At 39.6% G+C, this 44645-nt stretch carries 33 protein-coding genes and 1 pseudogene; 8 read left to right on the forward strand and 26 right to left on the reverse strand.

The annotated features are described in order from the left end of the window. Positions 1-49: 49 nt before the first annotated feature. Positions 50-703 (reverse strand): response regulator transcription factor, encoded by a 654-nt coding sequence (locus F8S12_RS36015; protein ID WP_196521137.1) that lies wholly within the window; start codon positions 701-703, stop codon positions 50-52. 254 nt (positions 704-957) lie between these two features. On the opposite strand from F8S12_RS36015, the gene F8S12_RS36020 reads away from it, so the two are divergent. Together F8S12_RS36020 and F8S12_RS36025 are read left to right on the forward strand one after the other, a co-directional pair. After that, positions 958-1713, forward strand: coding sequence for a sensor histidine kinase (locus tag F8S12_RS36020; protein WP_196521138.1), 756 nt, complete (start codon positions 958-960; stop codon positions 1711-1713). Further along, positions 1697-1939 carry a hypothetical protein gene (locus tag F8S12_RS36025; protein WP_196521139.1) on the forward strand — a complete coding sequence of 81 codons (243 nt, stop codon included), beginning with the start codon at positions 1697-1699 and terminating at the stop codon, positions 1937-1939. The genes F8S12_RS36020 and F8S12_RS36025 overlap by 17 nt, the downstream gene beginning before the upstream one ends. Here F8S12_RS36025 and F8S12_RS36030 read toward each other — a convergent pair. The 13 genes from F8S12_RS36030 to F8S12_RS36090 form a co-directional block, all read right to left on the reverse strand. Next, entirely contained in the window at positions 1936-2712 is a 777-nt protein-coding gene (locus F8S12_RS36030) for a hypothetical protein (RefSeq protein ID WP_196521140.1), read from the reverse strand. The two genes, F8S12_RS36025 and F8S12_RS36030, sit on opposite strands and share 4 nt — an antisense overlap. Before the next feature lie 22 nt (positions 2713-2734). Beyond that, positions 2735-6358, reverse strand: coding sequence for a DUF3854 domain-containing protein (locus F8S12_RS36035; protein ID WP_196521141.1), 3624 nt, complete (start codon positions 6356-6358; stop codon positions 2735-2737). A 47-nt stretch (positions 6359-6405) separates the two neighbouring features. After that, on the reverse strand, positions 6406-6888 hold the full coding sequence (locus F8S12_RS36040; protein WP_230968510.1) for a relaxase/mobilization nuclease domain-containing protein: 483 nt from the start codon (positions 6886-6888) through the stop codon (positions 6406-6408). Positions 6889-6898: 10 nt separating this feature from the next. Beyond that, complete coding sequence (locus F8S12_RS36045; protein ID WP_196521143.1) at positions 6899-8674, reverse strand: type IV secretory system conjugative DNA transfer family protein; 1776 nt, start codon at positions 8672-8674, stop codon at positions 6899-6901. Position 8675: 1 nt separating this feature from the next. Next, positions 8676-9875: a hypothetical protein gene (locus F8S12_RS36050; protein ID WP_196521144.1), complete on the reverse strand. Its 1200-nt coding sequence runs from the start codon at positions 9873-9875 to the stop codon at positions 8676-8678. Continuing rightward, positions 9872-10618, reverse strand: coding sequence for a hypothetical protein (locus F8S12_RS36055; RefSeq protein WP_196521145.1), 747 nt, complete (start codon positions 10616-10618; stop codon positions 9872-9874). Before F8S12_RS36055 ends, F8S12_RS36050 begins: the two co-directional genes overlap by 4 nt. Further along, positions 10615-12132 (reverse strand): TrbI/VirB10 family protein, encoded by a 1518-nt coding sequence (locus tag F8S12_RS36060; RefSeq protein ID WP_196521146.1) that lies wholly within the window; start codon positions 12130-12132, stop codon positions 10615-10617. The genes F8S12_RS36055 and F8S12_RS36060 overlap by 4 nt, the downstream gene beginning before the upstream one ends. Further along, complete coding sequence (locus F8S12_RS36065) at positions 12129-12920, reverse strand: hypothetical protein (protein ID WP_196521147.1); 792 nt, start codon at positions 12918-12920, stop codon at positions 12129-12131. Before F8S12_RS36065 ends, F8S12_RS36060 begins: the two co-directional genes overlap by 4 nt. 5 nt (positions 12921-12925) lie before the next feature. Beyond that, positions 12926-14026, reverse strand: coding sequence for a hypothetical protein (locus F8S12_RS36070; protein ID WP_196521148.1), 1101 nt, complete (start codon positions 14024-14026; stop codon positions 12926-12928). A 255-nt stretch (positions 14027-14281) separates the two neighbouring features. Further along, positions 14282-14989, reverse strand: coding sequence for a hypothetical protein (locus F8S12_RS36075; RefSeq protein WP_196521149.1), 708 nt, complete (start codon positions 14987-14989; stop codon positions 14282-14284). A 1-nt stretch (position 14990) separates the two neighbouring features. Then, positions 14991-17810 carry a hypothetical protein gene (locus F8S12_RS36080; protein WP_196521150.1) on the reverse strand — a complete coding sequence of 940 codons (2820 nt, stop codon included), beginning with the start codon at positions 17808-17810 and terminating at the stop codon, positions 14991-14993. 21 nt (positions 17811-17831) lie between these two features. Next, positions 17832-18152: a hypothetical protein gene (locus F8S12_RS36085; RefSeq protein ID WP_196515647.1), complete on the reverse strand. Its 321-nt coding sequence runs from the start codon at positions 18150-18152 to the stop codon at positions 17832-17834. Between the two features lie 79 nt (positions 18153-18231). Next, positions 18232-18819: a hypothetical protein gene (locus F8S12_RS36090; RefSeq protein ID WP_196515648.1), complete on the reverse strand. Its 588-nt coding sequence runs from the start codon at positions 18817-18819 to the stop codon at positions 18232-18234. A 636-nt stretch (positions 18820-19455) separates the two neighbouring features. Between F8S12_RS36090 and F8S12_RS36095 the strand changes: the two genes are divergently transcribed. Continuing rightward, positions 19456-20121: a hypothetical protein gene (locus tag F8S12_RS36095; RefSeq protein WP_196515649.1), complete on the forward strand. Its 666-nt coding sequence runs from the start codon at positions 19456-19458 to the stop codon at positions 20119-20121. A gap of 416 nt (positions 20122-20537) precedes the next feature. Here the strand turns inward: F8S12_RS36095 and F8S12_RS36100 are convergent, their stop codons facing one another. From F8S12_RS36100 to F8S12_RS36110, 3 genes are all read right to left on the reverse strand, one after another. After that, positions 20538-21077, reverse strand: a complete 540-nt coding sequence (locus F8S12_RS36100; RefSeq protein ID WP_196515650.1) for a hypothetical protein — start codon at positions 21075-21077, stop codon at positions 20538-20540. A gap of 21 nt (positions 21078-21098) precedes the next feature. Beyond that, positions 21099-21647, reverse strand: coding sequence for a GNAT family N-acetyltransferase (locus F8S12_RS36105; protein WP_069068818.1), 549 nt, complete (start codon positions 21645-21647; stop codon positions 21099-21101). A gap of 89 nt (positions 21648-21736) precedes the next feature. Then, positions 21737-22432 carry a hypothetical protein gene (locus F8S12_RS36110; protein WP_196521151.1) on the reverse strand — a complete coding sequence of 232 codons (696 nt, stop codon included), beginning with the start codon at positions 22430-22432 and terminating at the stop codon, positions 21737-21739. Between the two features lie 1035 nt (positions 22433-23467). Between F8S12_RS36110 and F8S12_RS36115 the strand changes: the two genes are divergently transcribed. After that, entirely contained in the window at positions 23468-24397 is a 930-nt protein-coding gene (locus F8S12_RS36115; RefSeq protein ID WP_196521152.1) for a tyrosine-type recombinase/integrase, read from the forward strand. Positions 24398-24504: 107 nt separating this feature from the next. Here F8S12_RS36115 and F8S12_RS36120 read toward each other — a convergent pair whose 3' ends face one another. After that, positions 24505-28032 carry a plasmid replication protein, CyRepA1 family gene (locus tag F8S12_RS36120; RefSeq protein ID WP_196521153.1) on the reverse strand — a complete coding sequence of 1176 codons (3528 nt, stop codon included), beginning with the start codon at positions 28030-28032 and terminating at the stop codon, positions 24505-24507. Positions 28033-29235: 1203 nt separating this feature from the next. On the opposite strand from F8S12_RS36120, the gene F8S12_RS36125 reads away from it, so the two are divergent. From F8S12_RS36125 to F8S12_RS36135, 3 genes are all read left to right on the forward strand, one after another. Further along, positions 29236-30657: an nSTAND1 domain-containing NTPase gene (locus tag F8S12_RS36125; protein ID WP_196521154.1), complete on the forward strand. Its 1422-nt coding sequence runs from the start codon at positions 29236-29238 to the stop codon at positions 30655-30657. A gap of 2 nt (positions 30658-30659) precedes the next feature. Beyond that, positions 30660-32516: a protein kinase domain-containing protein gene (locus F8S12_RS36130; protein ID WP_196521155.1), complete on the forward strand. Its 1857-nt coding sequence runs from the start codon at positions 30660-30662 to the stop codon at positions 32514-32516. Positions 32517-32694: 178 nt separating this feature from the next. Further along, a complete protein-coding gene (locus F8S12_RS36135; protein ID WP_230968511.1) occupies positions 32695-33564 on the forward strand; it encodes a hypothetical protein in 870 nt (289 codons plus the stop codon). Here F8S12_RS36135 and F8S12_RS36140 read toward each other — a convergent pair. From F8S12_RS36140 to F8S12_RS41350, 4 genes are all read right to left on the reverse strand, one after another. Beyond that, positions 33525-36029, reverse strand: a complete 2505-nt coding sequence (locus F8S12_RS36140; RefSeq protein ID WP_196521156.1) for a CHAT domain-containing protein — start codon at positions 36027-36029, stop codon at positions 33525-33527. The two genes, F8S12_RS36135 and F8S12_RS36140, sit on opposite strands and share 40 nt — an antisense overlap. Positions 36030-36044: 15 nt before the next feature. Beyond that, positions 36045-38558 (reverse strand): two-partner secretion domain-containing protein, encoded by a 2514-nt coding sequence (locus F8S12_RS36145; protein WP_196521157.1) that lies wholly within the window; start codon positions 38556-38558, stop codon positions 36045-36047. A 63-nt stretch (positions 38559-38621) separates the two neighbouring features. Next, positions 38622-39914, reverse strand: coding sequence for a glycosyltransferase (locus F8S12_RS36150; RefSeq protein ID WP_196521158.1), 1293 nt, complete (start codon positions 39912-39914; stop codon positions 38622-38624). Positions 39915-40669: 755 nt separating this feature from the next. Next, positions 40670-41392 carry a hypothetical protein gene (locus F8S12_RS41350; protein WP_230968512.1) on the reverse strand — a complete coding sequence of 241 codons (723 nt, stop codon included), beginning with the start codon at positions 41390-41392 and terminating at the stop codon, positions 40670-40672. Positions 41393-41671: 279 nt separating this feature from the next. Here F8S12_RS41350 and F8S12_RS36160 point away from each other — a divergent pair, with 279 nt between their 5' ends. Beyond that, on the forward strand, positions 41672-42613 hold the full coding sequence (locus F8S12_RS36160; RefSeq protein ID WP_196521164.1) for a hypothetical protein: 942 nt from the start codon (positions 41672-41674) through the stop codon (positions 42611-42613). 38 nt (positions 42614-42651) lie between these two features. On the opposite strand, the gene F8S12_RS36165 is transcribed toward F8S12_RS36160, so the two are convergent. The 4 genes and pseudogenes from F8S12_RS36165 to F8S12_RS42160 form a co-directional block, all read right to left on the reverse strand. Then, positions 42652-43023, reverse strand: a complete 372-nt coding sequence (locus tag F8S12_RS36165) for a hypothetical protein (RefSeq protein ID WP_196521159.1) — start codon at positions 43021-43023, stop codon at positions 42652-42654. Positions 43024-43335: 312 nt separating this feature from the next. After that, on the reverse strand, positions 43336-44025 hold the full coding sequence (locus tag F8S12_RS36170; protein WP_196521160.1) for a hypothetical protein: 690 nt from the start codon (positions 44023-44025) through the stop codon (positions 43336-43338). A 2-nt stretch (positions 44026-44027) separates the two neighbouring features. Next, positions 44028-44495 (reverse strand): hypothetical protein, encoded by a 468-nt coding sequence (locus F8S12_RS36175; RefSeq protein WP_196521161.1) that lies wholly within the window; start codon positions 44493-44495, stop codon positions 44028-44030. A gap of 3 nt (positions 44496-44498) precedes the next feature. Continuing rightward, positions 44499-44645 (reverse strand): annotated as a pseudogene (locus F8S12_RS42160) (tyrosine-type recombinase/integrase); the annotation flags it as partial.

Below are 44645 nucleotides of genomic sequence, written 5' to 3' on the forward strand. Positions count from 1 at the left end.
TGCGAATGGGCGAAAAAGCGAATTGCGAATTGCGAATTGGTATAAGTAGCTAACCTACTTTCAGGTAATCTTGTTCGATGTATCCAAGTTTACTAGCTTCAATCAGAGCATTGACGCGATCCTTGACATCTAACTTAGCAAAAATCTTGTTAATATGGCCTTTAACGGTACTTTCAGTAATAAATAACCGCTCGGCAATCAGCTTATTAGAAGAACCATCTGCCATCAAAGAGATAATTTGCATTTCAGTGGCACTAAGATGATCTTGGTAAGTCTTCCCCTTAATTTTCTGCTGGAATAAAAAATTATGTCGGCTAATATCAGGGTCAAAAAAAGACTTGCTATCGTAGAAGGTGGTTTTAATTGCTTCTAAAATTAGGGGAACATTATTCTTCTTGAGAATATAAGAATCAGCGCCAGCATTTAAAGCTGATTGAACAGTGCCTTGAGAAGAATGAGAAGAAAGAACAACAACTTTTGTCTTGCTATTGAGTTTGACCTCTTTAATCACTTCTAGCCCAGATATGTCAGGTAAACCAATATCCACCAAAATGACATCGGGATTTAATTCCTTAACTAAATTAATCCCTTCAATACCAGTACGAGCAACGCCGACCATTTCCATATCTGGTTGTTGATTGATCGCAGTAGTGATCCCCAACCTAATGAGTTCTTCATCCTCAATGAGCGTTAATCGAATCATAAATCACTTCGATTATAAGATGACTCAATATTTATAACATAGTTATTGGTGTTAAACCTTTTACTTTTTATATCTGTAATATAAAATATAAGTAAGAAATAATCTTTCCAGATAAATGAAAGAAAGTTTAGTACTAAAGCTTGATTGGATATTTTTTTAGAACTAAAATAAAAACATTCTCAAATCTTGTAGACCTAATTAGCATTTATTCATAAAAGTAGCCAAAATCACCATCTGTCATTGGAAACATAGTTATGCAACAGGAAGTTTTAAGCATATTAGGTTTGTTACACGATGTTTCAAATAACTATCAAGGAGCATCGTTAGTTTTGAATCAGATAATTGATGGTGCTTATGGACAGTCTTTAGAAGAGATCAAACCTTTGCTGATAGCTTTACAACAAACGAATGAGCGAGGGGTGAGTTTGATTCAATCTAAAAGAACTGCTTTTTTTGAACTAAATCCAGTGACAGTGGAGCAGTTTGATATGTTAAGTTTTTTACAAACAATTTATTCTCGATTTAAACCAATAGCGCAGTATCATTCCTTGAATCTCCACTATGAAACTCAATCATCGTACAAGCATGGAACGCAAGTATGGGGTGACAGCATCAGTATTGACAGAATGCTGTGTAATCTGGTGACAAATGCTATTAAGTACACTCTTACCGGAGATATCTTTTTAAGGCTGCTCAATCAAGAAGATGATTTAGCTATCGAGATTGAAGATACCGGCTGTGGGATTGCCGTCGAACAAATTTCCAATATATTTATCCCATTATGGCGAGCGCCAAATAGCAATTTATTACATCAATCAGGGATGGGACTAGGACTGTACATCGCCTTATGTGTGGCTCATGCTCATGGTTTGAGGATAAGCGTAAACTCGGTAGTTAGACAAGGAACCAAATTCACCATTATATTTCCTTACAAAGATGACGGGATCTATGGGGTTGATGGTAGGATGTTGCCCAAGTCGCAGAGGTTACAAGATGCGTTACCTATATGATGTGAAACTTTGGGACAGGATTGAAACAGGAGTGGAATTTCTAATTTTTGTGGCTTTGATGATTGCCGCTATCATCAAACTGGGCCACAGCGATTTTCTACAAGCAATGTTTTACATAGTATTAGCTGTCATCATCTCACCCTGGTCACAATTCGAGCGGCTGACTAAGCGATATGTCTTAGTAAGTGCGTACATTCTTGGGTTGTTTGTCGGGTATTTTAGTTAGTCTAACTCTGGGCCGTCATGAGAACGCTCGTTTTGTTGTTGCTGTGGCGGTGGCTGTTGCTGTTGCACTCTTATATCAAAGTTGATCAGCTTTTGTGTTTCTTGTGGTGAAAGGTGATTGTGTATTACTTTGTATTCTTCCTCTTCTTCTACTTTATAAGCACTAAAAGCCGATTGATTATCACTTTTACGCCAAACAGTCAGACGCTGCATACCTTCTCTCATCAACAAATTTAATCGATAAGCCATGCCTTCATAGACTCGACCGCCAATAGTATCTTGTCCTTTTGTAACTACAATATTCATTAGTGCAGGAATGAGAGACTTTTTAGCAACCTCATCATTTTCACTCTCAACCGATTTTGACTGTTGGCTGTCAACAAAAGGCAGTTTGCGCCCTTTAGTTTCTAATATCTGCTGCAAGAATGTCTTTTTCTTTTCATTGATCAAATCTTCAACTCTTGTTGAGTTATCTATATCAGGTGTTTCCTCGGATTTATTTAAACCAAATTTTTGAGCGTACTCTTGGTAGTATTTTTCCTTAAGGGATTGCCTGTAATCTTCAGTACTTTGAGCATTTTGGGACACAGATAAAGTATTTCTCACCTCACCAATAATATTTTCGCGCTGTGTGGGGTCTAGTGCGGGGGTTATTGACGGTGAAGGTGGGTGTTTCTCCATCATCAGCGCCAGTCTGTAGGCCATTTGGTTGTCAGAAAAGCCACTGTTGCGGTTGATGATAGTAATGGTTTCGGACAGTGAGCTAGATTGCATAAGTGTAATTGACTATTGTTCATTACAATTCTAATTCTTGTGAATTAGTAGTACGTTGTTGTGGAGTGTGAGATTTTTGGGAATGTACTTCAACCTTGGGCGTATAGGTATTGTTAATAATCTGGCTACGAGTATTGAGCAAATCCTGAATAACATCACTCAAAGGAGGAAGTGAGATATTCGTTTGCCCTTTGTTGCGCTGCATGACTTGACTTTGAAGTAGAATTTTATGGTAAAGTTCACGTTGCTCCCCAATAGTCAGTTTGCCAGTTTTTGAAAGTTTTTCTCGTAAAGGGTTGTTGTACTGATTGGCAACACTAGACCAAGTTTTATTAGTTTCTAAACCGTGCCAATGAGAGGCGATGTCAGGGTGAAGAGGCATGGGTGTATCACGCTTCGGGTCAGAAGAAAACTGTGGCTGTGCTTCTGTAAGAACCTGCGATCGCAAATCATTAACAAGATAAGCTAATGGTGGAAGCACAATATCAGTACGCCGAAAGTGATTGATTTCACTCCAAGCTTGATTTTGAATCTGCTGGTAAAGTTCACGCTGTTCACCAACAGTTAATTTTCCAGTTTGTTGAATTTTAGATTGAAATTCTAAATGTCCTTGCGCTACAGTCTCATTCCAAGAACCATCTTTTTCTAACTGCTCCCAATACTGTTTCAAAACTGGATGTAGTGGTAGCAAAACTTTATCTAAGTTAGAAGAAAAATTGGGTCGTTTTGCTGGTTGTGATGGTGTTGTGCTGTTAGGTGTTGGTGTAGTTGAGTGTGATACAGCGTTCTGTTGTTTTGGAGAATTAGAGCTTGCTTCTTGTGAGTGTGATTGTGTCTTGCGATCTGGTACGTTGGGCGTAGATTGATTAGATTGGTGTAACTGATCATCGTCTAAATTACGGGTAATTTCGGGATGAACGGGCAAGTCGATGTCACGGGTGTCTGTCGGGTTGCCAAATAATGCTTTGTAATTAATATGCAGTTTTTGAGCCAACAGTCTTAACTTCTCCAAATCAGCTTCGGTGATAGCCATCGCTTGGACTTGATGAGTCATCCCAGTTTCAGTTTTCTCAAACTGAAAGCGAACAGCTTCCCGATTTGTACCATTGTGTTCAGTTTTGAGTAATTGCAGAGTAGATGTATTGTCACTGGTTTGCCGAAAAAGAATCCGGTAATTGCCCAAGGTTAAATCGTCTTTCTCGAAGCTAGTAATACTTTGTGTGAGTATTTTTAATACCTCGTTTTCTTTGAAACTTTCTAAAATATTGTGTGTGCCTTTAGGAGAGACTGAACCAACGACAGAAGCTATTTTGCGAGGGTCTTCATCAACAGAGGGCAATTCTTTACCAGCTTTCAGGTAGTCAGCCACTAACAAAAACTCCTGCCTTTCAATAGGCAGAATGTTAATTTGTTTTTCTATCCAAATTTTTGGCTCATCCTCTATTTCTGTGTAAGAAAGTTTAATATTGCCTACGTGTCCCCATTTATCAGCTTGAAAAGTCATTAACTCTACATCATCATGACGACGATAGATACTGTATTTATCAGCACCATGATTCTTAATTACAAAAGCATCAGCATGGTAGATTTTGCCACTGGTCTGCTGTTGTTCATCTTTAGCCTCAACACCATATTTTTTTAACAAAGTATAAGCAGCAAAAGCTATTTGTTTATTCTCACTACCTTCTAGGCGCTTTCTAAAAAAATTAGACTCATAAAGCGTAACATTTTCTTTTTTAGCCCAAGAAGAACTAATTACAGGAGTTTCAGGTACTTGGGCTGGCTCCGGGGCAACATCTATATGAATAATGTCTGAATCATTAACTTTTATATCTATAATTTGTGAACCAAGGTCAATAGATGGTTGACGACGATTCTTGTGAAATAGATTTATGTTTGCTTCTAATTCGGGAGCATCTGTCACAGTAGAGTTTCCTTTTTGTTGAGCAATTGTTTTGACTGTGCCATCTTTGAGCTTGATAGTAAAACGTAAACTATCAAGTTGATTTTGATGCCATGACTCTAGAGCTATAGCCCCGGCAGATAGCTTTTCAAAACTTTTTCCTCCCTGTGCCACTATAAAATCATCTACACCCTTATCCGGCCCTGGCAGCGTTACTACTTTAACGACAGCACCAAATTCTTGTAATAAGCTTCCTGTCTTCCAAATATCTCTTTGGATATTGAGCTTAGTTTCAGGCTTAGTTTCATAATCAAAGCAGATTTTGATTTCTCTACTCTTAGTAGCGAAAACAGCCAACTCATCAGCCAGATAGGAATCACCAATTTTCTTGCCCCACTCGTTTTTAGGTGAGCGATAGCCGGAGGAAATTCCCGGTAGCCCGATGGCAGCATGACCCTGGCTTAACAGACTAGCCGCCTTCTTTGCCCCCTCTGTAATGACAAGTGGGATATTGTGTTTATACACACAATACCAAAAACCACTCTTGCGATCGCTATCGGTGGGGTTTACTCCAGCTTTTGAGTAAATATTTTGGGCAATCACGAGCGGAACATCTAGTAAGAAAATACTCAAATCAACTGATGGTGGATGCTCATATTTGATGAACTTGCCTTCAACCACAACAGTGAACCCATCTTTTTTTACGGTTTTTGGTCTGGGGCGATTTGGCTTATAACATCCCCATTCTTTAACTTGAGGTTGCTCACCAGGGGTAAGATTAGCAAATGTGCGCGGATCTACTCCTGAATTACACCACCAACCACCCGCATCTAAGTTGGAATAGAGTTCTAAAAGCCTAATGGACAGGCTACCTGTATTTGTACGTGAGAGTTTATCGCTGATCATGAGCCGTTCCCAAGCTTCATGTTCGCCACCGACATAGCTAAAATGAAGACTAGAGAAGTTGAGATGTGCAATCTCTCCTGAGATGGCGCTGCCTACTACGAGTTCGTGCCAATGTTGCAGATCAATATGTTCTGGGTGATGAGGGATATGTTGAGTATTTTGTGGCTCAAGTTTTTCACTACTGATTGGGATTTTCTGGTCGCTAATCAACTCTACTGTTAAATGCTCATCGCCAATTTCATGAAAATTAGTCACTTCACTCTGCTCATAGTCTTCATGAATGTCATTCGTTTGCACAACATCTTCTTCTAAAATGGAGGAATTATCTACAATCCCCGCAAATGACATATCTTTGATTTCACTTGCATCTGTGACGTAATCATTTCTGTTTGTAAAATATTGATATTCCAGAGTATTATTGCTTTCAACTTGTATACTTAAAAAGTCAACGACTGTACCCGAAGGAGGAAGGTTTTTGGGAAAATTCGGGTTGGGTAAAACTGGAGGTAAATCAGGATCAGGAGGGAAATTCGGTGGTGTTATATCATTATTACCGGGGAGAAGTTTAGGCAATAAATATGCCATCATCTCTTCTACTTGTTCTATTTCCTCATCTGTTACACCTTCAAAGTTACCTTTAGACCATTTCCAACCACCATCCTCATCAGGAGTAAGGAAATAAGTTTCTTCTCCTATTTGAATTCGACATTTTAAATCAATAGCTGATTCTATTGATTTATAAATAAACTCTCCTAAAGTATAAATAAAAGCTCTAATAAAATGCTGACTAGCTCTAGCGTAAGCGGAAGTGAGTTGCAAATGTCGTTCATCAAACATATTTTTTGTTAATTATTTATACACTGTGCCTTGTGCTGTACTTTTGTTTAGGAACAACAGTTGCAGCGGATTTGCAAATATTTATTATTAACAGGGTTTTCTAAAATCCGAGAACAAGATTGACGTAAAACCTCATATTGTTGCCACTTAGCCCCCAAGTATTTGATATCAATGAGCTTACCTTGGGGTGTAACCCGATTAAAAACAATATGAATGTAAACGTTACTTGGATTCATATCAAAAAAACAAATGTGCTGCAAATCATGCCAGCTAATACCATGAATATATTGATTAACAATTTGAATACATAATTGTTGATTTAGGTTAATATAAATATTTTTCAAACTGATGACAATATAGATTCCCAAACTCTTAAGTCTTGGTCTAGTTCCAGACAAGGCATTAAAATCATCAATGATTTGAGTTAGAGGAAGATTAATGTCAATGAAACTACCATTAGCGAGAATATACTGTTGAGATAAAGTTCTAATTAAGTCAAAATTATCAATCTTCAATTCTTCAATAGTCATTTTCATAATATTAAAACCCGATATCAGAAGGAACTTGGTCTTGATTAACCATACTGCCAACGTTTTTTGATGTCAGACCGGGATTATTAGAAACAGCTTGAGGATTTTGGGGAATGGGAAAGCGTAACTCAACTTGCTTAACTCGCAAAGCTAAATCTTGCTGAGAGGGAAATTTCTGTGTACTTTTCCTAGCTAGTAAACTAACAATTCTCGCCCATTTAAGTTGATTGTATTTCTCAATATTTTTGAGAGTCTGAGAAATTTTAATAGTTTTCAACAGTGGAACTGAACCTTCCTTTTTATTAGCATAAGTAGGGTTAATGAAAACGCATTTACCAGCAATTAACTTCAGAAATTGAGCCGATTCAAAAAGCTTTCTAGTTTTCTCTTGCTCACTAATACTAGTGCTATTATTTTTACTACCAGTAGAACGGCTTTTTTGCTTGTACTTAATCTCTTCATCACCTAAGAAGTTGGAAAACAATTGCGCCGACTCGTTCTCACCAGGATTGAATATAAACTTAGTGCTGCAAGCACCAAGGATAGCCTTAGCGATATCTTTACCGTAGTTCTTCTCAAGCTGCCCCATATTTTGGAAGCCGATAATACCGCAGAAGCCCTCAGAACGTGATTCGTTGAGCCACCTATATAAATCAGGTAGGTATATTGAAGGTAATTCGTCCAATGCAACTATTAATGGATCTTTTCGTTTTTTGGCAATGTTACGGGCGATGGTCATGTGTAAAATGCTGGTCATGAGAGGCCCTACTGCATCTCGGCGCTCTCTATCCAACCCAAAGATAATCATTTGCTTACCTTTAATTTCTAAAGGTAAAGTCGTCTTTCCAATGAAGCAGCCTAGTGTGTTTTTGGCCATAAAGCGAGTAAACATAATACTGGCAGTTGCAACAATGCCTGCAACAGTCTTTTCAGATGCAGCAGAACTGAACAGTTGCCCAAAGGCAATTTTTACCCAAGGATTGAGAGAAGCAGCCATGAGGCGTTTGACCATTTGTTCGCTAGAAAGTATCGCGGCGCAAGTCATAACATCTGCGAATTGACCGAACTCTTTAGCTAACATCAATATTGCTTGAGTCAGCTGATCACCGGACGGGCCAAAGAACCCATCTTCAGTTGAATTGCCCAGAAGTCGGAAATTCTTATTGATGACGGTTGAAATTTGTCGGGACGATTCGGCATCACTACTATCCCGGAGAAAATCTAAAGGATTGCAGACTTCAGATTCAGGGAATCCCGGTGCAAAGATGTGAACATCATAGCCCTTGTATTTGGCGTAGGCAGCAACTTTCGCTTGAGAAGGATACTTAAAGTCATAAACTATACATGGAAAATCCTGATCAATAGCCGAGTAAATCATGGGGTTGATGGCACTGAATGTTTTGCCAGAGCCAGGAGCGCCGATGACTGCCGTACCTCGTTGCACATCAGGGATATAGAAAGTAGCGCCACCACCTTTTTCCTGATGCTTACCAATGTAAAGTGCAGCACTATCACATTGGGGATTGGCAATTTGCAAGATGGCTTTTTTCTGAGCAGTAGCAGTTTCTTTACCACCACCCCAATAACTGGTAGCGATTTTCTTCTTGTTAGAGTCGCCAAAAAATACCCTCATCAAAATATAAGCACCAAGTAAGGACAAAACTGTTAGTCCATTGGGGGTGAATAATTGGTGAGTGTACTTGCCAATTGCATTATCAGGATTTTGTAATTGCTCGAAGCGAAATCCTTGAGGATTAGCGCTATTTATTTTGAAAGATTTGCTCATTTTAAGGCAGAGAATTAGGTTGACCAAGAACGATAGGGTCTTTCTCTCGGTACTCAATAAAAGGCACAGGCCCAATGAAGTAGGGACTGCAAGTGCGACCAATGAAGGGTATAGTTTTGCAGATGCGAAAAAACATAGCAGTCTCGACAGAACCACTTGCTTCATCAATATTCCAAACTACTTGCTTAAAACTAGAGCCAAAGGGGTTCCTGCCAGTAGGCTCTTGACCACCATTAAGAGCTTTTAAAATGCCAAATCCACCATTAACCTTTTGGAATTTCCCGGATATCCACTGTGTTCCAGTAGTCTTACCAATGCCGGACATTTCTGTATGAGCGCAATTATTTTGGAGACAGGGAACATTAAAGCCATCTTGATAGCTACCAGATATGGAGCGGGTACGGTTAGCCTCAATATCTCCTAATGGCAGATCCACTTTGGCAACAAATGAAAGGTCAAGTGTTCTCAACCCCGGTAAATTATCCCAGGTGAGTGTTGATAATCCCGGTACACCATCAATTCTGGAGTCTTGCCAATTGGCAAAGCGATTTATTGATGCGTTCTGGATATTAGAAATGGATGTCAAAGGATAATTTCTTAAATTAATTACTCGACCAAGTTGAACATTACTTAAATTGTCATAACGGCTGAGATTAGCGATTGTACCGCCATTAATGCCAAATCTTCTCGCAAAATCACGGATAGGTATAACACTATTAACGTTTCTGTTACCCAAATTAGGAACGGCTCTGACCAAATTTGGCAAGGTCTGCCATCTTGTTAATTGAAAATTATCTAATCTTAACCCACTTAAATTGATTCCTTGTACTGAAGCTATGGTTGAGAGATTTAAATTTTCTATTGCTAATTGTGGAGTTTCAAAATCCCCTAGTTCCATAAACTCGCTAATGCTTTGTCCTGCCGTCCAGGTTCTAGTTTCTGTACCTCTTGTGCCTGGGTAGGTAACACTGCCACTTTCAGAAATAATCATGTCGCTGAATTTGAAACGCGACCAATCAGGAGTAAACCCATCAGGGGAATTGATAACGGGTACTTGTGCAGAAGCTTTGGGCATGATTAACCCAATGGTTTGATTGAGTAGCCCGTACTTGATAAAACTATGAATAAATAAGCTACCTACTAAACCAAAAAAGATTAAGTAGCGTAAGGCGTTATCATTGAGGCGAAAAGATGATTTCATAAGCCATTACCTTGTGTTAAATTATCAGAACTATTACTTAAAGCAATTAATTTGTTAACTAAGTCTTGAGAGACAGAAGCCTTATTAGTAGCAGTAGAAATGTCATCACCTGCTTGTAAATAACCGATTAACTTTTGCAAGCGTTGGTGTAGTTCATCTTGCTGATTCATCCATCCACTTTTAATAGCGACAACAATACCGCCTCGAATTTGGTTAATTTTTTGTTGTGTTTTAACTAATGATTGCAATTGAGGTTTCGGGCTTATTTGTTCTCGTGCCACATCAAGCTTGATCGCCACCTGACTATATTTAGGAGTGCCATTACTTGTTGCTAACCGAAAGCTGTAAGCTTTACGTTCACCAGAGGATGACTGCGTAATTACTGTTAACAAAGTGGTAGATGTTCGCGGTAGCCCTGGAATATTTACTCTCTTGATCCGCCGCAGATGAATCAGCCCAGCGCCGGGGTTAGAGCATTTCTGATCCAGTCCCTCTAAGCAACCATCTGTGTCAAGCAGAATTTGCGACGGGTCATCTAACCAGACTTTTTTGATAGTTTCGCCAAGCTCGTAAAATGAAATTGCTACACCATGACCATTCCAGACGTTGATAGTTTGTAGTTTGGCAGTCGTACCACTAGCCATTGATTGAAAGATGGTACGGACAACTGGGGCGGCAATTGTGGATAGTGGTACACAAGCAACTAAGATCGCCAACGGTATACCAATCAAAAACTTTTTCATGGCAACTCCAGAGAACGATTAACTGTAATGGTCACTTTAGTACCCGCTTCTATGTACCAAGTATTGGGGCGAGAAGTAATTTCTTGAGTAGCACGTTGATTGCGTTGACTAAGATTTTGACTGATGTTACCAAAAAAACCTGACATTAACGCACCAGTGAGATTGCGCTGATTGCCACTACTACGTCTACGAATCCTACCTGTAAATTCATCCTCAATTTCTTCCTCATTATCTGGTTGGTTGATAATCTCGCCAACCTTTCCTAATGCAGACACAGCACCGCCAAACAAGTCATTTTGTGCAATCTCGCCACCCCTGTCTTGAAATCTCCGAGCTATCAGGGGTGTACCACCTTCCCCAGTCACGGAAATCGCACCCGCTGAAATAGGATATTCTGTATTATCTTTGATGATGCCCCGAACAGAAGCGACAGCGTAACTGCCGCCATCAACCGAAGCTAACTCGACTGTCAATAAAGTACCCGAAGGGATTGCCACTTGCCCATAGTTATCGCGTAAATCCTCTTGCAGTCTAGCAACAGACCTATTGCTATTAGAAGTTTGTGTCTGCTCTGAACTATTAACTGTGGTTTGAACTAATGGGGTAACAATCACACAAGTAGCAAATGAGCCAACTGTCAAATAACGAGTTTGTTTACCTTGGAGAATTTGGCTTTCTTGAGGTAAATAATTGTTAGCTAAAGTAATTTTGTTAACTTTAGAAGTCGCTTGCCACCTGGGGCGGATCTTTTCAATCGAGTCGCTTGAGTTTTGCGGCGTGGTTTGGTCAAGATTATTTGTATCTGTTTGTTCATTCGGTTGATTTTGAAATGCTTGAGCCGGATCTAATGAAGATTGTTTACTGGTGCTAGTTTCGGCATAGGCGATTTTGCCGTAAGAACCGATGCTGCGGAGTTTGTTCAATTGCTCAAGGGGATCTAGGGGCGTGAGTGTCCGTGCAGATATCGAGGGTCTTGGAGAAAAACTCGTGCGTGTTGGTGGCGGAGTGTAGGTTCTAATCGGTTGTGGTTGTGGTGCAGTTCGAGGTACAGGGCGAGATTTACTCCGTGGCGACGGCGGCGTGGATGGCACGACCTTTTGAGTTTGAGAGACTTTTACTTGTGCTGGTTGTTCTTTTTGGTCAATGTTTATTTTGTTCAGTTCATTAGCTTGGTCAGACAGAGCGAGTTTTGCACGCGCATCACCGTCTCCCTCATCACTTTGTTGGGCTTGTTCAGTAGTTGGGGTTTCCTGGATTGTTTTAAGTGCAGATTTTGGCGCTGGTGCGGGATTGAAAACACCATTGAGCATCAAAAATATAGCTAAAAATCCAACTCCAAAAGGGACAGCAATTATTGCTAGTCTTGACCAAGGAGAAGTGACAAATGTGTGCTTAGTCGGTACTAATAAACTTTCCGGTTCTGGTGCTTTATTACCATTAGTTTTATTAGCATCATCTATTTCAAGCAAATCCTCTAAAGTCGATACAGACCCATTTTTATTCTCTTCACTCATTTCCTTCTCCCGAAGTTTAAATCTACAATTTCTGTAATTTCTAATCCGGCGCGACGGGCTGCATAAATCTTCTTAGCTAACTCAGTGGTATTAGCTGGGATATATTCTGGATTAGAAATTGAAGAAACTGTAACGGTTTTGTTGAAAGCAATTCCTTTACCTGAGTTATACTCACGCTCAAAAGTTACCAGCGTACCAATAAAATCTATTTCCCATTTCCCTGATTTAATTTGGCGTGGTTGGGATATAAATCTGGGAATTAAAGATACTTGAGTATCACCATTGAATACACCTGTCGGAGTGATTGATGCTAATTTCTTGAGAAAGGCGGGGCGAAATCCTTCATTTTCACTTAAAGCAAATGCAGCATCATAGGCTCTAGTCGTAACCCTACTATTAGATTTATTATTAAGTCTACCTACTTCTACCCCAGTATCTTGCTTAGTGATAGGTTCTTCTTTCTCATTAAATGCTTTTACTAATCCATCCCAATTAAACGTAGTAATAAACGTATCAGATACAAATTTTTTAATTACTTCATCAGACCGTTCTTTTGGGTCTACTGCTCTAGCGGCAATTGTCTCTCCTGATGAGAGTTGTACTAATGCCAATTGTTTTTTATTTAAAACACTAATCGCTCCATAATTTAGAAATTGTAATAACAGAGAAAGTGCAGCCATTGAAAAACCAGCTAGAGAAATTATCCCAACTCTTGTTGTTACATATTTGTTGTAACTAAGCAATTGTAATGGTTCTCTGGGTTGAGTTTTATTTTTTTGATTCAGCATAGGTTTTATTTAGCTAATTTCCCGACTAAACTACCACCTTTAGTAGCAACACCTTTAGCAACCTCAATGGCAATCCCACTGTAAGTTTCAGCAGATTTATTAATTTGAACTAAAACAGAAACGCCACCACCAGCCGCTAAACCTGTAGCTAAGAATGGCGCAATTATACCAATTGTAAATAGAAAGAACATTGGCTGATAAGATTTAGAATCAGCGACTAATTGACCAGCGAAACCAACAATGATATTGAAGCAGAGCTTGCCAAAACCTACACTGAAATATCCTACTAACCAACTGTAAATTGATTTAGCTCCGTAAGGTAGCAGAGAACCACCAACAGCTACAGGCCCCAGCAGTGCTGTTACGAGCATAGTCAGTTCAATTCCCCATTGATAAGCCCCATTCATTCCGACTAAAATTATCGTAACTATGTCAGTAACAGCAGACCCAACAAAAGCATTAATGGGAGATAAAATTAAATCAATTCCATTTGCTTTACCATCTTTCACATCATTAAAAGCATCGATAGCGCCATCAACCGCATCTATAAACCAAGAAAAAACTCCATTACTTTTATTAAATTTATCTGGATATTTTTTGGTTAAATCTTCTTTAGCTTGATCCAAACAGTTTATTTGTTCTTGTTGACTTAAAGATGAATTTCTACATTTATTTACAGCAATACCAATAGCGCTACGTGCTGCTTCAGTTCCCAATGCACTTTCAAATGCTTGCTTGAGGTCAATTCCTGCCGCCGCTTCGCTAAGAACTATATTATTTACATTATTAATATAGTTTCTAATCCCCAAAGTTGACTTTCCTAGTACATTCCCCTTATTGCTGAGTAAAACAATTACTATTAACGGCCAAATAAAATCAGTATAAGCTCTTTGTTCTTCCCCCGCCATCATTTTTTTTGTCCATTCAACGACGAAGAAAGTTAGTGTTGCTATAGCGAATAAAGCTCCGACTGTACAAATTGCTGAATAAACACCACCTGTAATAGTTTCGTTCCAAAGCTCATCAAATCCTTGCGCTATTGAAGCTGCATTTTCTTTTGCTAAATCAGCTAAATCGCCACCATCTAGTTTGGCTAGTAAAAACATGATTTGAATCCTTGCTCAATACAGTAATTTTGTCAGATATTTGAACGCTAGTTGATTGTTTGTATAAAACGCAAAAGCTCTTGTAACTTTACCAAAGAATTGGGTTTAAAGCCCCGTGCTTCACGCAATGCTTTAAAGTAAGGAGTAAGGAGTAATGAGTGGATGAAAAATGGGTATTTACTTATTACTCCAGAATCACCGCGCCTTTAGGTCGGTGAGGATGTCAACTCTTACTGTGTTTATATACCCTTTTAATCAGTCAGCAGAAGTAGGATCTAGCCGTGCATTAAGTACGACTTCATGTAGTAGAGACAATCTGCCATCTTCTTCGGAGTTCTCCTTTTTCCGTTGGGAGTCAAGATGATCTGCCACTTGCGTCAGCATCAGGTTAGAGTAAGCATTGTCCTGTCGGGCTGATAAAGAATCAGTACGCTGCTGTGCCAACATTGATACAATTAAGCTGTTCTGAGCGGCGATCGCTTTGAGAACGTTTTGAGAGGCATCCATGTTCTGAGCTTCATCAGAAATATCTTTTGCTTGCTGGGCGATTTGTGCAGTAGTATCAATCTTGGCTTGAGTTTTTTGTTGCCCATCTTTGCTGACGACGCTAGCGACAGAAGCCAAAGTAAGTTGACGCTCTAGTTCTTGTGCGTTCTGTTGAGCAACAGGATAAGAATAATCGTCCTTAAGTGAATCCTTCAATTGATCAGCCGAAGCAATTGGGTCAGGCGCACCCAATTGTCCGATAGAACTATCAATTGCAGCTTCCGCATTTTCTTTGATGTCAGCCCAAGCACTGTTAATCTCATCCTTAGCCCAGGCTTGAATTTCACCAACTTCACTTTGAAGATCCGATACGATAGAACTAAAAAAATCGTTGATGCTGATACCATAACTAGGTGCAGCTATCAATAAACTGCCAACTGTAGCAGAAAGTATTACCCCAATTGTCCGTTTTTTCATATTAAGCTACTTGCTTTATGTGTGATTTTGAGAGTAAATTCTTCGCTAATTCTGATAACTCTTCCCCCCGAATCATTCTGATATAATCCTCACTAAATTTGACTAACCCAAACAGAGGATTATCTTGATAGTATTTGAGAAACAAACTGCGAAATTCTTGCTCGCTTGGATTGTTAGCAACTGAGGCTAATAAACAGTAAGCGGGATAATAGCGACAGAAAGTTAGCTTGCCGTTATCATCAAGCAACCACTGAGAGTAAATCCCCTCCTTTTTTGGATAAAAAGCTTCTGTACTATTGACCCTGATGATTTCGGTAGGATATTTAAAGCGAACAATAAACGGGTCAACGGCTGATGATTGAATCCTGCCTACTAAACGTGTAGTGATATTGGCAAATATCTTCTGTGCAGCTTTGCTCTGATATATAGTCTCTGGTTCTTGGGCAGAGATAATGACGCGGATACCAGACTTCGCACCATTGGCACACAATCGCCCAATCAACTCCGCGATCGCATCGAATTGAAATAAGATTGGTGCTTCATCCAAGAAGAATATCGAAGCTTTTGATGATAATGCACGACGTAATGCAGCAGTATAGGCACTGAGAGCGAGTATGGCAGCATCAGCTTCACTTGATAAATTCCTGAGTGCAAAAACCAACAACTTGGCATCAGTTCTAAAGCTGGATGGGCGTGAGATGGATTGCCCGACCCTGGTACTCAACCAATAATTTATTCTCAGCCTGATTTGCTGTAAGGCTTCGGAAATCTCTTGACTTTTACTAGCAATAGAATCCAATTGTATGAAAGCTGGAGAACAAAAATTATAAAAATCTTTGAGCGTCGGAGTTTCGCTCCATTCTTTAGTTCCAAATCCATTTTGTATTGCTAACTTGTAGCGCAATTTAATTTCGTCATCATTAAAAAACGTTTTCAAAGTTAGAGCAATGATTGACTCAATATTGGTGGTAATCGTTGGGCTGACACCAATCATGCTTGTCCCTATCACCATTGTCATCAGCACTGATTTGAGAAATTCCTTAAAATCGTTCAATCGCTCATTTCTCAGTTCTGCATCCAGAGAGCGCAAATCAGGAAGTTCAAAAAGATTGTTTGATTCTTTGGAGATGTCAAAGTATGCCCCATTTTCACCCAGCAGATTGGTGTAGTCGGTGAAAGTGGATGTACCGTCTGGTTTGGGATAGTCTAGTGCCACTACCGGAATATCTTGTGCAAGCGCCGGGGTAAGAATACCTGCCACCAGCACTGATTTACCTGAACGAGTTGCGCCGAAGACTGCCAAATTCTTATGATTCTGGTATAAGTCTAGATGTACCGGTGTGCCGCCTTCTTCTGCAATTAACTCAAACCCACTGCGATCACCTGTGGCTGTGCGAATCAAAGGCATCAGCCCTGGTGCTTCCGAACTAAAATATGGCAGTCTGCGGTTAAAAGGCTTGGTTAACAGTGGTTCCCAAACAAATGGGCAACACTGCAACCATGTCTTCCAAGCGTATTCTATTTCTCGGTCAACTACCGCCGGACGCAAAAAATAGCTGGCAAGATATCGGCAAGCTTCGTCTAATTCCCGTGGGGTTGGGCGGTGAACCAGAAAAGCTGTTGCGGTATGCACAACTACACTCCCTTTATATATTGTCTTCTGCGCCTCTACAGCCGACTCAATATTCATCCCCGACTTGACATCAATATTTCCTTTATCTGTAGATAAAGAAGTGCTGGTAATTGATTGTTTGGTAATGCGTTGAAGATTTGTTTTAGAAATAGCTTGATTTGCCTTTGTTAGCTGACAAATAACCTCTGTATCATAAATACTATCTCTAGAGATTAATTCCCACAAATAACGTAATTGAGCTTGTTCGTCATACCATCCACCTGGTTTTTGGCTGAAGTTGAGCGCCCCAATATATTTATTTTGGATTTTTACCCATTTCCTATCAAAGAATGGCACGGATAGCTCATTCTCTAATATCTGGTGGCGGATATGAAAATCACTAGTTTGAGTTTCTACTAGTCCATTGGCAGAATCTATCTTTAGAGGATTAGGAATTGCTGGTGGTGATGACAGATTGAATTGCTGCCAATTTATTTCCCATATTTCTTGGGCACTCAGCACCCTAATCCCAAGTTTCATTTTATTACTTAGTATGGCTGACCATTGCAAAAAGCCATTGCTAAAGGAATTTTGGAGGATATTTTCAATTCTGGTATTATTATGGGCATGGATTTCTCCAGTAAAAGAAAACCAACCTTTTTCTAATTTTCTGATAATCGATTCGATAAAATCATGAGAACGTTCATCATCAGAAACAACAGTGTACGTACACCATAGCCTGAGAAACTTATTTTTTCTAGTGCCACTTTGAGTTAATTCTTTAACTCGCAATCTCTCACTACGAATCAATAGCTTTAACGGCTCAAGAGAGCAATTTGACTCTAAAGAAGATAGTTCCTTTTGTCTATAATAATCCGAGGTAAAAGACCCTAAGTGTATTGTGAGGCTTTCGCCTTCGGGAATTTCTTTTAGTCCCGCTTCTATGCCCTCAAAGAGCGGCAGCATTTGCGATGATTCTAAATTCGGATGAATCCCTAAACAATCAAAGCAGAATTTGATTTGAATATTTTCACCTTTTTTGAGAATTAATGCGCCTACACCCTGCCTATCTCCTAAGTTGAGGTCACAAATGCCCGCTAAATGGATAATATCTTCAAAAGGAGTGAGCATTTTCACAACACTAATCTGCTCGTTTTCTAATGCGACTTTACCTAATTTATCTTTAGCCTTCTTAGAAGAATTTGGCATAACTTTACCAATAACTGAAATTTAATTATCTTCAAAATTGCGAATTGCGAATTGCGAATTGCGAATTGGTTTATGTCTCATATATCCCCTACTAATCCGAGGGACGCTGACAAACTTACCGAAAAAGTCTTTATTTGTAGAAATTGTCCACCATGTTGCCCATCCCCAAGCAATACTTAATCCTGTACCTAACCAACTTGTTTTCAGCAAATAATTAAAGATAAATACATTGACTACTGCTATTAATGTCCAGGGAAATATTTGGTCGGCAGGGAATGGCCCTAATCTTGGTCTTTCTCCTAAAATCCGATTCACTGTACGAAAACCATGTTTCTCTGACATATTTATTGATTTAATAAAGAGTTATCAGCTATTAATCCAAATGCGTATTTATCAATAACTGATAACCTGTAAAGCTTTTTTACTGAACAATCAAACCAGTAATTAAATCTCCAACAAAAACTGCCATAACTATGATTAATGGAGTTCTTGCTAGTGTCTGCCAGTCTTCATCATTCCGGGCAGATTGAATAATCCGAACTAAACTGATCCCAACATATAATAGGAATAAAGCTCTCAATACATTGAAAAAAAGTGCGATAACTTCTGATGTTTGTCCATTGTTGGCATTACCAAAAGTGGTGGTCATCCAAGTTTGAGCATTATTGAAAAACTGAGCATTAGCTGGAGCCGCCGCAAAATCAATTAGACAAATTACTGCTAACAGCGCAAACAAGACAGCATAGAGATTAACTCCATACTTTCGTTGTAGTTTATCGAAGTTAGTAAATAATGCTTGTGACTGTTTTGGCAAGGCAATCACGATGGCAGACGCAATCATAAATCCACCCATCAATATATTGTGGACGGACATCTCTGCTATCATCAACACACCAGTCACACCCATGAGTGTAAGTGTGCTTTTTTTCGCCCTGTCATTCTTAGAGTCAGGTAAAAGTGTTCCTGTTGCTGAAGCAGCAAAATCTGTGTATCCGTAGTCAGTACGCATCTGCTTTCGTTCTCCTGAACGATGTCTTGAGGGATAGGCACATTCTTAAATAAGTCAACCCCAAAATCCACACACTCTGGTACTGAAAAAAACAGAACTGTAGTACTGTAGCAATATTTCTAACAGTAATAATCTACGTAGATAAAAATTCTTTGTTGTATTATCAGTCTTTGTGCTTGATATACTCACATCCTTAATCGTTTATTGGTATAAGTATTTGTGCAACATCTTCAGTAAGTGCCAAATATAGGGCATTGACTATTGGCTAGTTTTATGATTTGACATATCGAAATTAGTTTTAACAAAGTCTGGGGATTTAAGTCCCCGTTACAAAACGTAATTGCGTTAGCGTAGCGGTAGCGAGTCCGCGTTCGCGCAGCGTCTCGTAGAGAGCGTCATGGGCGAAAAAGCGAATTGCGAATTGATTTAAGTATCCCTGCCCTCCATAAATTGAACTTTCCCTTCGATACCTCACCATGTTTTGCATCATAACTAAAAACTGTTAAAACTTGATTGCATGTATAGAACAAATATGTATAATACTTGCAGCTTGTACTTCAGCATTTGTTAGAAGTAGATATTTGGTCAAGCAAGGAAATTGGGAATTAATTTTCATAATCATTTGTTGGAGTATTTATGAGTAAAAGAAAAATATTTACAGCACTTGTTTCAATAGGTGTAGGACTATGCTTAGGAGCTTGCCAGTCTGATGCGGACAACGTTACTCAGGCAGAGAATGATTATGGGGCTAAGTTAACTGATGTGCAAAGCCAAAAAGATAAGGAAGTACAGGAGCAAATAAGGCAATATGTAGAAGAGACACCTAACTTATATAGAATAACTTGGAAGGTATGCGGAGATTATAGAAGTCGTCTGCGGGATGGAGTAAGATGTAGCGAAACTAAAATTCCCAAAACTAAAGGATATGTTGATCCTGTTTACATCTGGGCAGCTAATGGGGTGCAGTTTGTTAATAAGCAACACTTTGTTAATAGCTATTGGGCTACAGGATTGTTTGTCAAGTCTAAAGGATGCTTGAACTCAGGTAAGCCAAAACAAGAGCAATTTTATAATGTAAAGAATTTCACCAGAGATAAAACGAATGCTGTTCCTACCGCAGCAAATGTGAAGATTGAAGCTCTGTCAAAGCAGGAAAAGCAAACAGTAGTAGAACAAGCCTTCAAGGACGCAGAAGTAGAAAATTATGCGCTGACAAATTTCGGTGTGTCAGCAACCACAGGATTAATACCCACTGGGAAAACTTGCTTGACTCTCGAAGAATGGAAGAAGACGCAATCGTAAAAATCAGGCACAGTCGCTGAGAGCGATCGCAGTTCAGTCGCGGCGACTTCCTCCATCTCCAGCACACCAACCAACGCAAGTCTTGTCTCATTCTTTCTTAGATAAAGAAAATAATTTAACTTGTTGACCCCTTGTCCCCTGCTTGCGGTAAGTTAACTTTAACCCCAGTTGGTCTAACAACAACCCCAACAGCCAAATTGGTTTGAGCAAAATTATTGAAATTCAACTTTTAAAACTTTCAGGTTAGGATTCACTCTTGGCTTTTCCTCATTATAAAAATGCGTTGCGATGCGATTTAATTCCCAGCTATTGAATAAGAGTAATGCGGCTAAGAGCGATGTAGAGTGACCTCTACTCACGCGTTCGCTCCTTTGATAAATTTGATTGAATTTGACGCGATATTATTGTGATTATATCTACGCAGAAAGTTTTCCGAAAAAATCCACTTGAGACATAACTTGTGTGCGTATTGAATTAGCAGCCTTCTCTGCAATTTCTTCTCTATCAGAATCAGTAAGAACTACTGCAAGTAAGGATTTAAGAGCTTCTCGGTTAGATATAAACTCTTCATTGTATAAATCATCTTGCAACAAAGTAGCTTCCAAGTGAGGTATTAGCTCAGACGAAGGGGATAGCAACCGCTCTTTAATGCGTACCCTTGCAGTTTCTGTTGCAGAAGTTGTACCTATACCTAAATCCCATGTTTCAATTATTAGCCTGACCTCGCGGTTGAGAGATACACGCAGCGTTGATAGGCGGCCAAATAAAGGAAGATTGAGCATTAAAGGTGGTAATGCATTACCCCAATCCAAACCAGCGCCAATCGTGCAATTTGCTTCATCTTCGATGCAAACAGCCTCTTCGAGCCATCCTTCACCAAAAAGTAAATCTATAGCTTCTTGGGTTGTTATTGACTCGTTTGCCTCAAAATTATCCTTTTGCTCTTGATGGTTCATAAATTTTTACCCGATCGGACTTTATCTTCGTCTCAATACACCATACTCAAAGTAAACTAAATTCTCATATTCCTCTTCCGAACCGCAGTTCAACATGTTTTGTTTTTCGTAAAATCCTTCAGACCTTGGTAAGGAATGCAACCCAACTCTACCTTCATACCCTAACTCAACACTTCTAATTCTTGCGAAATTTAACAGTGCTTGACCAACACCTTTGAATTGAGGTGGGCGTTGAATCTCGATTCGATTAATGGGGGCAGTGGCAATGCCATCAATATAAACTAACCTCTTACCAATATTCAACCGAGAACCGTGCATTTGTGTTTCTATTATCATCAATCCTTGAGTTTTGTTTTCGCACTCAACTGCGTAACCTTCAAGATTTTGTTGATTGCCAATATATCTTAATTTAAATATCCAGTCCCAGTATTTATCTTCTTGACTAAATAACCTTAATTTTTCGACCCACTCATTAACATAATCATCAACATGTCTTTGTTCTAAATCAACCAAATATGCTTCAACAGTTGTATTATCAAAACCCCTTTTTAATTCAATTTTTCGCTGCACCTAAAGCTCCTAATTGTCATTATCTGCAATCACTCTATTCGGCGGGCGAGTCAGTGTAAATTCCGAAATTCTTGAAAAGAATAAAAATACTAACTTACCGGCTGATATAATCCCGTATTTTCGTTAAATTCCCACCCTAATCCCGCTCTATCCTTGCCCTTACACCATGCTACAAAAAGCGGTGGGGGGAGTTTAATTCGCTCCTTGCGTACAGTTTCCTCACTTACACCAAGTCTCTTGGCTAAACCTTCTTCAGTTAACGGTTGCATTCTAGGAGTATGCGCTTTGAAGGATGAATTATTGTAGTACGATTTCTGTCCCCGCTTTTGTTGGTTGTTGAGATAGTCTTGAATTTTGATAATTGCCTCAGCCAACTGTGTCATTCGGGCTGCCATTCTCTCCACTTTTTGTTCTAAATTGGCAAGATTATCAATTTCTGTAGTTTGATTACTATTAAATTCACTTAAAAACTCTGACTCGAGCTTATCAAGTCGTGAGCAAATAGCTTTTATCATTTCATTGGTAGGATTGCTGTGACTATTGTGACTAGCAACTAAGTACTTCTCTACACTTGCCTTAATCTTTGAGTCTAAGCGTTCGTCTAAATCGTTACCACCTATTGCATCAACCTTATCTTGGGAATCGCCTAAGTAGAGTTCGATAAATTCGATCAGCGTGGCTGTTGCTGTTGTGCCTTTTGAGTTGCAACAGGCGATAAACTGCTCCCACTTCCTTTGGTCACAGTTGAAAGATGCTAATTTTTTTTTACGCCCTGTATTGCTCATGTTCGCGTATCATCTAGGTAAACTTGGACTGTCCACGCTTATTAAATCGTGTAATTCGTCATGATGAATTACCTTGATGCTATCATCGCCAAATGTGTCAGCGCACTCTTCAAGCGATGTTTTTTATGAAGAGATGCTACTGCCAACGGCTACCATTGGCGATTGCAAATAAATATAGATATCACCCCGTAGCAATTCCAGCATCAACCATCTTCGCCAGACATTAGGTATTAAATATTCTCAGTGATTATGCTAATTGCTGAAAATACCCATACTGCTCATCTGCATAATCGCTTGATTCCATTTCTTGTAGTTCACCGACCCATTCTCCTGCAAAGACGCACTCGCGTTCGGGGTAGAGAATAGGAAACAGGCAACAGTAGGATTGAAGCTCAAAGAAAAATTGCCTGTTCCCTTCTAAGAGAGAAAACCCTTGGATTTGAAGCCCCCTTCTTTAGGACGAGCGTTTAGGGGGAGCAACGCGAAAAAGTGAGATCGGGGTTTAATTCTCAGTTACATAGCTAGATTCTCAATAAAAACAGGTATTTCGCTGCGATCGCACTATTAAACAGGTCATTTATACCCCTAATTTTTAGCACCTCACAAAATCGCGTTGCTCCCGCGTTTAGGTATAGTTCTAAATCCCCGGACAAAACCTTTTCTTGCCTATTCCCTATTCCCTTTTAAAAAACTTTAAATAGTCAACCCGCCAGTTAAATTCAGCAATCGCCGTTGCAAATCTTTTTCTTAATTCCCCACACCCAAAAATAGCACCTCCCTCTACTACAAGTTAGCCGTGTATAAACGGCATTTTTTCGGAGGAAATACCCGGCTCTCAATCCGCAAGGGATAGTCAGTAATCGTATTGCTTATATCACCTTTCTGCGTATTAGGAGTGTACTATACGCAAAAAATGAGAACTTTTCCGTTGTGAAACAGTGAGTTGAAATGACCATTTGGGAGGACAATAAAAATCAGACACTATAAAACCAGACGAAACTATACTTGTGTCTGATTATTAAGGGAGTAATAAAAATGACGCTCTCTCTTGTCCACATAACAGCCCATAGAAAAGCGATCGCTTCCTTGCCAGTAGCACAGGCGGAGGCGAAGTTGATTGGGTTGTGGTTGGAAGGAAAAGCAGAGTCATCTATCATCTCTTACCGACGCTACATTAGGCGATTCCTGGAATTTTTGGACAAACCCCTCAAAAAAGTGACTTATGAAGACTTGGTAGAATACGCCAGTTGTTTTGGGGACAATGCCCAAAGTACAAAGCGGATATACATTGCCGCAGCAAAAAGCTTGATTAGTTTTGCTCATAAAATTGGATATCTCCCTTTTAATGTGGGTATGGCGCTAAAACTCGGTGAACTGCCGGATGTAATCAACGAACGGTATCTGGATGAGGCTGATATTAAATTGTTGGTAAGAGCAGCAAGTAAGCATTTAGCTGATGCTAAAACTCCTAAGCGCCAGTACACAGCCCTACGTAATTTGTTAATTATCAAACTCCTGTATCAGGCAGGGTTACGGGCAAGTGAAATCTGTGAGTTAACATGGGGAGATTTGACACCCCGTGGTGAGAGTGGTCAAGTGTACGTGCGAAAAGCCAAGGGCAGCAAGAATCGGACAATTCTCATCAAGCAGAAACTCTGGGCGGAATTAATGGAGTTCAAAGCTTCGGATCACGCTACTTCAGCAGTGTTTCCAAGTCAAAAAGGGGGACATTTAGACCGTCAAAACTTGCACCCGATTGTCAAAGTGATCGCACTAGAAGCGGGATTAAGCGAACTGGTTTCGGCTCACTGGTTACGTCATGCCCACGGTTCTCACGCTATTGAGCGCGGGACTAATCCGGTACTGGTGAAAGAAACTTTGGGTCATGCCAATTTAGCCATCACCGATCGCTATCTCAAAGCTAGACCTAATGACAGTAGCGCTTTAAACTTGATGGATCTTTGACATTTTGCATGACTTGTGAAAATGCAGCAGAAATTGGAACCAGTGGCATCAATTGCTACCGGAAACGAAACAAAAAACAGCTTTCAAATGCCAAAAAGATTTTTTCCCTAGCCAGCCCCCTCCATAGGCAACACTTCTTCATTTAGCAAGGCGTAAAATTCTGGTACTGCCGACTCAAGCGATCGCAGTTCATTTGCCGCGATCGCTTCAAGTTCCAGTACCGTCTCCCAGCGTAAATAACTCTGCCATCGCTTGAGAATGCCTTTAATTGCCTCCACTCCACGAGAAATACCAGAGCGAAGTATTTCTACGCAGTGGAGTAGGGTAATGCGATCGGTCGAAGGCAACTCAAATTCGGTAGTATCCTCCCCTTGGCAATGGGAGTTCCCTATAGCATCAAGGGGGGGGATGGATACGGGCTGCTGATTAGGGTTTACACTATACACAGTAGGGGTTTGGGGAGCATAACAGGTTCGATTTTCTTTTTGATTACGCTTTGCCACACGATGAGCAATTACTTGGAGAGCAAATTCTAATTCCTCTTTAGATAAAGAGAAAAGTTTCACCTGTTGACCCCGTTTACCCTGCTTACGGAAAGTCAACTTTAGCCCCAGCTGCTCGACTAAAGTTCCTAGCAACCAAATAGGTTTACAGTCACTAGGGATAGTAAACCCAAGAATTGCTTTAACGTGAGCAGCACAATGTATAGCGATCTCCCTCATCTTAAGTAAGGTGGCATCCGAGGCAGTAACTTCATCACCCCTCACTAAACGTTTAAGAATTTGATGCAGACCCAGGTTAAATCTAGCCAGCCACCGTGCCGAGTAATTACCCCAGTCGATGCACAAAGGTAGATTGTCCCGCTCGGTACGGTCTTTTTGGGTGACAATTGTTGGTGGGGTAGGATAACTTTGCCCAGTTTTGGGGTCAACAATTGATTCTTCGGGCTTTGCTAAAATGGCCTCAAGTCCAGCGATCGCTCTAATTAAGCGGCCACCTTTATCTATTTCTACGAGTGATTCGGTTACTTCGATGCCATAAGAATCAGAAATGCGAAACTTTTCGCATTCAAAAATTTCATTAGGGTCAAGGTAATCTTTGCTCTGACGGGCACGGTACTCGCTCAAAGTAATATTCTTGGCCTTGGCAACAGCCGAATTGTGGGCACTATCCAAGGCTTGTGCTGCTGCTTTTAGACTTTCAAGAGATTGCTCATCATCATCACTGCCCACATATATAAATGTATTGCCCATTTCGGTGAGAAGCTCACGCAAATCATCACGCAGATTATTGAGAGAATAGTGGCGGTTAGCCATAATTTGGCAGTAAGCCTCAAGCGCCCAATCTTTCTCCGCTCCCCGCTTACCCGTTTCTCTGTCAATCCGCAACAGAAAAGCGGTCATTTCATTGGTTTGGAGCAAGCGCTCTTTAATCTTGGATGCATTTGTATCCTTGTAACCAAAGGGAGGACGCTTTGCCACCCAAATATGAAACGGAACTTTCGGGCGATACCGGTACAGTTGTTGGGCACACTCAGTAGCGGTTTGGGAAACGCCGTGAAACACACCAAATACTAAGTCAAAATGATACTCGGAAATATCGACACCAGTACCCAGGCTAGGGGAAGTGAACAAGGCATCAAAGTTTTTGACGGCGTTGGTGATATCTTTGATGAAAGCAACATTTTCATCACTGCCAGAATTGTCAGAGTGAACAGACCAAATGCGCCATGAAGCCTTACGGACTGGGTGCATGGTAAGGGGTAAGGGGGAAAGGGTGGAGGAATCTGTTAATTCTTCCTTTCCCCCTTCCCCTTTAACATGCACCCCTTCTCCTGCCTTTTCGTATTTGATAGTAAAGGATTTGTCGAGTTTTTTGATGAAACGCTTACTGTCACTTGCAACCATGACTTTCTCACCAAGCATCAGCGCTGCCGAGATTTGGGCGACTAGGGCGCTTGAATTATCCCCCTCGTACCAATAAATTGTGCGCTCCCCGTTTCGCCATTCGTTTTTGATAATGTAAGGTACTTCACCTTTTGGTCGCATTGCAAGAAAGAAATCCACAGTCAGGTCATCCATGTGTGCATCAGCGATGACGACCAGTGGCGCGTTGTATACTATATATTCCAGTACCTCCAAAATGGCGGCACGGTGCTGTTTGCAAGTATTACTATGTAGTAAGTGGGTGAGGTATTGGCAAGCTTCATCTATAAATATGCAGCCGTAGGTGAGAGACTGAGTATTCAGCTTATGCAAGCTGTCAATAGTAATACTAAGGGCTTGGGCCTGGGCTAAACCTGTGTAACCCAAGTCGGAATACATCGCCGTCCGCAAACGTTCGGCAAGATTTTTCAACAAGTTAACCCGATGTCCATTGTTGAGAAATCTGGCATCAGGATTTTGGTCACGCCACCAGCGCATAAGTTCAGTTTTGCCTGTACCCATGTCGCTCCACAGTACAACCAGTCCTGATTTTGGGAAATTGAAGGTAGGGGATTTCTTCGATTTGGATGAATCAACTCCGCCAGAATCCGTAGACTCCTTGTTTCGAGAATGTCCTTTAATAGATGGCGTGAAAAGTTGTTCCTTTTCAAGATCATAAAGCTCAGGCAAATTGCATTTTTCTTCAAGTTCAGGAATGCACAAAGCCTCAGAGAGATACAAGACATTAATAGTGACATCCGGCTGGTACTTGCTTAACCCCCATTTCTTAGCCCGATACGAGCGCTTGTAATCAGCAAGTGATTTAGCATCATTTATAATTGCAGTTAGCAGGGCATCGGCATCAACACCTCGACCAACTACAAAATCATCAACGCCTTTTTCTGGGCCTGGTAACAGCGCAACTTCACATTTACAACCAGCAGACTCAATTGCTTTTGCAGTGCGAACAGTGGCTTGAAATACCGACCACCTGGTTTTAGCTTTTGTCTCGTGGTCAAAAAGAATTATGAACTTGCGCCCCGCCTGAGCCATTGGTACTAAGTCAGGATGCAATCGTTCATCGAAATCTTGTTTGCCCACGCGCCCGTTCCAAATTCCAGGGAGTGCGATTGCTACAAACCCCAAAGAGAGCAAGCAGGCCGCTTTTTTTTCGCCCTCGCATAAGATAACTGGAATCTCTGGATGTTGCTTTACCCACTCCCAAAATATTAGTGGATTGAGTTGATCCAGCAAGCGTAGCGCCAAAAGCGAATGATAGCGCTTAATTAAATAACGCTTTGCAACTTTGTCCCAGATGGGGTTAGCGACATCAAAGTAGGTAACGCGGTTCGCTGTCTTGGGTGGCGACTCGTATTTAACTAGTTTACCTGTTTGCCAATCAAAGCGCGGGAAGTTGGGTTTAATCCGCCCCCACTCCATCGGCTGCCAATTTTTGAACGGGTCAAGTGACTGAATCCACGTCCCACCCAGTAATAGGTGCTGATACATTTTGATGTATCCATCCGTGACTCGCCCTGCATTTTTGCGCGGGATCTGGGGGGAGATGAATAGGAAGTCGTAGACTGATTCTCCCTCAACATGGAAAAAGTTGCGCTTAATCAACGCCGGATGAATGGCGCTACCAGCTAACAACTCATGATATTCCGCAGCCGTGAGATTGTTTGGATATTCAGTTGTCGCTGAATTCATCGGTTCTCTCCTCGGAATCCCTTAGAGAGAACTCTTTCAAGCTGCGAAACTCTTGCTCTAGCCTGGATATTCCGAAAATTTCCCTTCGTCACAGCACAAAATTGCCATGCGAAAGCTGCACTCGACCCCATGCGCTTAACTACAGCGCTCTTAGGGTGTTCTCTGTTTGCCATGATATTTTTCCCTGATAACTTGGTTGACAAGCTTCAGAGGGGGTTGTATCAGTTATCAGTCAACAGTTAACAGTTATCAAAGACTCTGACTGATAACTGTTATTCGCGCTGCTACTTCTTTTTGCTATAAAATTCAAAATTTTTCTTCATCAAACTTAACTTTACAAAAACTTATGAATTTTAACAGCCAAAACATCCCGCAAGGAATGGACTTTCCAAGCGGTAGACCCTATAATGGATCTGGCAGCGCGGATTATACTCTCGGATAAACTTGGTGGAATCACAGTCGCCAAACTATAAATGCCACTCGTTTTGTTCCTTCGAGATCAACCCCGCTCTGGATTTCTATGAAATTTGAAACTCGCACAAAGCGCTACTCCTTAGTGGCGCTTTGTGCGTTAAGTTGTCGTACTCTTGTATCTTCACCTCCATACCTCCTTTCAATTAGCTTAATTTTTTTAATTGAGATATTTTAGCAAGACCGTAAAACCTAATAAGTGCGATTACTAACGACCTTGGCTAATTATTTACCAGCTTTGAAGCTCACTTTTAACTGCAACAATGTTTTTAATGATGCAATAGTGCTACCTCTGCAAAGTAACAGTTAAAGCATATAACTTTAAGAGGTTATTGAAAAGCCAATTTTTGATAATAAATATGAAGAATGTAGATAAAGTAGATATTGGAACGTTGTACGTAAGCGAAAATAAAATACAGTATAAGAAGAATACAGACTAGGTTTATTAGAAAAATTCAGTACAAATCCAGCAAAATGCTACACTTTTATTTTCGTTCACGGGTTTATTTGTGTCTTTAAACCCCAGAGTCATCCTATCTGCTAATTGTATAGAATTATTAAGCCGAATTCTAACTTATACTAAAACCGATTTAGAACTTAATTTCTCAATAATCGTTAAAAGTGTTATCAAGCAAAGCTTGCAGCCGATAGAGTAAAAGTTCATCTATTAGCCGTTTGCAGTGTACAACGAATGTATTGTTTCTGCTCACTATGCCACAACTAAGACTTAGCATGATTACTGATAACAATTTAGACATAAATACTATATTAGAGATATTAGAAGAGCAAGTGCTTAAAAGTGTAGGAAGGCGTTTATCAGAAGCTGAAATAATTGTAATTAAGGGATCTTGGGATGGCAAGGATTATAAGGAGATGGCAACCGATGGGGGCTACAATTCCTACTATTTACAGCAGAAAGTAGCACCGCCGTTGTGGAATATGCTTTCAAAAGTTATTGGTAATGGAGTGAAAGTAAAAAAAATATATTTAAAAAATATTTTATTTAAATTAGCAAAAAATGATTATGTAGAAAAATTAGAATTTTCTGAAGGTGAGAATGAGCGCTTAGTAGGTAAAACTTTAATTTATGGAGAATTACCAAAAACAAAATATTTTCATGGACGAGAAAAGGAAATAAAATATTTAAAACGAAGGATTGCTTCTTCTAAAGAGAGCAGTATAGCTTTAATTGGAGTTGGAGGAGTTGGGAAAAGTTCATTAGTAGCAAAATTAATAGAAGAAATACTTATCGATAATTCGGATATATATGAATGTGTAGTTTGGAAAAGAATTGAAGCTTGTTCGTCACTTGAAGAATTAGTTGACGGATTAATTAAACTTTTAAGATTAAAAATAAATGATGAATGTTTACAGAAAAAAATTAGTTTTTTATTAAAAACTTTACAATCACGTCCTCATCTGCTTGTATTAGACGGACTTGAAGGGTTAGTACAAGCAGAAAATTTTGAAAAAAGAGTTGAGTATGGAAAGTTCCTATTTCAACTTGCAGATGAGCAACAGAAAAGCTATACAATCGTGACAAGTCAACTGCCTTTAGAGGAAATTATTGAGGTAAACACAACTCTTTTAATTTCATCTATTAAAATACAAGGTTTAGACGAAAATGCAGGAATGTCCATGCTGCATGATAAAGGTTTATATGGGGAATATTGTAAAAAATTAATTGAAACTTATCGAGGAAATCCTTCAGAGTTGGAGGTAGTTGCTGAACGAATTAATCGTTTTTGGGGAGGTGATGTAGAAAAGTTCTTTGAATATAAAACTACCTTAATGGGTCAACAACTTCAATCAATGCTAAATCAGCAATTTAGGCAAGCTGGACTTTTAAATAATATTCAAAAAAATATAATGATTTATTTAGCAGAGAAAACATCAGAAGAGATAACTTCGATTTCATTCCCTAACATTCTTGAGGATATTAAAAAAAATATAGACGTATCAACTTCTGAGGTAATAATAGCACTAGAAGTTTTAGAGCAGCGCTCGTTGATTGAGGTTAATAAAAAAACAACAAAGCAAGAGATAAGTTACAGTTTACAACCAGTTATTAGAAAATATATTTTAGTTGATCCATTAGGGTTAGTGTATAAAATTTCTAGTTGTCCAAAATCAAATAGTTACAATCAGGAGTAAAAGTGGTTTACTGCATAAATCACCTTTGTAACCTGCGTCATAACCCTGATGATATTGAAAATTGTTTAGCTTGTGGAACCCCCTTGCTAATAAATGAACGTATTCGTCTGCTGCGACCATTACGCCCTTTAGAAAAAGATATAGATAGCTATACAGATGTTTTCGAGGTTGAAGATATTGATCCCAAATGGGGAAAAAAACCTCGAACAAGAGTGATGAAAGTATTAAAGTGGAATGAACCTAAATACGTTGAGCTAGTGCGACGAGAAGTACTAGCATTAATCAACTTATCTCATCCGGGAATTCCTCAAGCTGCTAGTAGTGATTACTTTACTTTTACACTACCAAAGGAACCACGTCTAGAATTGCATTGCTTAGTAATGGAGAAGATGGAAGGAGAGAATTTACAACAGTGGTTAGAAGTGAATGGCAAAATTTCTCAAAATGTAGCACTAGAATGGATGTTGCAATTGCTGGACATTCTTGATCATGTACACAAGATAGGATATTTCCATAGAGATATTAAACCAACAAATATTATTTATCAACCAACGGGTAATCTGGCACTTGTTGACTTTGGTACTGTAAGGAAAATTACTAGAACTTACTTAGCGAAAGTGGGGTCTAGCGGAAAAGATAGCATAACAGGAGGAGGAGGAAGTGGATATGAGGTAACAGCAGTTTGTTCGATTGGGTTCTCTGCACCTGAACAAATGGATGGTCGAGCGTTACCGCAATCTGACTTCTATGCGTTGGGACGAACTATCGTCAATTTGGTTACTGGCGTAGCAATGTTGCAGTTACCAACAGAAGATAGGACAGGAAAGCTAATCTGGAGAGATAAAGCACCGCAGATTGATAAGCCTGTAGCAGATTTAATCGATGAAATGATACATCCTTTTCCAGGGTTTCGACCACAAACTACAGAAATAATAACTGAACGAATACAAAAGCTTCCTTGGGAAAGTAAAGTTCATCATTTCCTCAAGTCTAAAGTTTTTAAGATTGGAAGACTTGTAGCAAGTGCATTAATAATTTTTGTAATAGGCAAGTTATCTGCACCTAGTGTAGCTAATTATTTAGTTGCTCAAGGAGAGGAATTAGTAGCAAGGAATGATTATCAAAGCGCAGAAAATTTTTTTGGTTGGGCAATCCAAACTAATCCTTCAACTAAACTGGCTATATCTAAGTATTATTTGAATAAAGCTTCTCATCTCATGCTAATAGGTAATTTTAGCGCGGCTAAAAAGGATTATGAGCTTTCTATAAAATATAACAATCAAAATATAGATGCCTACAACCTCTTAGGAATAAACTGTCAGCAATTATCAGATAATAAATGTGTAGAATATGTTTATCAAAAATTGCTTCAATTAAACCCAAACGACTGGACAGTGCATTATAATTTAGGACGTTTTTATGATGGACAAGGAGATTATGAATTAGCACAAAAAGAATATAGTATAGCTATTAACAGTAGTAGTTCAGCGATGATAGCTCTTAACAACTTGTCCAGACTTAAGATTAAAATGGGTAACTACAATCTAGCAATTTCTTTAGCTCGGTCAGGATTAAAAAAAAATAACGACCCATTAATACAATCCGCATTATATAAAAATTTGGGCTGGGCAAGCTTAGAACAAAATAAAATAAGTGATGCTGAAAAATATTTACAAAAAGCACTGAGTTTAGATAATCAAAGAATAGATGCTTATTGCCTATTAGCTAAAGCGCAAGAAACATTAGGTAAAATCGATGATGCCAGAATTTCTATAGAATTCTGTTTACTTGCTAATTCTACAGATTCAGACGTTACTATTTGGAGACAGGAATTACTAGATCGTATACTGGAAAAATGATAAGCTAATAAAAGGAAATAATACTAAAAATAGTGAAATTTTTGTGGGATTAAGTACAAAATATTGGGCATTTTTCTGCTTGACTTTTTTGATATTAAAAGATGTATCATTGGTCGCAAGTGTACCACTAATAAGAGTTAAAAGAAGCCAAGCTCGCTGTGAGGCAATTGGCAGGATAATGGGCAGAGGCGAGAAACGCTTTGGTACTAAAAGCTTGATTTGTGAAAAAGAAAGCATAGAAGTTTTAAACGGTGGTACTATTGACTTTCTCTGTTACAGTTCTGGGAAAGTTTTAAAATTATCTAGTGGTATTGTTTCAGACAAATGCCCCAAGATTGAAACTATTAATGCTAATTGCAACCCTAACAATGTCGTAGGATGCTTTCGTCCCAAAGGAGGCACAGAAGAAAGCGATGAGCCGACAATTATTTCTCCTTACAGTACTTCAACATTGAATCCTCGCCCGGAAATAACTTGGACTCCTGTTAAGGGTGCTACTTCTTACAAAGTCAAAGTAGAAAGTTACGAGTTTAGATGGGAAAAAATTGTAAATCAAACTCGGCTTGCCTACCCAAGTGATGAAAAGGAGTTTCAACCGGAGGGCATATATACAATATATGTCTTTGCTTACAAAGATGGTAATGCTTTTAGCTATGACTCAACGCCTGTTAACCTATTGTCTATAGCTTCACAAGAAGAAATTGCACAAAATATTAAACGCATTAAAGAATTAGGACTACCACCAGAGGAGACTGTTCTTGATATAGACGCAATCTATGCGTCAGAAAATCTTTTAAATGAAACAATTGAGATGCTGAAGTCACACACGGAAACCGCAACTCCTAGCCGAAATCCAACTCTTTACAGAGTACTGGGCGATCGCTATCTGAGGGCTTGGTTGACAAACGAAGCTAAACGCCAATACACCAAGGCTTTTGAGATAGCGAAAAGTAGTAATAATTCAAAAGAGTTACAAAAAGCGCAAGAAGGTTTGAAGATGGTGAAATTCTACAACCAACTTCCCACCAGGAGGAACGGGGCCCAGTAGTAAGATTTTTGATATTGGGGATTTGACAGTAAACTCAATTGTGCCTGACGTAGTGCCTCTGCTTTAGGTAAGCCATTATTCAACCCTTTATAAAATTCTTGCATAAGCAAAGCGGTAGAATTGGCATCCACGCGCCACAAAGTAGCGACAGTACTCCGCGCACCTGCCTGGGCAGCTATCCCTGCAATTCCCATCACTGACTGCTTGTTGCCTTTTGCAGTTTCGCAGGCGCTGAGGACTAGTAACTCAATTGCATCTTGACTATTTTCAGTTTTGTCTCTGATTAAGCTGTCAAAGTCTCTAATATTAATTAGTTTGTCATAGGCTACCAGTACTGTTTTGAGTGGATCAGAACTGAATTGACCGTGGGTAGTAATATGTACAATAGGAAAATTATTTTGAGTCAGTTCTTCTTTGAACCTTTTAAAGGTAAATTTATCGTCTAACAAGGCTACTGACGATTTAGTTTGTTTTTCAACATTTTCTAGTTCTTGTTTAGATGGAGGCAAATTTCCCATGTTTTTGGGTGCATTTTTATCTATATAGCTGGGGCTAATTTTTGATAGTCCAGCTATCAAAGCTACCATCTGGTTTTCATGCAAGATTCTAGGTTCCCTTACCCTAGAACCTACAGTTCCTGCAATACTATAATGCTCTATTAGATAATCTTTACCATCATATAATAATCCCATTGGTAAGCTTTGAAAAGATTTATCTAAAGTGAATACTAACGTTCCTGATGAGGGTATATATTTTTTAATTGGTCTAATTAAAGATTCATAAATTTTTTGAGAATAATGGGTAATAGCGCTCTCATTGATATTAATAAATTTTTCGCTTTGTAACGCTTCTAAAAGTTGATTCATCTGAAATCTGACTAACTTAGAGTCAACAGAATGATGGTGAAGTAAGCCATCTGGAGACTGAACAATTATCTCTATAGTATCTTCTAAGTCAATAATATTAATTACAGATGGAACGTTCTTGAGATTTTGAAGCTGGTTTAAAGCAACAATGTCAAGCTTGCCACATCGAAGAAAGTTTTCTAAACGTGCTATTTGCAGTCCTTGATTTATTTGTATTACTTTTTTTAGATCAGGACTAGGAGATGCTAAGAGTAATCGCATATAATTGCGATATGCCGGTTCCATTTCCTCCTGGAATGAGAACTGTAAATCTCGGTTACTTGACAAAAAACTATCACGAACTTGAGTCATGTTTGCGATCGCAGCATTATAGTTCTGAATCGCTAACTCAGTTTTTCCCTGCTTTTGGTAAATTAGTCCTAACTGCTGTTGCCATTGGTAGGCGATATCGGAAGACCGAATTGATTGAGCGAATCCTAAAGCTTTCTTAAAATATGCTTGTTTTTGTTCTGTTTGAGTTGATAATTTACCTAAAGTACCAAAACTATAGGATAACCATCGGATACTATTAATAGTTTCAGCCATTTTCAAGGCTAATTTAGCATATCGAATTGCTACTGATTTCAATTGTTCATCTGGGATCTGGCTGAGGTTATTAGCAAAATTCAACCGAGCATGAATAGATGGCTCAGGTGATAACTCCAAAAAGGCAGAAGAATTTTCATCTATTTGATTTACCAATACTCGGATCTGTTGATTAACTTTCTGATGAAGGTTCGCTTGATTTGGTTGATGACTGAGCCATTTTTTCCAACTTATCAGTAAAGTTAAGTGATTCAACTGAGCTTGTAGTTTAGCTGATTTGGAGATATCTGGTATATTTTCTAATATTTGGTAATACAAGAGTGATTTTTGCGCCTTTTGTGGAATAATATTAGCAATCTGCTCTCTAAAAAGTGGTTCCTCTATCCAAGAATATTTATCTTGCAATTGCTGATAAATTGTCTGTTCAATATTACCCAGAGACAGATAGATACCGCTAATTTTTGATGAAGATACAAGTTTTGCTAGCGTTAATGTTTCTTGTAGAACTGTTTCAGATTCGTTTAACTTCCCCAGAATCCGCAAGACTTCTCCGAGATTCTGTAATCCAAGCAAGTTAACCGATGTTGCCTTCTGCTTACCAATTAATGTCGTCAGTTGCTCTTTTTCAGCAACAGCAAGTTGCTGCAAAGTCGGGTCGCAAATACTTAGATTTGTATTAAAGTTTAAAGCTTCTAAAAGTGTATTGCAAGCTTGTTTATGTAATCCTAATGCTTGGAAAGCAAGGTTTTCATTAATCAGGCTTTCCGTAATTCCCTCTTGATCTTTTAGTTGACGATAAATTTTCGTAGATTCCTGCCAACTTTTTAAAGCATCATTTGCCCGATCTAGAGCTAATTGTTCGTGACCTGATGAAGTAAGGGATACCGCTTGATTTTTTAGGAATTCTTTTTCTTTTTTTACAGTCTGGGCAGGGGAAGATGATTGAATTAGAATTATAGATAGCGCTAAAACGCCTGATAGGAGATATTTAAAGCAACATTGAGGTGAAATCATTTTTCTATCTTTTTATTACTGAAATACTGAAAAACAAGAACTTACAGACAGTGAAGCATCATCCAAAGCTAAATTTGCTTGGTCTGTCGTCAAAACAAAATTCCCTTCAGAATCCTGAATCAAAGCGTTGGCTTCTACAATTTGTGTGGGTTGGTTAATTCTTAATGATTTTGGATTATATAGATTATTAAGACCTGAAATGGGAAAAGAGTTACTTTGTTCAATATTGTTATGTATTAGGTCGTCAGGCCTAGATTGTAGATTGCGACTACTAACAGCAAAGCTACTGGTTCCTGTGCCTACTTGTTTTTGGCAAGCTGGGGTAATTTGAGGAGTTGTTGGAACCCGTTCTGGTGCAGCTTTATTGATGCCAGAATTATTATCCAAAGCGTTGATCTGGATATTACCATTCAATCCGAATTCTGAACTAGCTGTAATTTTGCTATCGGGAGAAGAAAAGAATCCGAGAGCATTGATGTTGATATTACCGCCTCTTCCTTTAAGGGCATTGGCTGTAATCTTACTGTTTTCTATGACAATCAGAAGATTGGTATCAATAATGATATTACCGCCATTTGCGGAGCCTGTTACACTAAAGCCAGAATTTGCAGCAAGGGCAGAGATTAAGCCTGGGTCACTTGATGTAGCATTGATAGTACTATTACGACGTACTAATAAATTATTTGCTTGCAAGAAAATATTCCCTCCCTGTCCTGACGCAGTTGCTGCTCCAATATTTGAGTTATCTAAGTTAATATTGTTAGCATTAATTTTTAAATTTCCGGCATTACCAGTTCCAAAATTACTTACATTAACTAGAGTGCCATCTTTGAGAGTTAATCGGTTAGTATTGATTGTCACATCACCAGCATTTCCATTAGTAACTGGTGGCAATTCTAGTAATTGTTGTAGTGCAGTAGAAATAAAAGCTGCGGTTGATGATATACCAAAAGGTTGGTCATAAACTAATCCATCAGAGGTTTCTCGCGTTATATCTATAGAATTGTAAGCATTAACTACAACATCTCCTGCATTCCCCTTTCCTAAAGTGTAAGAATTAATATTACTTCCATTTTGTAAAAGAACCTTTGGTGCATTAACTGTTAAAATACCAGCATTTCCAGTACTAAAAGCTGCAACACCTAATTGGCTTGATGCCAGAGAAACAAAAGGATTAAATCCACTTAATTGAACTCCCTCATTGGCATTAATAGTTAAATTTCCACCCTTCCCCTCTCCAAATGTTCCAGATATTACTGTTGCCCCATTTAAAAGCGTTAAATTTCCTGTATTGATTCTGATATCTCCGCTATTACCAGAAGAGAAAGTATAATTACCAATCCCACTAACTTTAGTAGGATCAATAGAAGAAAAACCAATTATTTGCGTCGATTCTGAGGCATTCAAAATTATATTGCTACCGTTTGATTCTGTGAAAGTTTTAGCATATATAGCTGCTCCATTTTGAATAACTAAGTTCTTTGCCGACACTTCAATATCACCTGCATTTGCTGCTAAATTTTCACTTAACAATCCACTGGCAATCTTTCCATCAGAGGAAGTGCCACTTAATTTTATCGAGTCAAGGGCATTTGCATTGATACTTGCCCTTGCTTGAGTTCCTTGGTTTTGAATTAATGCTATCGAACCATCGGCTAGTGAAATTTGCTTGCCGATTAAATGAATTGAACTGCTACCGATACCACTAGCGTCTACTAAAGCTTGTTGAGATAATCTAATATCTTGAAAATTTTGTACATCCTTATAATTCAAAATCCAGCCATTAGAAGTGGGATTGAGGTTAACCTCACTGGATCTGACACTGCCTATTTCAATCCGTCCTCCAGGAGCGGTCAAAATACCTCCCAGTAGGTCAACATTACCTCCTATCAAAGCGAGGGTTTTTCCTTCAGACACCCGTAGACTATTAGAGCTAGTTGCAGATCCTAAAATGGGCGAAAATAAGGGGGTAGAAACAGTTAATCTATGACCTGTACCTTGCACAATAATTGCCCCTGGATTGCTTCCCAATTGCAAACCAACTGGAACACTAATAGTTAGTAAGGGTGTAGTTTTCACATTCGTGGCACTGAAGTAAAATTTATCAGCAAAATTAATGCTATTTGCCGTACTAGCAAGAAATGAACCACCAAGATTTAGTGAAGCATTAGGGCCAAAAATAATCCCGCTAGGATTTATCAAGAACAGGTTAGCAGTACCGTTAGCTCGAAGTATACCGTCAATATTTGATATGGATGAACCTGTTACCCGACTAAATATATTCTGAATATCAGTCGGATTGTTGAAGTAAGCAGTGTCTCCAGTTGTAAGAGAAAATTTTTCAAAGCTGTGGAACAGATTATTACCTGCTTTCGTACCTTCATTAATAGTGGTGATATTACCCTGATTCGTGACTTGAGAATTATTAGGTAACGAAACATCAGGGACGATTTGTGCAACAGCTTGGGCCGAAGATAACAGGTAGTTGAAGGCACTTATATAAAAAACATAAAATCTACTTTTTTGCATTCTGATCTGAATTAAACTCAGAAGTGTACTTTCACTTTTTATGTAGATTACTGGCTAGCAATATTACTTATCTTCGAGATGAGAAAAAACAGGCTTTCCTGTATTTATCACCTGTTCCACAATATCGGCAGCACGACTGACTCCTCCAGCGCGACGAATAGCTGCTTGTAATCTAGAAGCATTTTTTTTGTAGGAATCTTCTGTCATTAACTGCTGGATGCTTGTTTGTAGGCGGGGAACAGTTAATTGAGATAAGGGTACAACTTCTCCAGCCCCTGCCCAAGCTAAACGTGCTGCTACTGCTGGCTGGTCATTAGCAATTGGAATAGCTAGCATAGGTATACTGTTGCTTAAAGATTCTAAAACCGTGTTCAACCCTGCATGGGTAACGGTAAGGGTTGTCTTTTTCAGTAGTTCCAGTTGAGGTGCATAGTTAACAACTAACGGAGAGCCAGGTAATCCTTGTATTAATTCTGAACCACTAGACCCACCAAGAGAAATTACTAGTTGGACATCTAAGCCAATACAAGCTGAGGCAATAGTGTGAAAAATTTCTAGTAATTGATTTTGTATAGTTCCAAGCGAAGCATAAATCAACCGTTGTCCAGTCAACTTTTCATACGGAAAAGGTGTGGGTTCTCGTCCAGTTGGATCTTGGTAAGGGCCAGTGAAATGAAAGCACTTGGGCAAAGACTGCCTTGGGAAGTCAAGCTCTTGCGGCAATTGACTCAGTTGTGCAAGTTGAGAAAAGCTATCTTTGTGAGGTGCTTGAGAGTAGAGTGGCAAGCTCCACTTTTGCCGATATATGTCTAAAACTTGAGTAAGTGGTTTTGTGATCTGTCTCGTCAGCAAATAAGCTGCTCTATTACGTAGACGTGCCCACAATGCTGTGTTATGGCTCCAAGATGTGAAAAAAGGTGGAATGCTGGCTTCTTGGTTAACTGGCAAAGCATTGCAAACAGTAATAAAAGGAATTTGCAGAAATTCTGCAATAGTCTCACCTTCCACTGTAAGTTGATCTACTAACAACGCTTCTACACTAGCTGCTTTAATAGCTTGCGGTGCTTCGCTAAGTAGGAGATTTATTCCTTCTTTCATCAAAATCATAGTATATTGCAAAGCGCTAAAACCGCTTAATTGCCCCAACTTTGCTAAGGACTGTGCGGTTGCTCCATAAGGATGCTGAGACTCTCCTATCATGCAAAAATTTAGTCCCGCTGCTAGTGCCTTAGATTTAGCATCAGCAATTCCAAATAGAGTGACACAGTGTCCACGTCTTTGTAATTCTCGCCCCAATGCTGTCATTGGGTTAAGATGTCCAGTGCTGGGTGGACAGAGGATACCAAAATGAGTCATAGTTATAAACTTTTTTCTACATGACTATCAACCGCGATCGCCCCAAGTATTATTGCATGTCTTGATTAGAACCATCTCTGCAACACATTGCATCTTAAGTATTAAAGATAGATAAAAGGTGTTTAAGTTAGCACTGTCTATTATCTGTAGGTTGCGATCGCGGATACATGCCTTTGCTTGTAAGCTAACATACTACAAATGTGTAAGAAATATTGATGCTTTAGTTTGGCAATGTTTGGAATGCCAGCAATGTATTTTTTGTAACTCATAGAAATTAGGGAAACTCAGCTAAATCGGGAACACAGGAAACACAAGAGACAATCGTTTTTCATTGAAAGCAGTTACTTGTACTATTATTGACAGCGTTGCTAATTACTGACAAAAGTAGTTTTTTGCGATCAAAGTTTCTTTTGTAAGAATTGCTAATTTCGGACTCCCTTAGCAAGTTAAAATCATGATTTTAATCTTGAACTTAAGCGAATCACGTTTATCTGCTTGATAGTAGATGGTTAAAGGCTAAGAAAATTTTGAGATTGCGATCGCGCTCCAAGAGTTCAATAAATACCATGCAGATATAGCTCCTAAAGGCAAAAGACCGCGCTGCCTCTTTGTCTCAATGAAATTTTGGCTACTATAAGTCCCTTGGCTACACAAAAATTTTCCTTTACTACTAAAGAAGGATAAAAGCCAGGGTAATTTTGTGCTTTGGACTCATTTTAGCCTGACAGTTTAGCGTGTAAATTGATACTCAGATATTATTCTTCATCATCTTCATCCTCATAATCGTAATCATCACCATGTTCTTCGTACCACTTTTCCTCTTCAGCTAAGGCCATTTCTCTCTCAATCATTTTTCTCTCTAGGGCTTCTCTTTCGAGCTTTTCCGCCTCAAGCTTTTTTCTTTCAAATATTTCGTTTTTTATCCGTTCTCTCTCTCTGGTTTCTCTTTCTACCCTGTCTCTTTCAAGCTGAATTAATCGCTGTTCTACTCTCTCACAGTAAAAATCCAAGGCTTTACCAGTGACACCTCCGGTAATTGCACCACCAACTAAGAATATCAAGGCAGTTTTCCAGCCGCCAAAGGGATTACCGCTCCACTCCAGAGTACCCTCATTGAACCATACCAGTAGGAAGTAGACGAGAGTTCCAATAGCAGTATTGATCAGAGCAAAGACTCTTGGTGTCATCTCGGATTGACGAAGTATCAACCACTGCCCCAGACTGAGAATCACACCAAAGATGAAAGCAGCGATTGCACAAAGAATAATATTGCCTGGGAAAGTGAATGGATCTACTGCAAATTTAATGATTAGCGTGATAATAATTGGGGCAGAGAGCAAAAAGCTCAGGAGTAGGCTAGCACTAATCGCAAGAAACCAGTAACGACCGAGATAACCCAGGCGAAATTCTAAGAACGACTCTTGTACTCCAAACAAAGTCATCCAAAATGCAATACTCGCCGTCAAATAATCAAGCATTAACCGTTGTTTTACCCATGTCTTGAAGAGGGTATTTTCTAGAATACGCCCAAACAGTATTTTGTTGTTGTGGTACCTCTGGCGTAGTGGTTTTTTTGATACTTGGTCTATGAGATTTTTTAATGAGTTTTATATTTGGTAGTGCTTTAAAGCTGCAAAATATAAAAAGCAATGAAAAACCCCATCCTTCGTATTGTTGGGGGGATAGATAAAAAACATATATCCCATGATGACACAATTCAATATTTGTTCAACTGCTGTCAGCCTGGAGGTGGGGCAATGAACAAACCACCATCTAGACGCAAGAAAATTACCCCTGCGACATCTGAGGAACCAAAGCTAGCAACTGACTCTGCAAAGGAAAATAATTCTGGGCAGGATAACCCAGCCTCAGCAACAATTACGGTGACGGCTGTTGAAGTAAGAGAGTTGACCGACCAAGAACAAAGCTTACGCTTGCAATTGGAACGTCAGGTAGAAAGGGCATTTTTGTCAGCAGGTCAGGCGCTGATGGAGTTGAGGGACAGACGGCTGTACCGTTCCACGCACCGTACTTTTGAAGAATACTGCCGTGAACGCTTCAATTATAGTCGTGATGCGGCGTACTTGAAGATTTCGGCGACTGTGGTTTATGAGAATCTTCAAAAGTTTTTGCCGACCAATGGTCAGCAAATTCCAATGCCGACCAACGAACGACAATTGCGTTTTTTGGCGAAAGCTGAGTTGGAACCGGCTGTACAAGCGAATGTATGGCAACAAGCAGTAGAGCAAGCTGGGAATAAGATTCCTTCTGGTCGCATAGTGAAAGATGTTGTGGATAGGATACGCGAAAGTCCGAAAGTACCCAATCCTTACCATATTGGTGAAATATGCATCCTTCTGCCCAAAGAGAACCTAGACTTGAGAGGTAAAACAGGTTATTGGGGCGTGGTAACTCATGTTGGCGAATACAGTTGTACAGTCCAGACCTGGGACGGCGATTATACCGTGAAGATTGAACACCTGAAATCACTGGAATTGCTTGATGAAGATTGCTTTTTTATGCAGCAGCTATGTGTGAGGTTACAGCAGTTGCATCAAGTGGCCAGCCGTGACTCTTCTGTGGATTGGCTGTTGCAGGGTTTGGGGAAACAAGCTAAACCTTATTTATCTTCGTTGCAGGCAAAATTGCTGGCGACTGTGGAACGGGAGTACAAAATCGAGTGGAGGCAACAGAAATGATGGTCCAGCTAGGAAACAATAATTTAATGCAACAAAGTTTACTTAACGAGTTTAGTTTCAAATATTTCTCGCCACAATTCAAATTCAGGACAATTGCACCAAAGGGTAACGAACCCATCAAAAAGTTTAGTTTCTGAATTTTCAACTCCCCTTGGGAGAACTTGGATCAAGATAGGAATATCCAAATCACATTTCCAATTTTCTATTTCTTTCTGAAGTTGGGCAATAGTGTCTTGATGAAATCCTCGGTCGTTGTTGGAACACTGAACAAGTAAACATCCATTATCAGAATCTTTGACTCGCTTGATCGAGAAATTAATCTGCGTCCACATTGATTGGACTTCATTGAAAATATTAGGCAAACCATAGTGATTGCCTAATATTGCCTTTCGGCGTTTAGATTCACCCATAAGTCCCCCTCAGCAATACAAATTTTGACAAAGATGACGAAGAAGATAAGGAATTTCCTGACGACGAGTAAGCTCAATAGCGCTCAGACTAACCCCCTGGGGGTTATTAACTACTAATACTATTATAACGATAAATCAAGGGTTTCAAGTATTTTGCAGTTGCAAGGATTGGGGATTTTACCAAACCTTATCTGTCATCCTTGCAGGCAAGGCTGCTGGCATCTGTTGAAAGGGAGTACAATCTTGTTTGGAAGCAGCAGAAGTGATGAATTTATTGAGTGTAAAAGCAGCTTGAAAGTTCAAAATTTAAAATCAAATCGGGTAGGTGTTAGTAATTGGAGAACTTTTCACCCAAATATTCCGACTGTTATAAAAATCTCCACGTTGCTCCAAGGTAAAACCACCAAGCAACAATCCTAACCACACCTCCACCATCGGCATTTGCAACACACGTTGCAGTTTAACTAAAGAAATCTCATCTTTGACATTTATCAGGTAGTTGGCGATCGCGCTCTGCCATTTTTGGACATCCTCATCTGATGCCAAATTGCGGACATCTTCTAAAGTTGTCACCTCATCAAGCATTGCCAAAACATTCGCTTTTTCAACAGGTGCTGCTACAGAATCACCCTCCTGGTTAGGATATGAAAATTGGTGTAGGCCATGTGGTTTAAAGGTTTGTGGTGTTTGCGGTTCAATCAAATCATCTAAATCTAGGTGCATTGTTGTCCGCACCAACCCAGCGAATATATCGGTACTAATAATTGGCCCCTTTGGGCTATTGCGATCGCGGGTATCTTGCAACAGTACTTCGGCACGAGACTTCAGAATATCCGCAATTTGACTGAAGGCAAGCGCTGCGGTTAATAACTGTGCCTCCAAGGGTAAATTTTCTAGCTCGGCATCTAAACATTCCCACATCGGTGCTAGTGTTGATGTCGCTGGAGATTCGGACAACTCATCAAGCACATCCCAGATAGTTAATTGACGATATGTGGTCATCTCTAAGATTGTGGATGCAAGGGGCAAGGCCGCACTGGGCAGTAGCTTGAGGTAATCTCAAACATATCCTTATATTGATATAGTGAAACACTATATTGAGATGCAAAAGCCTGTAACACCTGATCTGTATAGGCGCGGATCTTGCCAGCCGTTAGCCCAAAACAGTGAATTGGGTCTAAGCGGCAAACAGGCTTTTGCCCCAGCCAGAGTTCTGCCGACATAGCGTGTAATGGTTTATCCCCTGGTTCTTTATACAAATACAGCACTGCAAAATATGTTGCTGGTGGTTCGACTGCGATCGCATCAATTTCTGCTGAATGATTTTCACTCCGGCGACGGTAGAACGAACGGCGATTGTGGCAGACTTTTGGATTCCAACACCCATCCCCTGCTGTTCCATGTAAAACTTTGGCTTTCGTTGTTGGTAGTTTGGAACATAACTGACACTTGGGATCAAGTGGTTTGGGCATACCTTACTCCACTTCCTCTCCGATTGCACGATAGTAGGCAGCGATCGCAGCCTCCTGTTCGCTACGGAGTGTATAGCGTCGAAACGCCTTCTCGCTTTGATGTCCAGTCAGCTTACGGGCATGGCTGGGGTCAACTCCCAATAGCAATAA

It is taken from the genome of Nostoc sp. WHI, from assembly GCF_015714725.1.
Taxonomy (GTDB): Bacteria; Cyanobacteriota; Cyanobacteriia; order Cyanobacteriales; family Nostocaceae; genus Nostoc.

Bases quoted from the DNA above. Each gene is read 5' to 3' on its own strand.
- F8S12_RS36080 (WP_196521150.1), bottom strand. From the start codon at position 17,810: ATGCCAAATTCTTCTAAGAAGGCTAAAGATAAATTAGGTAAAGTCGCA.
- F8S12_RS36135 (WP_230968511.1), top strand. From the start codon at position 32,695: ATGGGCAGAGGCGAGAAACGCTTTGGTACTAAAAGCTTGATTTGTGAA.
- F8S12_RS36060 (WP_196521146.1), bottom strand. From the start codon at position 12,132: ATGAGTGAAGAGAATAAAAATGGGTCTGTATCGACTTTAGAGGATTTG.
- F8S12_RS36070 (WP_196521148.1), bottom strand. From the start codon at position 14,026: ATGTTTTTACTAGCCAAACTAGATGGTGGCGATTTAGCTGATTTAGCA.
- F8S12_RS36090 (WP_196515648.1), bottom strand. From the start codon at position 18,819: ATGCGTACTGACTACGGATACACAGATTTTGCTGCTTCAGCAACAGGA.
- F8S12_RS36055 (WP_196521145.1), bottom strand. From the start codon at position 10,618: ATGAAAAAGTTTTTGATTGGTATACCGTTGGCGATCTTAGTTGCTTGT.
- F8S12_RS36140 (WP_196521156.1), bottom strand. From the start codon at position 36,029: ATGATTTCACCTCAATGTTGCTTTAAATATCTCCTATCAGGCGTTTTA.
- F8S12_RS36100 (WP_196515650.1), bottom strand. From the start codon at position 21,077: ATGAACCATCAAGAGCAAAAGGATAATTTTGAGGCAAACGAGTCAATA.
- F8S12_RS36065 (WP_196521147.1), bottom strand. From the start codon at position 12,920: ATGCTGAATCAAAAAAATAAAACTCAACCCAGAGAACCATTACAATTG.
- F8S12_RS36075 (WP_196521149.1), bottom strand. From the start codon at position 14,989: ATGAAAAAACGGACAATTGGGGTAATACTTTCTGCTACAGTTGGCAGT.
- F8S12_RS41350 (WP_230968512.1), bottom strand. From the start codon at position 41,392: ATGCTTGATTATTTGACGGCGAGTATTGCATTTTGGATGACTTTGTTT.
- F8S12_RS36115 (WP_196521152.1), top strand. From the start codon at position 23,468: ATGACGCTCTCTCTTGTCCACATAACAGCCCATAGAAAAGCGATCGCT.
- F8S12_RS36045 (WP_196521143.1), bottom strand. From the start codon at position 8,674: ATGAGCAAATCTTTCAAAATAAATAGCGCTAATCCTCAAGGATTTCGC.
- F8S12_RS36145 (WP_196521157.1), bottom strand. From the start codon at position 38,558: ATGCAAAAAAGTAGATTTTATGTTTTTTATATAAGTGCCTTCAACTAC.
- F8S12_RS36150 (WP_196521158.1), bottom strand. From the start codon at position 39,914: ATGACTCATTTTGGTATCCTCTGTCCACCCAGCACTGGACATCTTAAC.
- F8S12_RS36025 (WP_196521139.1), top strand. From the start codon at position 1,697: ATGCGTTACCTATATGATGTGAAACTTTGGGACAGGATTGAAACAGGA.
- F8S12_RS36030 (WP_196521140.1), bottom strand. From the start codon at position 2,712: ATGCAATCTAGCTCACTGTCCGAAACCATTACTATCATCAACCGCAAC.
- F8S12_RS36160 (WP_196521164.1), top strand. From the start codon at position 41,672: ATGAACAAACCACCATCTAGACGCAAGAAAATTACCCCTGCGACATCT.
- F8S12_RS36110 (WP_196521151.1), bottom strand. From the start codon at position 22,432: ATGAGCAATACAGGGCGTAAAAAAAAATTAGCATCTTTCAACTGTGAC.
- F8S12_RS36085 (WP_196515647.1), bottom strand. From the start codon at position 18,152: ATGTCAGAGAAACATGGTTTTCGTACAGTGAATCGGATTTTAGGAGAA.
- F8S12_RS36175 (WP_196521161.1), bottom strand. From the start codon at position 44,495: ATGCCCAAACCACTTGATCCCAAGTGTCAGTTATGTTCCAAACTACCA.
- F8S12_RS36035 (WP_196521141.1), bottom strand. From the start codon at position 6,358: ATGTTTGATGAACGACATTTGCAACTCACTTCCGCTTACGCTAGAGCT.
- F8S12_RS36050 (WP_196521144.1), bottom strand. From the start codon at position 9,875: ATGAAATCATCTTTTCGCCTCAATGATAACGCCTTACGCTACTTAATC.
- F8S12_RS36165 (WP_196521159.1), bottom strand. From the start codon at position 43,023: ATGGGTGAATCTAAACGCCGAAAGGCAATATTAGGCAATCACTATGGT.
- F8S12_RS36015 (WP_196521137.1), bottom strand. From the start codon at position 703: ATGATTCGATTAACGCTCATTGAGGATGAAGAACTCATTAGGTTGGGG.
- F8S12_RS36040 (WP_230968510.1), bottom strand. From the start codon at position 6,888: ATGACTATTGAAGAATTGAAGATTGATAATTTTGACTTAATTAGAACT.
- F8S12_RS36095 (WP_196515649.1), top strand. From the start codon at position 19,456: ATGAGTAAAAGAAAAATATTTACAGCACTTGTTTCAATAGGTGTAGGA.
- F8S12_RS36120 (WP_196521153.1), bottom strand. From the start codon at position 28,032: ATGAATTCAGCGACAACTGAATATCCAAACAATCTCACGGCTGCGGAA.
- F8S12_RS36020 (WP_196521138.1), top strand. From the start codon at position 958: ATGCAACAGGAAGTTTTAAGCATATTAGGTTTGTTACACGATGTTTCA.
- F8S12_RS36170 (WP_196521160.1), bottom strand. From the start codon at position 44,025: ATGACCACATATCGTCAATTAACTATCTGGGATGTGCTTGATGAGTTG.
- F8S12_RS36125 (WP_196521154.1), top strand. From the start codon at position 29,236: ATGATTACTGATAACAATTTAGACATAAATACTATATTAGAGATATTA.